The sequence below is a fragment of the Actinotignum sp. UMB0459 genome, assembly GCF_051905915.1.
GTDB lineage: Bacteria > Actinomycetota > Actinomycetes > Actinomycetales > Actinomycetaceae > Actinotignum > Actinotignum sanguinis.
This window is the reverse complement of the sequence record NZ_JBQAIK010000019.1, coordinates 57,672-112,070: the sequence shown is the minus strand read 5'-3', so window position 1 is coordinate 112,070 and position 54,399 is coordinate 57,672. Positions and strand designations below refer to the sequence as shown.

The following is a 54,399-nucleotide window of genomic DNA, read 5'->3' as shown; positions in this document are numbered from 1 at the left end:
AACACCTCCCGGTGAGACTCCGGCTCCTCCACGAGGTAAGCACCGTTCCCCGCGTGAGCAATGCTTACTTTGCCGAGGGCTTCAGCGTGGCGTGCCACTTCGGCGGCGAGCTCCGGGCGGGTTAGGAGCACCACGTTCGGCCCGGCATCCGCGGTGGCATACACATCCAAACCCACCCCGCGCAGAGTGCGGGCCAGCTCAAATACTCGCCAGGACGCGGAAGTGAGGTAATGAATCGGCGGTTCGGAGCTCATAATGAGAGCGTGCATACGCAGCGCGGAGAGCTCGGTGAGCTCACCAATCCGCTGCATATCCCCCGCCTTGCAGGCATCCACCATCTGAGCGGCCATATCGCGAGTGGATTCCACCCAGCCGCAGTAATACGGCGAGGTAGCGCGGGTGGTAACCATCGCTTCCCGGGAGGTAATTTTCTTGTGAGCAGTGTTTAATACCACCGAGACCATGGCCAGCGGCGGAGCCGAGATTTCTTCGGCAAAAGATTCTTCATCCGTACCGGCGTGCCAGAGCGCCACCCCGCTAATAACCGAACGCGCGGCAGATCCCGAACCGCGCCGGGCCAGGCGAGAGAGCTGAGCGGTGTTCACATCCATTCCGTATTCGGTGGCAGCCGCGAGCGCCAGGGCCGCGAACCCGGAGGCCGAGGAGGCCATTCCGGCGCCCGTCGGTGCTTCATTATCGCTGATGACCAGCAGTTTTTCGCTACGCCCGGCCTGGTCGCGTATCACATCGAGAACCCGCTCGACTCGGGCAAGCGCTTTTTCACTCGCTTCCTGGCCGTTGAGAATGAGTCGATCACGGTGGGAAGTGGGGGCGAGGCGGGCTGTCGTCGTCGTCGGAAAAATATCGAGTGTAAGGGAAACGGAAGGTGCGGCAGGGAGCATGAGCTCGTCATCCGCTTTGCCCCAGTATTTGATGAGGGCGATATTCGGGTGGGCGCGCGCGGTGCTCATTTGCTGGCCTCCACCCAGGTAGACCAGGCGTTAGCTGCGCCGGCTGCACTCAGCGCCGCGGCGATGTCTTTCGCGTGAGCACTGTTCTCCGCCAGGGCGATAACGCACCCGCCGATCCCACCGCCGGTCATCTTCGCGCCGAGCGCGCCAGCACCGTGAGCAGCGTTTACAAGAGTATCGAGTTCCGCGGAGGAAACGCCCAGCTGCGCGAGGGTAGCATGGGCGCGCCACATATTCTCCCCCATGCTCGCCCAGTCCCCCGTTGCGAGCTGCATTTCCGCATCCGCCGCGTATCCGGCCAGGCGCGCCACCAGGGTCTCCACTTTCGCCGGGAACTGTTCGCGCAGCTCACGGACCGAGCCGACGGCTTGCCGTGTAGCTCCGGGAACCCCGGAATCACCGATAACCACGTGGAGGGGGCGCGCCACGATCAACGGAGTGACGTCTGGGCGCTGGAATTTAATAACGGTATCGGCGACGACGCCATGCGCATCCATCCCCGAGGGGCGCCCGTGGGCCACCCGTTCGGCCACCTGGATGAGGAGGAAACGCTCGGCTGGTGAGAGGCGCACCCCCGCGGCATCGGCAATGGCCGAAACAATCGCGGCAGCGACCGCCGCTGAGGAGCCGAGTCCGCGCTCATAAGGAATATCGGAATAAATGGTGACGTGGGCGGAGCTGCCCGGGGCCACGAAATCAAGCCCGGCGTCGATAGCCGCGACCACGGGGCTCAGGCGCTCCGGTGCGGAAGCGGCCGGGCCACGATAAAGTTCGGAACTAATCGTTGATTCGCCAGTGGTGATGGTGGCGTTGGCGATAACGGGAAGCACATGAACGGGAAGAGAAATTGCCGGGGCACCGTAGACCACGGCGTGTTCGCCGAATAGGATCGCCTTGCCGTGCGCGCGGCCGACCCCGATACGTACCTTGGGGATACGGGTTTGGGTATCGAACGCGAAGGATTGCGATTGGCTCAACTGTGCGGCTCCTTGTCACGGCCGCGAGCGGCCTACCTGTACTTGCCCTGCTGCGCGGGGCAGGGCTCCGCGCTGGTCATTCCCCTATCGTACCGAGAATTTGGTGACGTGACGGTGAGGATAGCGCGCGCCACGTTATGCCGAGCGCGTTGCCCCTGCCTCAAGCACGGCCCGCCGCGCACAATATTCACGCCGCGGGCGAAATGGTCCAACAAGCAAAAGAGGCGCAGACGAGATGCGTAACTATCATCTACCCCGTTGATCACCTGTTTTCCCTCCGCGCTCCTCGCTCCGCCCCAGCCAGGCAAAACACCCGATGCCGAGGAACCACAGCGGGAGGGTGTAGAGGATATATCGGGAGCCATCATCAAAGAAAAACAGCACAAAATCCGCGATGCTCGCGAGCGCGATAGCGAGGATTCCCACCCAGGTCAGCACACCGCCGCGGTCTTTCTTCTTACGCTTCGCCATCGAGGCTCCTCTCCCGGGTGGTTACCGCATCAATACAACTCAGGCTCGTTTCGCTTGCTTGCTACCAAACATTCAAAACGAGCCTGAACTCTGGGGTGGCCAACGGGGCTTGAACCCGCGACCTCCTGGACCACAACCAGGTGCTCTGCCAGCTGAGCTATGGCCACCATTCCGGCGAAAGAACGCCGATAAACAACTATAGCCGGTCACCGCCCGCAAAGACAATTCCACGGCGGTGATAGCGGCCACGTTGTAAACCAGCTCGGCGCACCGACCAGCTGCGCCGTCGTACTTAACCCGCGGTCATGCACGGGAGCGCAAGCTGCGCCGTCGCCGCGATAAAAGCACAAACGGCACCGCCCGCAAGCGCAACCACACCATCCGCAACCGAACTACCAGGCCGTACGCACTGCAATCGCGTCCGCGAAGCGGTTGAGGTGACTCTCATCCAGGGACAGATACAACGAGCCGTCGATAAGGGAAATCTCCATCACGTAAAACTCGTTGGGGTCCCCCGGCGCGGCCGGCACAATGTCCACGCGGTTGAAGAGCAGCAGGTGGTCGCGCCCGGTGTGTTCGCGGATGAGCCCGTGCAGCACATTGCGAACCCGCTCACCCCAGCGCCATTCCGATTCACGCGCCTCTGAAACAGACACGACTTCTTCTTGGATTTGATCCGCGCTGCGGAAACGCGGATGGAGCAGCGGCGCCTTTTCCACCCGATACGAGGCCAGGCCGTTGAGGAAGATCAGCGACACCTCACCGGTACGGTCGATATTTTCCAAATAGCGCTGCACCATCACGCTGCGGCCCTTCGCAAGCTCGTGCTGCGCGTGCAGGATCGCCTGGGAGCGCGAAGCCGGATCGGTGGCGGTGTAACGCCCCGTACCGCGCCCACCCGAAGACACCGCGGGCTTGACCACGAAATCACCGTGCGCCGGGAAACGGGTATGGACCTGGTGTTTCGTGAGGTTTTCCTCCGGTTCCAGCCAGGTAGTGGGAATGGTCGGCAAACCTGCCGCTTCCAATTCCCGCAGGTAATGCTTATCCGAATTCCACGCCATAATATCGGCGTGGTTGAGAATCCGTGGAACGGAGCGGGCCCACGAAATGAAGGCCTGCGGATCGCGCCCGTAATCACGAACTGAGCGGACAACGACAACTCCGGCGTCGTTCCAGTCGTAATCGGGATCGTTCCACGCTACGATGCGCGGTTCGATATGGCGCTCACGCAGGGCATCGGGCAGACCGGCCTCGTCAACGTCGAGCTTCGGTAAGTCTTTGCTCGTTGCAAGAGTAACAATGGGATCAGACACACTCTTACTCTACCCCGGCTAGTCTTATGGCGTGGCGATCCTTGACTCTTCCCCGTTACTAACAATTTTCGTTGTGGTGGCCCTCGGCTCCATTCTCGGTGCGATTCCGCTGGGTCGGATACGTATCGGCGCGGCCGGCGCCCTCTTTGTGGGCTTGGCCATGTCCGCACGCTTCCCCGAACTCGGGGCGGGTATGGACGTGGTGCAGTCCCTCGGGCTCGCGCTTTTCGTGTACACCGTGGGCATCGCTTCGGGCGCGGCGTTTTTCGCGCAGCTGCGCCGCAATCTTTCCTTGCTTTTAGCTTCCGTGGTTGCGGTTTTCCTCGCCGCGGGCACCGCCCTGGTGATGGGGTTGCTTTTCGGTATCGAACGGCCGTTTTTGGCGGGTCTTTTCACGGGTGCGACGACGGCGGCACCGGCCCTTGCCACCGCCAGCAGACTGACAGACGGCTCCACACAGCCCGCTATCGGGTATGCCTTCGGGTATCCTCTGGCGGTCATTATCGGCATTATCCTGGTTTCCCTCATCGTGGGTCGATCTTGGCCGGGACTGCGCGATACTCCTTCGTTGGCCGGAACCCTGCTTGATCCACGCACCATCACCGTGGAACACCCCATGAACCTGCGCGATATCCCCGAATGGGCCGACGGGCGGGTGCGGGTATCCTACTTGCGACGCGGCGAGCGAGTGCGGGTGGCCCTGCCCGGTGAGGATCTCGAGGTAGGGGACGACGTCGTTGTTGTTGGTCTAGCTGCGGATGTGGAGGCGGCCGCCGCGCACCTCGGGCATTTGCGAAGTGACCATCTGGCCGATGATCGCAGCCACGTAGATTTCAACCGCCTGGTGGTTTCCAACCCGGATGTGGCGGCGCGTTCCATCGGGGAACTCAACCTGCCCGCCAAATACGGCGCGGTGGTGACCCGGGTACGGCGCGGGGATCTGGAGCTGCTGGCCCGCGACGATTTTATTCTGGAACCGGGTGACCGGGTGACCGTGGTGGCCCCGCGCGAACGCTGGGATGCCATCGCGGATCTTTTCGGGGACTCCGAGCGATCCATTTCGGAGATCGACGTGCTGAGCCTATCGGTGGGGATGGTGGCCGGGTTGCTCCTCGGTTTCGTGACCTTCCCGCTGCCCGGCGGCCAGGTGTTCCAGCTGGGCACCGCAGCCGGCCCGCTGATCGCGGGGATGTTCTTGGGCGCGGCGCGGCGCACCGGGCCTTTTGTATGGGCCATGCCGGAGGCGGCCAATCTGACGATGCGCCAGCTGGGACTCACCCTGTTTTTAGCTGCCCTAGGACTGACGGCCGGGCCCGGCTTCGCGCAGATTGTGCTTTCTCCGCAAGCGGTGGGCGCGGCGGTGACGGTCTGCGTGATCACATTGGTCTCCTGCGCGGCACTGCTGGTAGCGGGCGCCTGGGTGCTCCGGCTTTCCGCGCCCCGCACCGCCGGGGCTATCGCCGGTTTCCTGGGCCAGCCGGCAGTCCTGGACGCGGCTACCTCTCGGGTGGGCGACGAGCGCATCGACAACGCCTACGCAACACTTTTCGCGTTCTCGATTGTGGTGAAGATTTTCCTGGTGCCGGCGGTTTTGGTGTTGTAGCGGAGCTGGAGCACCGCGGTGGCGACCGACAGGCAAAGGTAAGCCGCGGTGTGGAAGCGAGTGGGCAGGCCGGGCGGCGGCGTCGTACCGCGGCTAAAGTAGGGAAGAAGATTCGGAACCGTTTCCGAAAAGTACGGGAAGTGAGGCGTGAGATGCGCGATATGGTACGCAAGGCGGCGGCGAGCGCGGCGGCGCTGGGCCTGGCGGGCGCGGGGGCGCTGCTGCTGGGCGGATGCGATGCTGCGGAAACCACCGAAGCCGGGAGTTTTATGCGGCAGGCGGGTGCGTCGATGTATGTGGTGAGCGTGGATGGGCGCGAGCTGATCTCCAAGGTGGTGGATTGCAGCGGCGGGGAATCCCAAGTGATGACCGGGCTTTTCGAGCCGGCGAATAACCTCGTGACCTGGAAGGATATTGATGGTAAGGAGATCGGTACCTCGGTAGCTCACTTCGCCAAGGACGGGAAGAGTATCACGCTGGCCAATGAGGCCACCCCGAATGCCGGTGCCACCTACGTGCGCGAGGGCACGCCGGAAGCCGAGCTCATGGCGCGCGGGCAAAAGAGCGAGTGCGCGCCGAAGTAAATTTCACGCGCCTACAGGCGTATCACAAGCGCATAAAGCACATAAAAGCGGGGCCTTTCTCTATCGAGATGGCCCCGCTTTTCTCTCAGCTTTTCGTCAGCACGCGCGAATCATATCCGCGCTCCCGCACACTACCTGCACTCAAGAGCGAAACGTTGCAGATCCTCGAGTACCTCGCGGCTTTCCTCCAGCCACACCTGCCCCACCGGGAAGACGTGGCCCAGGGTCACCCCGCGCGGCGGTCGATAGGAATGGCATTCCACCGGAATTCCCTTGCGTGAGAGATAGCCGGCAAAAAGCAGCGTCTCGAATTCGATAAAATCATCGGAACTCGTGACGAGATAGGCCGGGGGGAACTCGCAGCGCTCCACGAGCTTTGCGGCGCAGAGCAGGTCCTCGCCGAGCACATCCACCGCGCGGTCGATGAAGCCACCCATCTCCGTCAGATAGGCGAGAGTCGGAAGTGCGGCGTCGTCGTTCCCATAACCGCAGCGATCAGACACGAAAGGCACCAGATCCGAGAGGTCGAACAGACCGGACACAAAAGCCATCCCCGCAACCGATAGCCGATCCTCACCCAGAGTGGATGGCACCGGCGCACTGCCCGGCGCGTCCAGCGTGGCAACAGGAACGTCCAGCGCGGCAACAGGAACGTCCAGCGCGGCAAAAACCTCAGGGTTACACAAAGCTGCCACCGCGTACATTCCCAAAGTCGCGCCCGCGGAATCCCCCGTGATAATTACCGACTGCGGATCCACCGGATAATCATCGAGATGCCGCGCAATCCAGGCGCAGCCCGCGAGGACATCGTGGAGTTGGTCGAGGAAATCGGCAGCCGGGGAGAGCCGGTAGCTCAGCGAGAATACCGCACAGCCCTGGGCTGCAAGATGCACACCGAAATTCTTGTTCAACTCCTTCAAGCCGTATACAAAACCGCCGCCGTGAATATCGATGTACACGGGAAGCGCTTTGCCTCCGCGCAGGTACGCATCGTGCGGAAGGTAGAGATCCAGGCGGTGGAAGGGGTTGTTTTCCCCATCGGGAAGATAGGGAATATCCGCGATAACATCCACCGTTTCCGGGGTATGCCAGCGTTCGCACCGCACGATATCAACATCTAGCACGAAAGATTTCCGTACCTCGATGGCGCGTTGCCGGATCTGAGCGGTGACGCCGGCTAGATCCTCATCAATCGGCGTCCACGTTCTGGCCCGCGCAATGTTCTCGGGGGTGTCAGCATGCATGTGTTGTCCTCACTACTCGGCCGGCATATCTTCGAGTTCAACACCGGCGGTTTCCGGAAGAGCCTTCATCACGAAAATCAAGCTCACGGCAGCGAATACGGCGTAGAGCAGATAAACGTTGCCTGTTCCAATCGCGTCCTTCAACGGCGGGAAAGTGGTAGAGACCAGGAAGTTCGCGATCCAGTTCACGGCGCTTGCCACCGCCACCCCGAGGGCGCGAATATTATTCGGGAAAATCTCCCCGAGGACGACCCACATGACCGGGCCCCACGTGAAGCAGAAGGCCAGGTAGAAGATGTACACGGAAACAAGGGTGATCGGTCCCCACATTCCCGGCAGGGTGATGGACGCACCATCAACATCAGCCTGGTAGAAACCGAGGGCAGCGATTCCCAAGAAGATAGTCATCACGCTCGAACCGGTGATGAGCAGGAAGCGCCGCCCCACCTTGTCCACGATGAACATCGCGAGGATGGTCGCGATAATCGCGCCGATGGTCCGGTACACAGAAATATTGAGGGCGAGCTGTTCGCTGAAACCGACCGACTTCCATAGCGAGGAATCGTAGTAGAGGATGATATTGACGCCGGAGAGCTGCTGGAGGGCAGCGACGGCCATGGCGATCCACACGACTTTGCGCAGGCCGAACGTCTTGCCACGCAGGTCCGAAAGCTTCGCGGCTTTCTCCCCGGAAAGGGTCGCGCGAATTTCCTTGACTTTGCCTTCCGGATCCTTTTCCCCGGTGAGGCGCTGCAAAATTGCGGCGGCTTCCTTATCGAGCCCCTTCATCACGAGGAATCGCGGGGATTCGGGGAGCTTAAGGGAAACAATGAGCATGATGAGCGCGGGGACGATCATGCTGAGAAGCATGATGCGCCAGGTGGGCATCCCGAACCAGAAGGTTTCATCGGCACCGCCAGAAGCGCTCGCGTAGCTCGCGTTCACCACAACGGCGGCGAGGATACCGAAAGCGATGGCCATTTGCTGGAAAGAGCCGAGGAACCCGCGCATCTGCGCCGGAGCTACTTCAGCAATGTACGCCGGACCAATGACTGAGGCGAGGCCAACACCGAGACCACCGACGAAACGGAAAATAATGAAAATCCACACGGTTGGCGCGATGGCGGAGAAGATCGAGCACACCACGAAGAGGATTGCCGCGATGAAAATCGTGGGAACGCGGCCCAGCCGATCCGCAATGTGGCTGGTAAACCACGCGCCAATCACGCATCCGAACAGAGCACAGGAAACCGAGATCCCGCTCATGAAGGCACTGAGATCCCACCCGGTTCTGGAACCGGCAATGGAATCAACCGCACCGTTAATGACTGACGTGTCGTACCCGAAAAGAAAACCGCCGACAGCAGCGGCTAGGCAAACGATAATAATGCGGCGTTTAATAACCGGATCGAGCGGGGCTGGCGATTGTGCAGATTTCGCCGATGTCGCGGGCCCGCCGGACCGTTTTTTATTACGCGTCATTGCGCACCTTCCTCCCTATCAACCATCTCCTTCTCCCATTCGAAGGAGATGCTGTTGTGAGCGAGCGTCAGTGACCGTCGCACTCGATCATTTTGAACCGTCGCTAATAGCAGTCACAGGGTGATCCAAGCACCGTGATCCAAGCACCCGGATAAAATGTGACCGTTGGCGGACACTTACTGCTCGCGTGACTGAGCCTAGGCAAAATTCTTCGGTTGATAGTGCTGAAATGTGGCACACCCTATGCCCAAACGTGACATAGTTGCGGCGGTCTGCCTTTTTTCACGAAGAATAGGGGAAACCACGAAAATAGAGGCAGTATCGAATCGCTATAGATACCACCTCACCCCTGATGAGATTCCACAACGGTTAGTTACTATGAGAGACGAATCCGCGAGGAGTTAAGCATGATGGATAACCGTATACACGACCCGAAGGAACCCATCCTCAATCGTGCTTTTTGTGAGGTGGGTTCCATGCCCGCCGAATACCCAGCCCTTGTGCTGGTGCACCGCCATCCGGAAGTTGTCCCGACCCACTGGCATTCCGGAGTCGAGGTTAATTATGTTGTCCAGGGTGGTGGCAGTGTAACTATCGACTCGCGGGTCGAGGCACTGTATCCGGGAAAGCTCTGCATTATCAGTCCCTACACTCCCCATTCATTTATTACAGAATCTCGGGACGGCAAGACTCCTCTTATTCTCTCCATCACCTATGACAGCAGCCGTATTGAACGCATTTATAAGAAAGCTGATCTTTATGTGCTGGCCGTGGATTCTGCGCGAGCTCGCGATGCGGATCGGCAAGCACTCATTGACTTGTGCCTGCGCATGATTGACACAACGCATCTGCTGGGACCCGAACGGGTTTTCGGCATCAACGCGATTCTCTTCGATATCCTATTTCTGCTTTACCAGAATTTCGTGGTCAAGTGCCGGCCGCGCGGAATTCGGCGTGCTACCGACACCACAATTCTTGCTATTATCAGCGACATCGAGCGGCGCCACCGGGAACCGCTGACCGCTGCGAGCGTGGCGGAAACGCACGGTTATTCGCGCGAGCATTTCAGCCGGCTTTTCCGGCTCAGTACCGGGATGACTTTCAAACAGTACCTCACGCGATTACGGGTCGAGGATGCGTACTACTTGCTCATGGAAGAGCAGGTTCCCACCTTGGAAGATATAGCCCAGCGGGTGGGATTTCCCAGCACCCGTGCACTCAATCGTGCTTTTATGGAACGCCACGGGGTGGCACCTTTGGAATACCGCAAGCAACGATTAGGGCGCGATAGTTCGGGAAAATGAAAGGCAGCCCCGGGATTGGTAGTATCCCGAAGACTGCCTTTCTCACATCTGCGCCAGTGGCCTGGATGCTTATTTAGTGCCAGCATGTACCACGCTTGGGTACCATTCCCTGCACATTTTTATGCTGCAGATTTATGCTGCAGAGCCGGCCGGCTTTTCTTCTGACTTCTGCGCAGCAGGCGATGCGGCGGTAGCCTTGCCCGAACCAATCTGGACCTTACGCCCCTGCGAACCCGCGGTGGTCTTCACCGAAACGGTGAGAACCCCATCGTTGAGATGGGCATCTACCGTGGTGGTATCCACAGCCTGATCGAAGCCCAGGGTGCGAGAAACGGAACGAGTGCGGGTACCGCCCTCAATTTCTTCTTCCTGCGCAGCCTTGAGGGTGATGTGATCCGGGTAAACGTTCAGGTCAATATCATCTGCGCTAAAGCCCGGAACATCGAAGAGGACTTCGTAGCCATCCTCGGTTTGCTTGAGTTGCGAACGGTACTCTAGCGCGAGATTCTCCAGATCGGAGCGCCGCCCGTTGACCATCCGAGTAGGAACGGCAAAAAAGCCATCAAAGGGGCTGAGGAAACGGTCCATTGCTGTGGACATCGTGCGATCAATATCGTATGCCATGGTCAATCCTTCTTTCACTTCTATGAACGACGACGCCGCGCGCCTTTCGGCGCCCGGGCCTATCGCCCTGACATCAATCCCAACCCCCACGGACTTATCTTTGTTCCACTCAGTAGCTATTGTTCACTCTAGGCTCAATAGTTATTGAGTCACTTACGCTCAACTTAGGAAATATGGGAATCCCGGAGAAGAATCACAAAGAAAAGGAGGCCGGCTCCGGCAAGCGCGGCCCCCAATCCAGTGTAGAAGAAGGCAACGAAGGAGTTGGGCAGCAGCCCGCTGGCCCGCACAGCTATGCCTCCGCCCATCATGACGGCCATGAGGAGGTAGGAACGCACATCGAAGAAATGCCAGAAAGGCCGTGCCGGGCGCGGATGGGAGCGAATGCGCCGGATATGCTTCCCGGCAACCTTGGCGAACATCGCTCCAAAGGCGGCGAAAACGAGCGGGGGAAGCAGGCAGATCCACGGCGCACCCAAGGCCGATCCCGCGAAGCTCTCCACTCCAATTCGGGCAACATTTACTCCAGCCAGGCACCACACTCCGCCCGCGAGGGCGATGAGCCCAGTCTTAGAGATATGGAAATAAGGACAATCACTCATCATCGCTCCATAACTGGTAGCCGCGCATTCCTCTCGCGCGATTCGCACCGTTCGCTACCAAGAATAACGCGACACATGTCGCTTAGATAGTCGCGGGTACGGAGTGTGATTTCGCCCTGCGCGTAGGTGCCGGGGGGTTCAGTGGGTGTATTCCGTGGAGGTGGTGGCGTAAAAACAATCCACAACGTACGCTGTGCACGTGCGAGTTTTCGCCATGCTGACGCGAAAAACCCCGCAGCTTGGAACTGCGGGGCCGTTGTACACCGCCTGGGACTCGAACCCAGAACCCACTGATTAAGAGTCAGTTGCTCTGCCAATTGAGCTAGCGGTGCTCGTTATTCTTTTATGTTTGCCGCCCGCGGCGACGAATAGATACTTTACCCAGGGCCGCCGCCCAGTGCAAGTCAAGAACCCTATCTCAGGCTGTTTCCTCCCTCACATCGCATCCCCCACCGCCCGATACGCGCGAAATGCCGCGCTTTGCGCCGTCGTACAAACCGGCTCCCACCCAATTGACGCGCCCCGTAACCCACTGATTAAGGGCCCGCACCCAACCCTTAACCCACAGGTTAAGGGTCCGCTAAGCCACAGGTTAGGGGTCCGCTCACCCGGAGGTTCAAGGATCCGCACCGCGCCCCGCAGCAGTTCCGGCCAATTTTTATGTCGTAGGAGTGTGGCACCCTTAAGTCATGAGTTCACAACAGTCAGATCAGCCCGGGGCCGCGGCGCTGCGCCCTCGTCCGCAACTCAATGTTGCCCTGGACCTTCTGGAGGATAAGTATGGGCTCAACCCGCCTGATGATGCCCTTTATGAGGCTTTCACCCAGTGGGCGGAAAGCACCGGCCGGCCGCTCTACCCCCATCAGGAAGAAGCGTTGCTCGCCGCTATTGATGACGCTCATATGATCGTCTCCACCCCCACCGGTTCAGGTAAGTCGCTCATCGCGCTCACCGCTATTTTCTGCGGTCTCGCGCGCGGGAAAACCGCGTATTACACCGCGCCTCTCAAGGCCCTGGTATCGGAGAAGTTTTTTGAACTCATCAATGTTTTCGGTGCGGATAACGTGGGGATGGTAACCGGGGATTCCACCATTAACCCCGGGGCTCCCGTAGTGTGTGCCACCGCGGAAATCGTGGCGAATCTGAGCTTGCGGGAGGGCGCCGCGGCGGATATCGGCGTGCTGGTCCAAGATGAATTCCACTATTACTCGGATCCGCAACGCGGTTGGGCCTGGCAGGTTCCCCTCCTGGAACTCACCCGCACCCAGCAGGTGCTCCTCTCCGCCACCCTGGGGGATACCACCTGGCTGGCAGAAGATCTTGAGAAGCGCACCGGGCGCGCCGTCGAACTCATGAGTAACGCGGAACGGCCGGTGCCGCTCTCTTTCTCTTATTCCTATCAGCCACTCGGTGAACTCCTCCTGGAACTCACCTCCACGCATCGCGCGCCCGTCTATGTGGTGCATTTTTCGCAGCGGGAGGCAGTAGCACAGGCCCAAGCCCTCCTCACCCACGCCCTCGTTTCCAAGGAACAGAAAGCCCGCATCCACGAAGCCCTCGGAGATTTTTCCTTCGGGCCCGGTTTCGGGAAAATTCTCTCCAAGCTGCTCCGTTCCGGTATTGGCGTGCACCACGCGGGCCTCCTCCCCCGCTACCGGCGCCTCGTGGAAAAGCTGGCACAGGCCGGGTTACTGCCGGTCATCTCCGGTACGGATACCCTCGGGGTGGGCATTAACGTTCCTATTCGCACCGTTGTCATGACCGGGCTGGCTAAATTTGATGGCCAACGCAATCGCCACCTGAGTGCACGTGAATTTCACCAGATCGCAGGCCGGGCCGGGCGGGCCGGATTCGATACGAAGGGTGATGTTATTGTGCAGGCACCCGAATTTGAAATTGAAAATGCGCGGCTGGTGGCCCGCGCCGGGGATGATCCGGTCAAACAGCGTCGCATCCAAAAGAAGAAGCCGCCGGAAAATACAGTACTGTGGTCGGAAAAGACTTTTGAGTATCTCAAAGGCGCAGCTCCGGAAACCCTGACGTCCCACATGCGGGTATCCCACTCGCTCATGCTCAATTTGTTCCAGCGGCCGGGGGATAATGTCGCGGCCGTAACCAAGTTACTCACGGATAATCACGAACCGCGCACGGCTTCCAACCAACTCATCCGGCAAGCCACCCGCATTTACATGTCTCTCGAGCGGGCGGGCGTTATCCTGCACCGTACTCCGCAGTGGCTAGCGGAGCACCCGGACCATTCCCCCATCGAATACGCACGCGAAGTTCCTGATGACTTCTCCTTGAACCAACCGCTGGCACCCTTTGCGCTGGCCGCGCTGGATATCCTTGATCCGGATAGCCCGGAGTACGCCCTCGATGTCATCTCGGTGATCGAAGCGGTCCAGGATAACCCCATGCAGGTCCTCTACGCGCAGGAACGCGCAGCGCGCGGGCGCGCAATCGGGCGAATGAAAGCCGCTGGCATCGGCTATGACGAACGCATGGCCGAAGCCGATAAAATCACCTGGCCCCAACCGCTCGCGGAAGAACTCGGTGCGGCACTCCAGATCTACCGGCAAACCAATCCCTGGGTGGATGACTTCCAGCTCTCCCCCAAATCCATCGTGCGGGAAATGATCGAAAACGCGATCACCTTCTCGGAATTTATTTCCCGTTATGACCTGGCCCGTTCCGAAGGCACGTTGCTGCGCTACCTCACAGATACCTACAAGGCGCTGCGCCAAACGGTGCCGCTGGAGGCCCGCACCCAGGATCTTGAGGATATGACCGCCTGGCTGGGCAGCCTGGTACGCTCGGTGGATTCCAGCCTGCTCGACGAATGGGAAGCCCTGCGTGATGGCCGCATTACCACCGCAGACATCACCAATCTTGACAGCAGCACCGGCGGAGCTCGCGAACGCGCTTTCGGTGCTGATGAAGATGGAAAGGTCACGCTCTCGCGCAGCCCGCACGCGCTACGCGTCTCCATCCGCAATGCGCTCTTCCGTTTCGTGGAAGCCGTAGCACACGAAAATCTCGACTGGCTTGATAGGGCGGCACTCGATGATGGGGCCGGCGTGGCCCGCGGGGAAGGTATCCCGCTCTGGGTGGGCGGCCCGGTCTGGGATGGCGATGCCTGGATGGATGCCACCGATGCTTATTTCGATTCCTACCAGGAGATCGGCACCGGTGCCGAAGCACGCTCCGCCCAACTCGTCACCGTGCTCGAACACCCCGACCGCGCCGATTTCATCACCGCCGGAGTTCCGGCAGCCCACGTGGATAGCGTCATGGACAACCTCACCACCGCCACCGGGCGTCTGCGTGCCTGGTTGGTGCGTCAAGTTTTTGACGACGGCGCAGGTGACAACTCGTGGGGATTCTGGGCAGTTGTGGACCTCGAGGCAAGCGATGAAGCCGGACACGCCATCCTCGACATTATTAGCGTGGGAGAACTATGAGCCCGCTGCACCCGCCACCACTACCCCGGTGATGAGATATACGCCGATTCGGAAAACGCGGCACCAGTTCTGAGACCGTGTCATTAGTTCTGAGACCGTGCCATCAGTTCTGAGACCATTTCCCCAGTTCGCGGTGCAGAGATCTACCATAAACAGCGGCTGATACACGATACCTGTGGAGTTGATACAAACCATGACACATACGGAGCAGGGCAGGCTTGCTCACCTCGCCGAATTGTCCAGCATAGTCCCAACCGCGGAGGAGATCCCCGACCGCATCAACCTGGTGCGTGATGCTCTGCGCGGAGCGGAAGAAGCTGCCGGCATACCGCTCGGTACCGCTCGGCTCCAAATCGTCGTGAAACACCAGTCCATCACCGCCATTCACGCTGCGCTTGCCGCCGGATCCCGCCTCATGGGCCAAAACTTCATCCAACAACTCCAAGACGTAGAAACCCAGCTCGCAACACCCAGCACGGGTGCAGGCCCATCGGCACGCCTCATCCACGACGCCAGCGCTTGGGAAGGCAGCGGCATCACCCCGGCCAGCGCCGGAAACCCACCCCACTGGACCCATGTCATCGGCCACGTGCAATCGAATAAAGCCGGGCGCGCCCTCGAACTGGCCGATTGCATCGAAACTGTGGATAGTCTGAAACTTGCCCAGCGCCTCAACCGGCTGCAAGGCCGCTTGCGCGAAGAAGGCCACGCCCACGGCCCCTTCTCCATTTACGTCCAGGTCAACTCCTCCGGAGCAGCCAGCCAGTACGGAGTGGAACCCCACCAGGTAGAAGAACTGGTAGGGCAGATCGCCGAACTCCCCCACTTGCGGGTCGATGGCCTCATGACCATCGGAGCCAATACCACTGATGAACGGAAGATCGCCCACTCCTTCGCGCTTGTGCGTGAACTGCGGGATAAGCTCCAGCGCGAGCACCCCAGCGTACAGGAACTCTCCATGGGAATGACCCACGACATGAGCATCGCCGTGGCCGAAGGCTCCACCCAGGTACGTGTGGGCAGCGCCATCTTCGGGCCCCGGCCCGCGGCCTAAATACCTGCCGAAACCGGCACCACCATCGGGGTGCCCGTCACCGGATCCGGGATAACTACCGCAGTTATCCCGTAGATTTCCGCAATGTTTTCCGGAGTGAAAACCTCGACAGCCGAACCCGAAAAAGCAATACGCCCATCCTTCATCGCGATGATATGAGTGGCGTAACGCGCCGCCTGATTCAGATCGTGCAGGACCGCCACCAGAGTGCGGCCCTCTCGATTCAGTCGAGCACACAAGTCCAAGAGCTCAATCTGGTAAGCGATATCCAGATACGTCGTCGGCTCATCCAAAAAAATAATCGGTGTGTCTTGGGCCAGAACCATCGCCACCCACACCCGCTGGCGTTCTCCACCCGAGAGCTCCCCCAGCAACGCATCAGCAAAATCCGCGGTACCCGTAGCCGCCAAAGCCCGAGCAACCGCCTCCTCATCACGTGCCGAAGGCCGCGCAAACAAACCCTGGTGCGGGTAACGCCCCCGAGCCACCAGCTCGGCAACCGTAATACCCTCCGGAACATGCGGAGACTGCGGCAACAACGCAAGTTCCCGCGCGAAATCCCGCGAGCCCATCGCCGCAATATCTCGCCCATCCAGCAGCACCCGGCCGCTCGCGGGCGAAAGTAACCGTGCCAAACCGCGTAGCAGCGTGGACTTCCCACACCCGTTCGCCCCCACGATCACCGTGAACGAGCCATCCGGGATCTCCACATTCAGATCCCGCGCCACGGCGACATCCCCATAGCCCAGGCTCAGATCAACACTGCGCAAACGCGCCGCACCGGCCGGGCCAGCCGCACCCACGTTCACGCCACCGCTGTTGCCACGCATATTCATCGTCCCTTCCGTTGCGACATCACCACAACCAGCACATAAAGGCCACCGACCACCGTGGTAATTGCACCCACCGGAACCGGCCGAGCCAGGGCATATTGGGCGAAAAGATCAGCCAGGAACAAAATCGAGGCACCCGCTAGCGCGCTATGCACCAGCGAAATTCCGCGTCGCCCCGCCGCCATCCGCCCCACCTGCGGAGCAGCCAGAGCCACAAAAGCAATAGGTCCGGCCGCCGCCGTCACCACACAGGTCAAAGCGATACCAACCGCGAGGATCCCCCGGCGCGCCTTCTCGACCGACAAGCCGTGTGCAGCTGCGGCGTCGTCGCCTAATTCCAGCTGCCGCAACGGCCGCACGCAACACGCCACAAACGGAAGCAACAACACCAAGAAAACCAGCGCGGGCCCGATCTTCGCCCACGATGCCTGCCCGAGCGTTCCGGCGCCCCACACCGCGAGGCTGAGCGCCACCTCATCCGAGGCCCGCAAGAGCAGCCAGGTATTCGCCGCGCTGAGCATCGCCGTCATACCGATTCCCACAATAATGAGACGGAACCCGGACACGCCGTTGCGGTAGGCCAGCGCGTAAATCATTATTCCGACGACGACGCCACCTGCCAGCGCCCCCATACTCACCGCAACAGCTCCACCCACCAGGAAAGTCCGGGTGAGAATAACGCCGGTATAGGCACCGGCATTGAATCCGATAATATCCGGCGAGCCGAGCGGGTTTCGGGTGAGAATTTGGAAGAGCGCACCCGAAAGCCCGAGCGCTGCCCCGAAGGCCACCGCGGCGAGGATCCGTGGCAGGCGCCAGGTTAGAACCACGTGGGCCGCGAAGTCACCGTCACCCGCGGCAACCGCGCGTATCGAATCCGGGGCGAAGCAGGCCGCCACCTCGCCCAGGCTCAGGGGCAGATCCCCGAGGAGGAGAGCCCCCACGCACCCGAAGGCCAAAGCGAAGCTCACCGCGGCCGCAACCAGGCGGGAACGGCGGCGGCGTCGTAGTGCGACGTGGCGCAGAGGGGACTTTAAAGCGGCAGGTTGGTGCGAAAAACTCATAGCGTGAAAGCCTTTCGCCGGCGCACGAGGTAGATGAGGACCGGGGCACCCAGGAAGGCGCACATGACCGACACGGGAAGTTCCCCGGTCGGGAGAATAATGCGGGCGAGGATGTCCGCGGCGAGGAGGAGGACCGGGGCCCAGAGCGCGGACAGTCCCACAATCCAACGTTGATCCGCCCCGGCAAAGGAGCGGATAGCGTGCGGGGCCATGAGACCTATGAAGGAAATAGGGCCGGCGATAGCAACCGCACCCCCGGTGAGGAGCGTCATCGCCGCAATACCGGCCAGGCGGATCACCGTGACATGAGCACCGAGTGCGCGAGCGGCGTCGTCACCGAGAGCAATGATATTGAGCGCTGGGGTGAGCACGGCAGCGGCCATGAGGCCGAAGAACAGAAGCGGAAGAACCGGCAGGATAACCTCCCAGGGGCGGTTTTCCAGCGTGCCGGCCGTCCAGACGAGGATTTCGTTGAAAGTACGCGGATCAGTCAGGCGTAGCACACCCACGATGCCGTTGAGCACGGCAGAAAGCGCCACCCCGGCCAGGATCAGGCGAACCGGATCCGCGCGACCGCTGCGGTGCGAGCCGATGAGGAGGACCGCCGCGGTGGCCAAGAGTGCACCGGCAACCGCCCACCACATGTAGATACTCGGCCGGCTAATACCCGCCACCGCGATAGCGAGAGTCACCGCGAAACCGGCACCGGCCGAAACCCCGAGGATCCCAGGTTCGGCCAGAGGATTGCGGGAAATCGCCTGGATGAGCGCGCCGGCAACCCCGAGAGCTGCACCGATGGCAAGGGCGGCGACCGTACGAGGCGGACGCAAGGTAAGCACTGCTTGCGCGTCCATGGAATCGCGTTCTGCCCCGGAGATGATAGTAAACAGTGTTCCCGGGGAGATGGGGCGGGCGCCTATGCAAATGGAGAGGAGCGCCAGCACCGCGACAGCGATGATCCCAGTGGTGAGGGCCGCGGCCCGCCGGCGCGCGGTGGTGCGGCCGGGAGCAGGGCAGGCGCGGCGTCGTGCCGAAAAACGGTGGTGGACGGTGCTGTTCATAACGAGAACAGGCTACCCCAATTAAACAACGCCAGCGTATCCTAATAGGGCATCTGTGGTTTCAGTGACAACCACACGACCACCGCAGCCGCAGGTGCGTCCGGCCGCGAGTGCGGCATCCACGAAAGGAAGTTATGAAGAAGTCCCTGACCGCGTGGGCGGGCACCGTTCTGGTGGCTTGCCTGGCTTTTGCCGGATGCGGTTCTCAGAAGAGTAATGATTCTGCCAATTCCTCGGCGTCCCCTGCCTCCTCCTCCGCGGCGGCAAGCTCCGCTACGGACGGGAATGCCGCGACCGAGGCGTTATTCCCCGCGACAATTGACACGAAGTTCGGGCCCGTTACTGTCAAGGAAGCCCCGCAGCGCGTGGTCGCTCTGGGCTGGGGCGATGCCGAAGTGGCGCTCTCGCTGGGCGTGCAGCCGGTGGGCGCGGCTGACTGGCTGGCTTTCGGCGGCAATGGCGTGGGCCCGTGGGTGAGCGAATCGTATGAGAAGGCCCCGGAAATCCTGGGCACAATGGAGCTGTCGTACGAGAAGATCGCGGCGCTCAAGCCGGATCTTATTCTTGACGTCAAGACTTCGGGCGATAAGGAACGCCACGATAAGCTTTCCCAGATTGCGCCGACGGTCTCGCTGCCGGAGGGCGCGGATAATTGGCTGACCTCCACGAAGGACCAGGTCACCATGATTGGTGCGGCGCTGGGTAAGCCGAAGGCGGCCGCGGCGCAGCTGGATGCGGTGGAAAAGAAGTTCGCTGAGGTTACGGCCGCGCACCCCGATTGGAAGGGCAAGTCCGTGACCGTGGCGACGAAGACCTCCGAGGGCTGGGGTGCCTACCTGAAGGGCGATACGCGCCTGGAGTTCATGACGAAGCTGGGCTTCGTGCAGAACCCGAAGGTTCAGGAGCTGGCTCCGGCCGATGGCGGTTTTGCTGTGCAGCTCTCCGCCGAGCAGCTCGATGCGATTGATGCCGATCTCATTGCGGCATTCCCGATTTTCATTGATACCGCGCAGATCACCGAAGATGCCACCTGGCAGAAGGTCCCGGCGGTTGCGGCCGGCCACGCTTTCGTGGTGGATGGCGACCTGTCCAATGCGTTCTCCCTGGGTACCCCGGCCGCGCAGCTGTGGGCCTTGGACAAGCTGACGCCGCTTATTGAGAAGGCTGCGAAGTAAACGCTGAGCTTTTAGGCCGCTGTTAGGTGCTACGGCCTGGTGCACAGATTCGCGCAGAACGCCCCGGAAAGACCACTCATGGGTGAGCTTTCCGGGGCGTCGGCCATGAGCGGGCGTTAGCGATCGAGTAGCGCGGCCACTCGGTTCATCCACTCGCCTCGATTGCTCACCACGTCCACCATGCTCGACGTTCCTGGGAGAGCTCCGGGCCCGCTGTCTGCGGTGTACGGGGCGCGCGAATACGTCCAGACCTGTTTTTTCGGTTTCTTGAAGGCTGGGTCGAATACCGGGATCTGGTTGAACGTGTCGGCCTCGCCGCGTCCCAGATAGAAGGGGAACGACGGCGCAAAGGCTTTCTTCCCCAGGTAGGTGACGAAGGCAGGGCTGCGCAGCGCGGCGTCGACCTCTTCCTGGTGATTCGGGCACGTTACCCTCACAAGGAACTCAGCCCCGGCCAGGTAGGTGCGGCGGATGATCGCGTTAGAGTTTTGCTGATCCGGGGTGAAAGCGAGATTCTTATCCGAGTCGCTTTGTTTCCGGATCCACAACTGGCGCGTTCGGAACTCACGTTCGTCATTGCGGAGACCGCTTTTGGTAGCGCGGGGATTAATGGTCTGGAATTCATTGATGAGGCGACCGGGGCGATCAACCCGTACTGTAAAATCAGCGCCCTCCAACCACTCTGGCCATTGTTCGCGCGGAGCGCCCAAGGCACCCGCGAGGAGACCAAGGAGACCGGACCGCGTAGGCCGGAGCTCCGAGTTAACCACGTTCCCCGTCACCCGCGGTCCCGCCCAGGATTGCACGGGGCCCGCTAGCCGCAGGAATGTTGGATTACTCATTCTGGCCACCCAAGATCCACGCCACGACCGTGTCAACCAGGCCGTTCTTTGAGGTGGGTTCCACCCCAAACAGCTCTTCCAGCTGGGGGAACGTTCCTGTAAGAGCCAATGCGTCCCCGAAATTATCGGGATCGAAGCGCCGGGCAGCGTGGAATTGCTCTCCTAGGGCTCGCACGGAGGGTTCGAGGAAACCGCCACGGGAACTATCTGGTTGCACCGGAGTTTCAAAGCTGTAGGCGCAGCGGTAGCGCTGTTCTTCGGCAAGGGCAACGACCGGCTGCGTGTAGGGAGCCGTGGAATGTTCCTTACCGCGCGGCTGGCCGTAAATAAGAGCGGTGATCATCTGACGTAGGTTTTCCTCCGCCTCTGGTTTACCAAAAGCGGTCCAACTCGCCTGGAGTTGTTCCCTATCAATCGTCACCGTGCGGTAGAAAATACCGCTGGTAAATTGGCTGATCCCTAGGTAGGTAGCCCCGCTGCGGGATTCTTCCCCGGTGAACTTATTCTGCTCACGGATATCGTCAACAGTCGAGAAATAGTCAGTGCCAATGGTGGCAGCGTGGGTGGTCACCGCAGGCGATACGCTCAGCGCGGCTTCTGTACCCTTCTCAGGTTTCGCCGCAAACATACGCCCAAAAGCGGCAATGGCGAGGGAACCGGTGCATCCGTTAAGCACGAACTCCGTATCAGGATCGACTTCGCCGGCCACGACCTGCGCCGCAACCTGGATCTCTTCCCCACTCAACCAGATCGAACGATCCGCTTCAGCAACTCCCGCACCATCATCAGCATCGGCTTTCGCCTGCTTCTTCGTGAATTGACCGACGAGAGCGCGAGCCTTTGTCAGGGTTTTCTTCGGGTCCAGATCAGGGGAAAGCTTGAGTGCGGCGTCGCGAATAACCTCTTCGAGCTTGCCAGAGCGCACCGAAACGTCAAGGCTGGCAGTTTCGTAGGCGACGCGTGCGCCACGCTTGATGGCCTGCGAGGAATGCATGGCGCGGAGAACGCCACCTTCCATGAGTCGCTTCGGGGTTCCTGAATCGTCACGGTTGAGATTCGAGTAGCTGATCGGAGTAAGGAAATGCAGGGTTAGGTGACGGTACATGATTAGTCCTCTCGGTTATGGTTTTAGTTTTCAGAAGCTTTGGCAGGAACGGTTTCAGGTTGATCCGAAACCGCAAGTTGAGGTGCGGAATAGAATTCCTCTATTACTCGCATTCGAATGTGCTGAGATTGAGGTGACAGGCCGTTCCCCCAGCGCATCAACGTATCGGCAATATCGAAATAATTGACAGGAGGAACCAGACCCGGAATCGTTGATGCCACATCAAAAATTCGTTTGATGGATCGAGCTGCTTCTTCCATATCTTGGGTGTGTAGGTACGCTAGGCGCGCGGCAATCATTCCTGGATTATCTGGTGAAACTGATTGTGCGCGTCCGTTTTTGTTCTCAGCGGTTGCCACGCGATATGCCCACCGCCCCAAACTGTTGCGACGCTTACCTTCGTGGGAATGAGGCACGCGATCATATTCCGCAGCCAAGGCTGCCACTCGCAGCAAGGCATTACGCTGCTCGGGCCGTGCATCTTCGGGCACTGCTGGTAGCACATAGGGATAAGCACGCACTTGAGTGAACGGCGTTGCACCCTGCCGAATTGCGGCACGCGCAGCGCGATAGTCAGGATCTTTACGCCGTTGCAAGATTTCGTACAACAACGCCTTCCAAGGCTCCCGTTGCGGGGTATCTATCTGTGTCATTGTTATTTCTCCTCATAAGCCGTGGGAACATCAAATTGTTTTGTGACAGCCCGAATATGACGAGCAACATTCGAATAAACTGCCGCGAAGAGCGCCGGATCTTGCCCCCGATAGGGTGCAATAGCTTCATTGAAAGCTCCGAGCGCAACCTGAGCAGCCCCGCCGCGAGCCGCACGGATTTCTTCAGGATGCCGCTCAGCGGTTGTCACTTGAGAAAGAAAATCTTCATAAGAGCGGGTGATCGCGCGCCAGAAAATATCCGATGCCGAATCCCGATAGTTTTCAAGCGAGTCAAGAACGGTGGGCATTCCATTAGAGGCAACAGAGGCCGCCCCGCGTGCGCGTCGGAAAGGTTGGATCACACAGTAATGCAGAGCCTGGATGAACTCTGCATGGCGCCGGACTTGACCCTGTGCTCGATCAGATAGCCCGAAAGCCCATAGCTGCGGATCTGCCACATCAACCCGCGAGGAACGGATAACTGGAGAAGAGGCAGTTCCTTCGATGTAATGGCGGATGAATATCAACCGACAGTCAGAAGAGGAAACAATGCGATCATGCGCTTCGGCCACTTGTGCCAGTCTGCCGCGTGCGGCCCATTCCACCGCAAGATCCGTCGCATCCCTCCCTACGTCCATTCGCTGAGCCTTTAACTCGCCGGACTTATTAGGCAAATACAGGTAGAAAGGATCGCTCTGATCGCGCTCAACCCAGTAAGCTTTTCGGCTCTCTTTCGTTGCTCCCGCTTCTGGGGGAACCCACGCCGGTGGAACGCCACCGATGCGCACACCGGCGAGCTCGTTATCCTCCCAGTAGCAGGCAGCACTATTGGATGACCAGGTAGCCCGCCATAGTGGATGATCAGTCCCACCCCGAGATCCGGTTCGATCTGCCCATGCTGGTAAACCGTCGCCTTCTACCCATGAGCGTGGGATCATCGCTAAAAGCGTATGAAGAAGCGACGAGCCTTCCCAGATCAGTTCGGTAGCCGTCATACCTACGCCGACAAAATGGAAACCAGGACTTCCCATTTCAGCTTTTTGGCCAGCGTAAGAGTTATTTCCAGCCGGCGAATAGCAGTGATAGGCGAGAAGATAAAGCGCCGCATCCTCCAGGGAAAGAGTATCGCGCTGTGTTAGCAGACTCCAGAATTCTTCACCTTGGTCGGAGATCATGGAAGGTAACAGCTTCTTGAGCCGCAGCTCCCCTTTTCCGAGTTTGCGCTCATTATCTTTCGCATTACGCATCGGCTCAGCGGGCCGTTGCATAAACGGCTGCCGGTCATCGAATAACAAGGACCCCGGTGCGAGTATTTCAATAGCTTTGTCAATCGCCTCGGGTTCAAGACCCTCCGAGAGAATGCGTTCCCAGTCGATCCGGAATGGATCCCAGTGAGCATGATTAGACTGCCTTAAAACCACGGCAACGACCGCCGCTAACAGTCGCAACTCTGCACCATACACATAGCCCGGGACGGATTTATCCAGGACCACCGGTTCGCGGCCCATTTCTTTGTCGGAGGACCCTTTTAGAATATGAGCATCAAGAAGCGCATCGCGAACCGATAATCGTCCGCGTAGCGTAACCAGTAACGGAATGTCCGTCAAAGCATTGATTTTTTCCATGCTTCCTCTCCTTTGAGATGAAACGAGACTAACAAGAGAAGAATGCTTTGTCAATCCATTTGACCCGTCTTTACAATTGCGTTTCTCCCCGCTAATATGAAACTCAAGATAAGGGAGAAACCCAGCCTCGAAAACGCTGTTAACCCCGCTCACGCGGGGAAAGCGGCCTATCTAGGCAATCCATTAGACCCTGAAATACCCACGCTAGCCGTGGAAACCGCTCGCTAAGAGCCTAGTCGACGGAGACGAATATGGCAGATCAACACACATCGGAACCTCAACCGATCTTCCTAACAAAAGTACCGGTGCACACACTCCTCTCACGCGTGGCCCTGCACAAGCCAGAACGCGGATGGACACTGAAGGATCCGCAAGTACGCCACCGCGCGATCATGGCACTCTTCCCACAGACCGGCGCGGAACACCCCCGAGCGGAGATGGGGATTCTTTTCCGCTTGGATCACGTTCCCGGAGATGCCCCATTCTTCCTTATCCAATCCCGCGAACCGGTTCCGCAACTCAACCTCCCCCACGAGGCCGCGATGAAAGAAGTTGAACTCAAGGAACTCCCGGCTGGAACTCCAGTTTCGTTCCGCATCGCAATCAATGCGATTCAACGCATTGGCACCGGGGGAACTCGGTCAATTCCGCTTGACGGTGAGGAATCTCAACTTGGGGTCCCAAGCCTCTCTGAATGGCTGAGCGCAAAACTAGCCCCCGCCCTCACGAATACAGAGATCATTGACGCGCGGCGCGAAATTCTCACCACCGGTTCGGGAAAAAACAAACGCGCCGTCCAGATCGATACGATCAACGGAGTTGCAACCGTGGGAGATAGCGAAGCACTACTCACCGCCCAAACCAACGGGGTTGGACGTGCAAAAAGCTACGGTTGCGGACTCCTCTCCGTCCAGGCACTATCGTGATGCGCACGCACCCCAACGTATGGGCAAAGCAGCGCGGTACGGAAACGTCCTACCCCCTTCTCGCCCACTTGCTGGATACCGCAACTACTGCCGGAGTCCTCTACGAAACTTGGCTGAGGCCCGGTCTACGCACAGTTCTCGGGCCTGCGGGAAAACGGGAAGTGGTGGAATGGGTGGCCGGCTCTCATGACCTAGGAAAAGCCTGTCCGGTATTCCAATACCAGCAAACCCAGAAGGGGCCGCAGTGGGATGAGATTCGGACCGCGCTCTGTACTAACGAACCCCAACTTGGTGACATTTCCGAGTGGTCTCGAAACTTCTGTGAGGATTACGCTCCCGATATCCGTCACCATCAGAAAATGTCAGCGCTGCTACTGCATCGGAAGGCGATCATTCCCGATGCATATGCAGTACCGTCGTGGAAATACATCCCGGCGCTCGGCCATCATGGCCATTTCGAGACCCCGTCCTGGAACAGTGAAGAGACCAACTACCTTTTCGAAGACATGGAAGAAACCGGCTGGCTTGCCCTCGCCGATGATCTTATCTCCTGCTTGGAAGAAAGCATTGGCATAACCCAGGCTGAACTCCCGGCTGAACTCTCGCCCACCGCAACAATCTTACTCTCCGGCCTCACCGTGCTCGCCGACCGCATTGCCTCGGGAACCGAATGGGTGGCCGCCCAGCAGGAATTCCTCGCGGCCGGGAAACTCACCCTTGACGACCCAGCCGGGTGGATCACCGCATGCCGCGCCCGCGCCCGTGCTCGCATCGAAGAAACCGTTGGGGTGTACCACGGATGGGAATCCGCAGAGCAAAGCCAGCGGGCAATCCTCGGAAAGCACACCCCGCGCCCGCTCCAGGAAGAAGCCACCCGGGTAGGCTGCGGACTCTGGAATGTCATGGCCCCCACCGGCGTCGGCAAAACCGAAGCGGCTCTACTCCGGCACGCCACCGCGAACGAACGTCTCATTTTCCTACTTCCCACCCAAGCTACCTCGAATGCACTTATGCGGCGTATCCAGCGTTATTACGCGGGAACGCCCAATGTTGCTTCCCTCGCGCATTCCCTCGCCTCCACCGAAGATTTTTATAATCAACCGGTCACCGTGGGGAATGACCGCAGCGAAGCCCCGGGCAGAGCCAGCATCACCTCCGCGGAGCACGGCGCTAGCACAGCCGGCCTTTTCCCCACCGACTTCGTTCGCTCCGGAAGCTCCCGCCTTCTGGCACCCGTCTGCGTCGGCACAGTGGACCAGGCACTCCTGGGTGCCCTACCAGCAAAATGGACACACCTGCGGCTCCTCGCCCTGGCCAATGCCCACGTTGTTGTGGACGAAGTCCATACCCTCGATCAGTACCAGAGCGGTCTCCTCAGCAACCTTCTGCTCTGGCTGCGCGCCACGAACACCCGGGTCACCTTCCTTTCCGCCACCCTCGCCTCCGCTCAACGCGCCACCTACCTCGAGGCGTATACGGGCCAACCCCCGCAAGGCGAAGCGCACTTCCCCCTCCTGGAAAACCTGGATACCACCGGAACCCAGCTGCGGAGTATTCGCCCCGACGGCCCGCCCCGTACCCTCACTATTGACCGCAGTACCGAAAAGTATTGCAAGCTCGTTAGTTCGCACCGCGATTGGGTGCGTGACCAGCGGCGGCGTTACCCCCAGGCCCGCATCGGAGTCATGTGCAATACAGTTGCGCGTGCCCAGGAACTCACCCGAGCCCTCGCCGCCGAGGGCAACGTTGTTATCCTCCATTCCCGCATGACAGCTGAGCATCGCCGTCGTAACGCTGAACTCCTCGAACACGAAATCGGATCGGGTAGCACGGGCGCGGCGCTCACGGTTATCGGAACCCAAGCAATCGAAGCCTCCCTAGATATTGACCTCGACCTGCTTCGCACCGAGCTATGCCCGGCGGCGTCCCTCATTCAGCGTGCCGGGCGCCTGTGGCGTTCCGCAGATCCGAACCGCGCCACCCGAGTGCCGGGACTGAGCGGGCCGCGAGTGTCCGTCGTCGCTATTAATGGCACCGAAGGGGAACAGCTACCGTACCTAGCCAGCGAACTTGCACGCGTGGAGAAATGGCTCAAAGAACACAACAACATCCGAATCCCGGAGGATTGCCAGGAATTTGTAGATACTGGCACCCTGCTGCTGGCGGATATCGAGGAAGATAAACCCGATGAACTCAATGAATTCGCGAAGAAATCACTGGCGGCAATCCGCGCCCGGAACGCTACGTACGATATGAAATATTGCCTGAGCAAAAGCTCCCAGGTGCAATCTTTCACCGCCATGACGCAGCGTGATAAAAACCTCGGGGACGAGCGCTCAACCAGGCTCATTGAAGTTGAAACCACCCGCCTGATTGTATGCGGCGATCCGGATATTATCCCCGGCGCGTGGACCGGGGACCCTGAAGATTTGGGGAAGCTGCGCGGCAGTGACCGTGAAGGCATACGCCGCGCTTTGCGTGCGTCCGTTCCGGTCACGGTTACGGGTCGTGCGAAAACACTGTTTACGGATGCGACATCGCTTGAAAATGCGCCGTCGCTACTCTGCCGGTACCACGTTTTAAACGACGGCGCAGCTCATTACGACCCGCTCATCGGGCTCGTTGTGCCGGGTAGCATTCCGGATCCCCACTGCTCGGGCGCACCGGCACAGCCCGCCACCGGGAAGGAGTAAACATGGCTTACTCAGATGAGGCTCTGGCCTTCCGCACTATCAAGGCGAGCGAGCAGGTGCGCCTTGAGGACCGGATCTCCTTCCTCTACCTCGAATACGTGCAAATCCGCCAATCGCGCACGGGCGTAGTGGCCTACGATGCCGGCCGGGAAGGAAAGAATGGATCCTTGGAAGGCACCCGTGCCCGGGCGATCCAACTCCCCGTAGCCGGGTTAGCAGTGCTTACCTTGGGCCCCGGAACCTCAATTTCTAGCGCAGCGCTGACCTCCTGTGCCCGCGCCGGAACCACCGTTCTTATCACCGGCGGAGGAGGCGTGCCCCTGTATACCCACGCCACGCCGCTCACCTCGAGCGCACGATGGGCCATTGCACAAGCCCGGCTGGTGAGTAATGAAGCCCGGCAGCGCGAAGCCGCGCTGGTGCTCTACAAAAAGCAGCTGGGGGTGGAGAATGCGCCTGGTAGTTCTATTGCCACCATGCGCGGGCTGGAGGGGCAGCTCATGCGCAATACCTACCGCACGATGGCAGCAAAATATGGAACCGGGAGTTTCACGCGTGATACTTCCTCGGACGACCCGGTCAATGCCGGCCTGAACTTGGCGAATTCAATACTCTACGGGTGCGCAGCTTCCGTGTGCGCGGCACTGGGGATCAACCCGGCACTGGGGATTATTCACCGCGGCGACGCGCGCTCCTTACTTTTTGACCTCGCGGATCTGTTCAAACCGAGCGTGACGATTCCTCTGGTGTTCGCGGCCGCGCGTGAAGAAGACCCCATGACGGCTGTCCGCAAAGCGGTGCGGAGAGCTATCGTAGACCACCGCATTCTTCCCGATATGCTCGCCACCATCATGGACATCCTCCAGCCTTTCCTCCCCGCGCGCGACGACGACCGACTCATCTCCGGTAATAACGTTGAAGTTTCCGGCCACATCCAATACGGATAAGGAGGCTGTGTTGTTCGTTGTTGTTAATGCGGTCGCCATCCCAGATCACCTGCGCGGATACTTGAGCAGGTTTCTTTCCGAGGTCACCACCGGATTGTACGTGGGCGTTGTTTCCGCGCGGGTGCGGGACAATTTGTGGGAACGCGCGGTATCCGCCGCTGGTTCCGGCAGTCTCACTCTTATTTATAACGACGCCGCCCGTGAGCAAGGCTTCGCGCTACGCAGCACGGGAAGTGGCAGTCGTCCTGTCCTTGATCTGGATGGCATGCTGGTTATCGGGACGGGTGCGGAGGACGCAGTTGGTGTGGAACCGGATGATGTCGATCTGCCAGGTGCTTCGCTCAGCTCTCCTGATTCGGTTAGCAATGCGCCGATTCATCGCGAACGGAGGAGCCGGGTTCGCAAGCGCACGGTCACTATAGCCAAACGGGATAATCGGGGGCACGAGCCTGTGTCCGATGAAGATAGGCATGCCGGAATAAGCTAAATTTAAGAGGTGGGAACTAACGTGGTTGTTACGCTCGGCGAATCGGCGTATCTCCCGGCGAGCCGCAAATCTGGAACTCTGTTCCATTGCGATTTCCGGGTCCGCCGCCGATAAACAACCAGGTCAGGCAATCTCTTCCCCGCGCGAGCGGGGGTAATTCCAGGCGCGTAAAGAGCTGGAAAAATTCGGTAAACTCTTCCCCGCGCGAGCGGGGGTAATTCCCCCGAAACCCAAGCTACCGAGCATGAAAGCCGCTCTTCCCCGCGCGAGCGGGGGTAATTCCTGCCGTCATCTCTTCATCATCTTCCAGGCATTCTCTTCCCCGCGCGAGCGGGGGTAATTCCGGTAGCCAGCTCATTGTATTCATTGCGGGATACTCTTCCCCGCGCGAGCGGGGGTAATTCCGCTCAGAGCTCGCAGAGATTTTGGGTGTGGGTCTCTTCCCCGCGCGAGCGGGGGTAATTCCGGTTTGAATCCAAAAGCTCGTGATACGCGGGACTCTTCCCCGCGCGAGCGGGGGTAATTCCACAGTGGCAAATCCAGCAAGCAGCCAGCTATGCTCTTCCCCGCGCGAGCGGGGGTAATTCCGCTGGGGTACACGTCGCTGTAGTAGTAGTCCCCTCTTCCCCGCGCGAGCGGGGGTAATTCCCCGCGCCACCTGCGCCGTAGCAAACCGGACCGACTCTTCCCCGCGCGAGCGGGGGTAATTCCAAGTTCGAGGGTGTTCCTGATTTTCGGGTGCTCTCTTCCCCGCGCGAGCGGGGGTAATTCCATTATGCCGTTCAGCCGTCCATGACCCCCACACTCTTCCCCGCGCGAGCGGGGGTAATTCCGCTTAGCTTCAAGGAATATGCCACGGCCTGCCCTCTTCCCCGCGCGAGCGGGGGTAATTCTATGCGCTAATCGCTGCTGCTAGATCACGGGTACTCTTCCCCGCGCGAGCGGGGGTAATTCCGCGCTCATGTTTCATGCGCAGCGCCTAGCCTACTCTTCCCCGCGCGAGCGGGGGTAATTCCCCTCAAGGAATATAAAGAAGCCCTGAAAGCCCCTCTTCCCCGCGCGAGCGGGGGTAATTCCTTTGCTTCCAGGGAAAGGGAAAGGGTCCCGTCCTCTTCCCCGCGCGAGCGGGGGTAATTCCACAGCCCTACTAATCGCCCCCGCGTTGCTGATCTCTTCCCCGCGCGAGCGGGGGTAATTCCATCGACCCGCGCGCATTGGAGCGCGACCGTCACTCTTCCCCGCGCGAGCGGGGGTAATTCCCACGCTGCGCACCGATTCGGCAACCCTTGCCGCTCTTCCCCGCGCGAGCGGGGGTAATTCCGAGGGCGGTCGGAGCCGGAGCGGAATGCGCAGCTCTTCCCCGCGCGAGCGGGGGTAATTCCGTGAAATTCAATATACCCGCACCCCGGAGCGGCTCTTCCCCGCGCGAGCGGGGGTAATTCCTCGAAAATGGTTTCATGATCTTCCGCGCAATACTCTTCCCCGCGCGAGCGGGGGTAATTCCCAAGCAGAAGCCCAAGCCGCTGGGCTCAAAGACTCTTCCCCGCGCGAGCGGGGGTAATTCCACTTGAGCGCGTATGTTCCCGCGGGGGCTGAACTCTTCCCCGCGCGAGCGGGGGTAATTCTAAGCCGGGCATTAGCCCGCCGGTGCTGCTCTTCTCTTCCCCGCGCGAGCGGGGGTAATTCCAACCATTTAAAGAGAAAGAAAAAAGGGGGAAACTCTTCCCCGCGCGAGCGGGGGTAATTCCCTGACTGGGACTTCTACCACGACCTTTACAAACTCTTCCCCGCGCGAGCGGGGGTAATTCCCGTGTCCACAGTGGCGGGCAGTTCGGTCGGCGCTCTTCCCCGCGCGAGCGGGGGTAATTCCTGAAGGGTCGATGGGGCAAATGGTGGTCTCTGCTCTTCCCCGCGCGGGCGGGGGTAATTCCGCGGTCATGTTAAAGTGAGGGTCAATCTTGCGCTCTTCCCCGCGCGAGCGGGGGTAATTCCAAGGTTGTTGAGGCCAAGCCGGAGCAGACTATCTCTTCCCCGCGCGAGCGGGGGCAATCCTATGGCCACACCAGCATTTGGCGAGTCACCGATGGAAGAGCTCCGCGATTGTCACCACCATGCATCGCAATATCACCATGACACTGACCGACCCGACTAACCATTTCCGTGTTTTTCGGAGAAGAGATAAGCAGAGACAACAGCTCTCGCTAACACCTCACCTGCCTTTTCCAGCCTCACGATCTCGGCATCTTTAGCTGCGAGTCCTTTTTCGCGCCGCTGTTCTAAACGTTTCATTTTAGCTTCGGCCGTGTCTGCGCTTCGATGCAAACGTTGTTTTTCGCGCTTATCACGGTTACTCATGATCCGAGTCTTGCGTGGGAAACCCCGAATGTTCAAGTCCCAGCAATGTGACGGAAATTCAACAGTGAATGTGGTCCCCAACTCACCGGAGACTTCTAGCGTGAGGATCTTCCTGGCCGTCACTCACAATGTCTGATGTGGGTGGCCTGCTTGACACGCAAAAAAGGCCGACGCGGCTTTCAGGAGTTCATTAACGTCGCGGAGTTCCTGGTTCTCCCGGCGCAACCGCATGTTCTCTGCGAGCACGTCTTCTTCCGCCCGCCTAACCGGCCCGTTCTTACGGGCTTGCTGAACCCATCGGCGGGCCGTATGCCAGGAAACGTCATGTTTGGACGCTACGACCCTGCACGCATCTTGTAAAGATATCCCCTCGGCGAGGATCCGCTTCTCAACAAGGCGGATAACACGGTTCTTAGTTTCCTGATCAAATTTCTTCGACATAATCCAGATGTCCTTATCTACTCAAAAGGAAGAAACCTGGATCACTTCACTTTTCCATGCTTTCTCTCCTTTGAGATACAACAAGACTACCAGATGATTATCAGGTGTAAAAGCATCAAACATGTCCATATAATATCTTTTCTCGCGTCTGCATATTTCGACGCAAGGGAAAGAATTATAGGCCAGCAAACACTGTTACCCCCGCTTACACGGGGAAAACGGCCCACCTAGGCAATGCATCAAACCTTGACCTACCCACGCCTTAGCGTGGAAAACCGCTCGCTACGAGCCTAGTCGATGGAGGCGAACCTGGAAAACCAACACACATGAGAACTTCTGTCAATCTTCCAAGCCCGACGGCCACCCCCACAAGCCCTAGAACAACGCCACTTTCTCCGGCGGCGGGAAGATTGCGTCGAGCTCAGTTAAGTCCGCGCTGCTCGGCTCCCACACCAGGGAGGCTGCATTCTGGCGGACTTGCTGCGGCGTCGTCGCACCGGCAATAACGGATGCCACGCACGGCCGCGAGGCCAACCACGACATCGCCACCTGCACCGGCGTCAAGCCGCGCGCCTGCGCAAACGCAACAAAATCCTCGATCTGATCCCAGTCCGTGGATTCGAGCAACGCCGCCTTAGAGTGCGCAATCCGCGAACCCTGCGGCGCCTCACCCCGCCGATACTTGCCCGTCAGCAATCCGTTCGCCAACGGGAAGTACGGGAAGATCCCCAGGCCAAAGCGCTGCGCCGCCGGCACCACCTCGAGTTCCGCGCGTCGGTCAATCAAGTTGTAATGCGACTCGGTAGCAATCGGGCCCACAAACCCCCGAACAGCCGCCAAATGCGAAGCGTCAGCAAGCTGCCACCCGGCATGGTTCGACGTCGCGTAATACCGAATTTTACCCGCCCGCACCGCGTCCGAAAGCGCCCCGAGCGTCTCCTCGGGCGGCGTCACCCCATCCGGCGTGTGATAAAAATACAGGTCAATCGCCTCCACGCCGAGCCGCCGCAAGGATGCCTCCAAGGCCCGCGTCACGTAGCGCCGTGAACCGCGCGCCCCGTAATCAGCGCCGTTACGCCCCTGCATATCCATACCAAATTTTGTTATAACGACGACGTCGCGGGCCCGCTCCCCCACTTCCCGCAGCGCCTTTCCGAACATGGTTTCCGAAAGCCCCGGCTCTTTGCCGTACACGTCGGCAAGATCAAAGGTGGTGATTCCTTCTTCGAGCGCCGCGCGCACAACCGCATCCGTGCCTTCTTGTGTTTCGGTTTGCGTATGGGCGCGGCCAAAATTATTACCACCGATGCCGACGGCGGACACCATCAGGCCCGACTTCCCTACCGAGCGATACGTCATTGCCATACCGCCAGCCTAGCGGACACCGAGCGCGCCCGTTCCGTAGCTCGGTTACGATGAGGGAACAGTGCTCACCTGTGAGCGGTGTTTTCGGGCGCGGCCCCGGCAGGGAATTATGAGGCTCGGAGCGCGCCACCACCACCGAGGGAAAGAGGGCTTGCCACTATGTCAGATTCTGCGGCGCAACAGCACCAGCACAACGGCTATCCGGAGGGGCGGCGCCAGATCCGCCGCGTCGTTCTTCTCACCAACCCGACCGCGGGAAAGGGCCGCGCCACTTCTCTAGCTGCCCATATCACAGCCGAGCTGCTCAAACATGGCGTTGATGTGGTAGGAAACTACGCCACCACCGTCGCGGAAACTCGTAAGAACGCCAGGGCAGCACTGGCCGATCCAGACATTGATGCCCTGGTGACCTGCGGTGGGGACGGACTGGCGAATCTCATCGTGCAGGAGCAGGCCGGTACCGGCAAGCCGCTCGGCTTAGTCGCGGGAGGAACCGGGAACGATATTGCGCGCGGCCTGGGTATTCCCCTCGATGTGCGCGCAGCGGCCCGGGTCATCGCATCCGGGTATACCGTGATGACAGACCTTGGCCTAGCCACCCGCGAAGTAAACGGTGTTTCCCAACCCGAGCGCCGCTATTTCGCCTCAATCCTCGCCGCGGGTATCGATACCCGCATTAACGCGCGGGCGAAGCAGATCCGGTGGCCAGGAGGTTCGGCCGCCTATTTCCTCGCGGTTCTTGCCGAAGTAGCAGCCATGCGCACCGCCCCACTCACCTTGAGCATCGACGGCGGCGAACCCTTCACCCTAGAAGCTACCCTGTGCGCGGTTGGCAATACCAGCAGTTACGGAGGCGGGATCCGAATGTGCTCGCACGCGGATCCGCGTGACGGCAAGCTGGCACTTACCGTCGTCAGCCCGGTATCGCGCCGCACCGCGGCTCGCAACCTCCGCAATATCTACACCGGAGATTTCTCCAAACTGCAAGATATCGTCACTCAAATCCAGGTAAACAGTGTTCGCCTGGAGATGCCCGACCTTATTCCGGCGGTCGATGGCGAAGACCTCTTCCCCACTCCGCTCACCGTGACGGTAGCCGCTGGTGCCGGATGTTTCCTCGTCCCGCCGCCGCGCCAGTATCGAGCCCAGACGCACAAAACGAACTAGCCCAAACCCGCGGGCGTCGCTCACCCCAGCGCCGCGCGCGTAACGCCGCCCAACCCCGCTAGGCGATCCGGTACATCCAGCCAAAGGGATCTTCGCGGGTACCGTTTTGGATGCCGGTGAGCTCCTCGTAAATCCGCTGGGCCACGGTGTGGGTGGGCAGCTCAACGCTGAAGTCCTCCCCGGTGAGCTGGCCGATAGCGGTCACAACGGCCGCGGTCCCGCAGGCGAACATTTCTGCCACGTTCCCGTCCTGAATACCGCTCACCACATCACGCAAAGCGAGAGTATCTTCGCGCACCTCAACCCCGGCGCGGCGCAGCAGCTGCATAATGCACGAACGGGTATTCCCGGGCAAGATATTGCCGGTGAGTTTCGGGGTGGCCACGCTGCCGTCCGCGTACACCACAAAGACGTTCATCCCGCCCAGTTCATCAAGATTCGTGGCGGTTGCGGCGTCAAGGAAAAGAACCTCATCGTACCCGGCCGCACTTGCGGTGACCTTGGGCAGCAGCGAGGCAGCGTAGTTCCCGCCAGTTTTCGCCGCGCCCATGCCTCCGGGGCCGGCGCGATGGTAATCGGGCTCCACCCACACCTTGATGGGCTGGAAACCATTGGGGAAATACGCCCCGGCCGGCGACGCGAGCACGATGTACTCGTACGCGGCAGCCGCACGCACCCCGAGGAAAGCCTCCGAGGCGAAAATGAAGGGCCGCAGGTAGAGCGATTCACCCTCCGCGCCCGGCACCCAGCGCCGATCCTGGCGCACCAGGTCCACCAGCGAGGCCACAAAATCATCCACGGGCAGTTCCGGAATCGCCAAGCGATGCCCGGAGAAGTTCAGGCGCGCCCCGTTGTAGGTGGGTCGGAACAGCCACAGCGAACCGTCCGCATGCCGGTAGGCTTTCAAACCTTCAAAAACTTCCTGGCCGTAGTGAAGTACCGCGCCGGCCGGGTCCAGGCTGAGCGGACCGTAGGGCACGATGGCATGGTTATGCCAGCCCTCTTCCGCGGTCCACGTTGCCCGGGCCATATGGTCAGTGAAGTAGCGGCCGAAACCGGGGCCGGCCAGCACCTGGCTAACCTCCTCCTCGGTGGCCGGGTGTTCATTCGGGTGAACAACGAACCGGCCGGCGAGGCTATCCGCGGGTGCGGGGGTGGTAGCGGCAGCTTCCAGTTCTTCCGGAGTGCTCGGAACGCTCATACCTGAGTCCTTCTTTCTTCGTGGTGATCCTTAACGGTTATCTTCCATAGCGGCGAGAATAGCATCACCGATCTGGATGGTTGTGCGGCGCAGCGGCGTTCCGGTTGCCGCGGCCGCGGCGCGCGCTTCCATATCTGCCCTGATGGCCGCCTCAATACGCGCGGCCGGCTCAGCGAGCCCGAGGTGGCGCAGCATGAGCGCCACGGAGGCGATTGTTGCCGTCGGATCTGCTTTCCCGGTCCCCGCAATATCCGGCGCTGAACCGTGGATCGGTTCAAACATGGAGGGGAAGTCTCCTTCCGGATTAATATTGCCCGACGCCGCAAGCCCCACGCCTCCGCTTACCGCCCCGGCTTCGTCGGTCAGAATATCGCCAAAGAGGTTATCTGTCACGATGACATCGAAACGCTGCGGGTCGGTCACCAGGTAAATCGTGGCGGCATCCACATTGCAGTAATCAACGTTTACGCTCGGGTACTCCGCGGCCAGGCGGTTCACGGTGCGCTGCCACAACCCACCCGCGTGCACGAGCACATTGGTTTTATGGACGAGGGTGAGGTGGCGGCGGGGCCGGGATGCTGCCAGCTCAAAGGCGTAGCGCACCAAACGCTCAGTTCCGTGAGCGGTGTTTACAGATACTTCGGTTGCCACTTCGGTGGGCATGCCGCGGTGAACACAACCCCCGTTGCCCGAGTACAGACCTTCGGTTCCCTCGCGCACCACCACCAGGTCAATATCTCCCGGTACCGCTAGCGGGGTGGGAACCCCGGGGTAGAGCACACTGGGCCGCAAATTAACGTAGTGGTCGAAGGCGAAGCGCAGCCGCAGCAGAATCTCACGCTCCAGGATTCCGGCGGGCACCCGCGGATCTCCAATGGCGCCGAGCAGCAGCGCGTCATGCCCGGCCAAGGCTTCCAGATCGGCATCACTGAGAGTTTCTCCGGTATCCACATAGCGCTGCGCCCCGATGCTATAGGGTGTCACGCTCAGCTCCGTGCCGCTTTCTCCCAGCGCAGCGCGTAGCACTTTCAGACCTTCGGGCACAATTTCCGGACCGATGCCATCTCCGGCAATAACAGCGAGATTAATAGAGGCGCGCATACGGGTGAGTATACGAGATCCGTCCACTTGGTGAGACTATTCGTCTCACTTTTCGGAATGCTCGGCGGGTGGGACGAAGCAGCGGGGCAGCGTTGAGACCCGCGCGGCGGGAACGTAGGTACAGAACGGAGGCACACAGCTCAGGCTGCACTTAGGCCGGGGTTAGGTACCTCTCCTGGAGCCGGCGCGCCTCTCCTCGTAGAATTGAATTCTTGAATCTCGGGAGGCAAGGTTATGGCGTTCGATTCACCTATCGTCATTGTCAGCGGCGCTCGCATTCCCACGGGGAAGTTCCGCGGCTACTACGCGAATACTCCCGCGCACGAATTAGGTGCGGCGGCGGCGCGCGCGGCCGCCGAGCGCGCGGGTATCCCCATGGCGGATGTGGATGATTTCGTGGTGGGCTGCGTGGGCCAGACCGGTGCCGATGCCTATATTTCCCGCCGGATCGCCCTGGCCGCCGGAGCGCGGGCCTCCTCCACTGCCCTCACTGTCAATCGGGTGTGCGGCTCCGGGGTGCAAGCCCTCGCGAGCGCAGCCAGCGCCTTGCGTTCCGGGGATGCGCGCATCGTCATGGCGGGCGGTGCTGAGAATATGACGCGCCAGCCGGTCATGGATTTTTCCCGCGCCGGTCACCTCAACGGGCCGAAGCACGTGGACGGCACATTTTCGCTGATTTCTGATCCGTTCTCGGGCCGGCCCATGGGCTGGACAGCGGAGCGGGTTGCGGAGAAGTTCGGTATTTCCCGCGCCGAGCAGGACGCTTTTGCGGCCCAGTCCCAGGCCCGCGCCCAGGCCGCCATCGCAGCCGGGGCTTTTGATAAGGAGCGTGTTCCTTTCACGATTGACGCCGGGGAACCCACTGAGCGCGTCGTCGTTGCAGAAGAATATCCGCGCACGGGCGTGACGGCTGAAACGCTCAGCCACCTCCCCCCTGTTTTTGCCGCGCACGGCACCGTAACGGCCGGTAATTCTTCCGGGATTAACGACGGCGCCGCCATGCTCGTCCTCATGCGGGAAGAGGATGCGATTGCGGCGGGTGTGGATATTCTGGGCGAGCTGGTGGATGTGGCAACCGTCGGGGTGGAACCGGAGTACATGGGCTACGCCCCGCGCTTGGCTATTGAGAAGGTGCTTGAGCGTACCGGCCTGAGCCGGGCGGATATTGGCTGGGTGGAACTCAATGAGGCTTTTGCCTCCCAGGCCATTGCGGTGATTCGCGATGCGGAGCTGGATCCGGAGATCGTCAATCCGCTGGGCGGGGCGATTGCGCTGGGCCACCCGGTGGGGGCTTCGGGAGCGATTATTTCACTGCGTGCTCTCCTCAATCAGCGCGAACGCGGAATCGAGCACTCCCTTGTGACACTGTGCATCGGCGGCGGGCAGGGCATCGCGGCGATTATCCGCGCCCGCTAACCTCGCTTGCTAACGACTCCCGCTAAGCTGGCTCGCTAACCGTTCCTCGCCTCGCGCCTAATTCTTGAAAGCGTGCACGGGCGCCGGGATAGTACCCCCGCGGCCAATGAATGCCGCGCTGGAGTACGGGCTTACCGGCATCACGGGAGCGCTGCCAAGCAGGCCGCCGAATTCCACGGTATCGCCTTCGCTCAAGCCCGTAGCGGGGATGACCCGCACGGCGGTGGTCTTGGAGTTCATGATGCCGATGGCAGCTTCGTCTGCGATCATGCCGGCGATGGTGGCGGCCGGGGTATCCCCGGGCACCGCGATCATGTCAAGGCCCACCGAGCAAATAGCGGTCATGGCTTCGAGTTTGGCCAGGCTAATAGCACCGAGCCGCGCGGCTTCGATCATGCCTTCGTCTTCGGAGACGGGGATGAAGGACCCGGAGAGCCCGCCCACGTGCGAGCAGGCCATGAGCCCGCCTTTCTTCACCGCATCATTGAGAAGCGCGAGGGCCGCCGTGGTGCCGTGGGCTCCCACGCGTTCCAGGCCCATGGCTTCCAGGGCGCGTGCCACCGAATCGCCGACTTCCGGGGTGGGAGCCAAAGAGAGGTCAACAACCCCGAAAGGCACCCCGAGGCGCTGCGCGGCAAGCTGCCCGACCAGTTCGCCCATGCGGGTGATTTTGAAAGCGCTGCGCTTGATTTCTTCCGCGAGTTCATCGAAGGATGCCCCTGCTGCCGCCGTAATTGCCCGGGTAATAACACCCGGTCCGGATACCCCTACGGAAACCACGCAATCGGGCATTTCTACCCCGTGGAAAGCCCCGGCCATAAAGGGGTTATCCCCCACCGAGTTAGCAAAAACGACCAGCCGAGCAGCCCCGGAGCCCTTTTCCGTGCGGGCGGCAAGCTCACAAATGGTTTCCCCCATGCGCCCAACCGCGCTCATATTAATTCCGGCGCGTGAGGTTCCGATATTGACGGAGGAGCACACCACCGAGGTGGCGGCCAGCGCAGCAGGAATGGAATCGATGAGCGCCTCATCCGCGCGCGTCATGCCCTTTTCCACCAGGGCGGAAAACCCGCCCACGAAATCCACGCCGATTTCCCGGGCGCATTCATCAAGCATCACCGCCCACGGGGTAAGGTCCTTTTCCCCGCTTGCCGCGGCCACTAAAGCAATCGGGGTCACGGAAATGCGCTTATTAATAATGGGGATACCCAGTTCCGCTTCGATCTGCCGCGCTACCGGCACCAGGCGCGCGGCCCGCTCCATAATGCGGGCGCGGGCCCGTTCGCGAGCGCGCTCGCCATCCGAATCCGCGCAGTCCAGCAGGGAAATCCCCATGGTGACGGTACGGATATCGAGGCGGTCCTCGCGGATCATCGCGAGGGTTTCCAGAATGTTTTGGGCAGTGGGCTCACTGCTGGCATACATAGGTATTCTCCCGTTCCTGTGCGAGTTCCCGTACACGTTGCCGTGTCCGTTCCAGTGCATATCGCTGTGCCTGTTCCGGTGCGCCGGCCAGTTTTACGTACCGGGCCAGCCTATCCACCAGACCGGGCTAGACGCGATGCATGGCGCGAAAAATGGAATCCGCCTGCACGTGGATTTCCAGCGCTTCCGCGCCGCCCAGTTCCGCCATGGCCTGCTGCACCTGGGTAATGGAGCTACCCTCCGGAAGCGCAACTTCGAGGATCATAGTGAAGTACTCATCCATGAGGGTTTGGGTGACGTTGATAATATTCACCCCGAGGCGAGCAAGTTCAGCGGAAACGGCCGCGATAATCCCGGTGCGATCCACCCCGGTCACAGTCATAATGGCTTTCATGGCCTCTATTGTGCCACGCCCCTGCGACAGTTTTTTCACGCTCCGTGCCCCGCGAGCTACAACCGGTCACCCCTGCGGGCCGCAACCAGTCGCTGCCACGCGCCACAACCGGCCACCGCCACTCGCTACCGCCACCACCTACTTCAAGGGCGCGAGGAACTGGTCCAGGTTGCCGTTATTCGGATCGCTCACCAGCTTCTCGTCAATAACAACGGCGGGAATGTACTTCATGCCGTCGGCGAGGAATTGCTCGCGTAGTTGCTTGAGGAGGGGAAGGTACTCATCCGCGGCCAGCGTGGCACGCAGGCTCTCCAGCTGCGCGGCGTCAAGACCCACCCGAGTGGCGAATTGTTCAATCAAGGCCGGGTCGGGCTGCTGGCGTTCGGCGCGGTCCGCGTGTTTCACCACCGGGATGGAGCCTTCTTTGTAGAGCAGCTCGTGGAAATCAAGGTATTTATCCGGGGCGTTGACCGCGAACCACACTTCGGCCTGCTCCCCCTTGACACTGTAGGGCGATTCCTCGAAGCGCATATTCGGGTGGTAGACCAGCGTGATTTTCCCGTCCTTGGCCATCTGGATGAGTTCCTCACCGTGGTCGCGCACCAGGTCATTGCACCAGGGGCACCAGTAATCGGAATACACCCGCACCACCGGTTTGCCTTCGTTGACGCTGCCGGCCACGCCGTCAGCCCCGATAGAAATGCCACCCCACTGATCGAGGGGCGCCGGGATTTTCTCCGTCACCACATTGGCTCCGCGCTGGATGGGTACCAGATGGGCGGGTTCTTGAGTAGCACTCGGAGTCGCGCTGGCGGAGGGCCCGCTGGGCGCCGTCGTGCTATCTGTGGTAGCGGCCACGGTAGGTTTCACCCCCGGTGCATCCGATGTATCGGTGCAGGCGGCGAGGCCGAAAACCAGCACCCCGAGGAAAGCGAAAGCGGAACGACGACGCATATGCAGCCTTTCTCACAGTAGAACTCAGCTCATACAAACCGGCCCACCCGCGGTACCTTGCCGCGAGCGGGCCGGCTAACTGGCGCTTATCCTAGCCGCCCCACCTGGGAACGGCAATGCTGCGCTTAGCGGGCGGTCTGTCCGTCCGTGTAATCGGCGTCCACATCGGTATTCCACGCGAACATGGAACGCACCTCGCGCCCGGTGGCCTCGAGCGGGTGGCTTTCGTGCTCGGCGCGCAGCTTCTTGAATTCAGGGGCACCGGCATCCTGGTCGTCAATGAAGCGCTTGGCGAAGGAACCGTTCTGGATATCAGCCAGCACTTCCTTCATATGCTCCTTGACATCCGGGGTGATAACGCGCGGGCCGGACACATAGTCGCCGTATTCGGCCGTATCCGAGCAGGACCAGCGCTGCTTGGTCAGCCCGCCTTCGTTAATGAGGTCAACGATGAGCTTGAGTTCGTGACATACCTCAAAGTAGGCCATCTCCGGCTGGTATCCGGCTTCCACCAGCGTTTCGAAACCGTAGGTGATGAGCTGGGAAACCCCGCCGCACAGCACGGTCTGCTCGCCGAAGAGGTCCGTTTCGGTCTCTTCCTTGAAGGTGGTCTTAATGGCGCCGGCGCGGGTGCCGCCAATCGCGGCGGCGTAGGACAGGGCCACGTCCCAGGCCTGCCCGGAGGCATCCTGTTCCACGCACACGAGCACCGGCACTCCGCGCCCGTCTTCGTACTGGCGGCGCACCGTGTGCCCCGGGCCCTTGGGAGCCACCATGCACACATCGTGGCCGGCAGCGGGCTTGATATATCCGTAGTGAATATTGAAACCGTGGGCGAAGAACACCGCGGCGTCGGCCTTGAGATTCGGCTCGATTTCCGCGGCCCACAGCCCACGCTGGGTCTGATCCGGCACCAGAATCATGACGACGTCAGCGTCCTTGGTGGCATCGGCCACGGAACGCACCGTCAGGCCCTGTTCCTGCGCTTTCGCCACGGAACTCGAGCCTTCGCGCAGGCCCACCACCACGTCCACGCCGGAGTCGCGCAGGTTGAGCGCGTGCGCGTGCCCCTGCGAACCGTAGCCAATAATGGCAACCTTCTTCGATTGGATGAGGGACAGATCGGCATCGGCATCATGGAAGATTTCTGCCATGGTTTTCTCCTTTTGTTGGTCGGGGCCAGGCCCCGCGGTTGCGGTTTTTCGGTTTCGGTTTCGTTGCGGTAGTGCGGCGCCGCGCACGCTGTAGGCGCGCCGTATATACGACGACGCCGCTATCTTGGCCGCGCGCCACTGCGGCTAGATGCGCCCGCGGGCGAGCGCCTCCGGGAAGTCCCCCGGGTCTCCCGCCATATCGGCGGTGACCCGTTCGGAAAGCGAATGCGCTCCGCGCCCGAGCGCCACGGTTCCCGACTGCACAATTTCCCGGATCCCGTAGGGCTCCAGGGCGGTGAGCAGGGCTCCGATCTTGCGGTCGGATCCGGTGGCTTCAATGGTCACGGCATCCGGCACCATATCGACCACGTGGGCGCGGAAAAGATCCACGACCTGCACCACGTGGGAACGGGTCGTATCATCAGCGCCAACTTTAATGAGGACGAGGCGGCGCAGCACCGCTTCCTCACTGTCTAATTCCACGATTTTGATGACATTGACCAACTTATTGAGCTGTTTGGCCACCTGCTCGAGGGGTTGTACCGCGGCGTCGACCACCACGGTGATCCGCGAGAGCGCCGGGTTTTCCGTTTCTCCCACGGCGAGCGAATGAATATTGAACGCGCGGCGGGCGAAGAGCCCGGCCACCCGCGTGAGCACTCCGGGTTTATTCTCCACCAGTACGGAGAGCGTGTGGCGCTGCGGCATTGTTATCCTTCCTTTCGTGGCGGCTCGAGCGGCGACAGTGCGCTACTCACGCGAAGTTCTCATCCACTTCGGGGCGCAGCCCCTTGGCGTACATAATCTCATCATTGGATACCCCGGCGGCGACCATCGGCCACACCTCCGCATCCGGGGAGGTAATGAAGTCGATAACGACGGGCCGATCATTGATCTCCATAGCGCGCTGGATGGCAGTGTCGACGTCGTCCTTCTTCTCCACGCGCCAGGCCGCGCAATCATAGGCTTCGGCAAGTTTGACGAAATCGGGGATACGGCGGGTGTTGTTCCCAGTTTCCAGATCGGTGAAAGAATAGCGCCCGTCGTAGAAAAGGGTCTGCCACTGGCGCACCATCCCCAGCGAGGAGTTATTAATAACGGCCACTTTGATATTGATGTTATTGAGGCGGCAGGTGGCCAGTTCCTGATTGGTCATCTGGAAGGAGCCGTCGCCGTCAATCACCCACACGGTGCGCTCGGGCTGACCCACTTTCGCGCCCATACCGGCCGGGATCCCGTAGCCCATGGTGCCCGCGCCCCCGGAGGAAAGCCAGCGGTGCGGGTGCTCGAAATGGAGGAATTGCGAGGCCCACATTTGGTGCTGCCCCACCCCGGTCACCCAGATGGTGTCCTCACTGCCCGCCACGGCGCCCAGACGCTCGATCACATACTGAGGGGAAACAAGGCCGTCCTCCGTGGGGGTGTAGCCGGCCGGATAGGTATCCCGCAGGCGGTTGAGGTACCCCCACCACGGTTCCAGATTCGCTTCCCCGTACTGTTCGCGAGCCGCGCGCACCGCCTCGAGGAGGGCGGGAACGGACTGCGCCAAATCACCGATAATGGCCACGTCCGCGGTGCGGTTCTTGGAGACTTCCGCCGGGTCAATATCGAGGTGGATAACTTTTGCCCGCGGCGCGAAACCGTCAAGCGCCCCGGTAACGCGATCATCGAAACGCGCCCCGAGCGCCACGATGAGATCGCTGCGCTGGAGGGCGCCCACCGCGGGAACAGTACCGTGCATGCCCGGCATCCCCAGGTTGTGGGGGTGGGAATCGGGTACGGTGCCGCGAGCCGGCAGGGTGGTGACCACCGGGGCACCGGTGAGATCGCTCAGTTCGGTGACCTCGCGGGAGACCCGGGCGCGCACGGCCCCGCCTCCCACGTAGAGCACGGGGCGGCTCGCGGTGGCGATAAGTTGGGCCGCCTCGCGGACGGCAGCGGGATCCGGTTCGCCGGCCGGGCGGTATCCGGGTAGGTCCAGGCGCGGGGGCCACACAAATTCTGTTTCTTGGTTCTGGGCGGATTTCGCGATATCCACGAGGACGGGGCCGGGGCGCCCGCTCGCCGCGAGGTAAAAAGCTTCTGCCAGGCGGGCCGGAATATCAGCGGCGTCGGTCACGAGGAAAGAATGCTTGACCATGGGCATGGTGGCACCCACGATATCGGCTTCCTGGAAAGCGTCGGTTCCGATGGCCGCGGCCCCCACCTGCCCGGTGATCGCCACCAGCGGGACGGAATCCATATTGGCATCCAGCAGCGGGGTGACGAGGTTCGTTGCCCCCGGCCCGGAGGTGGCCATCACAACACCCACGCGCCCGGTTGCCAGCGCATAGCCTTCGGCCGCGTGGCCCCCACCCTGTTCGTGGCGCACCAGGATATGGCGCGGCGAATCGCTATCGTACATCGGGTCATAGGTGGGCAAAATAGCTCCGCCGGGCAGCCCGAAGACGACATCCACACCGAGTTCCGCTAGGGTGCGGACAATGGCGCGGGCGCCGTCCATTTTTTCGCGGATCTCACCGGGCTGGTCCCGGTGAGACGCGGCCGACGCGCCCATCGCGGATGCATTCATCTCGGATGCGGCCATGGTTCCTCCTTCAACCTGATTCACCTGGTTCTTCGGGCCTGTTCTCCTGGAGTGCCGAGCGGGGTGGCTAGCTGTGGTGGTTAGCGCATAAAAAATCCCCTCACGTGAGGGGAGCGCGCAACCGGTGGTGCGCGCTACCTCACTACGATAATAAGAAGAATCTGAGCCATGCCTTTCAGACTACCGGAGCGCGGTCCGCGAACGCTAAAAAGATCAATCTGTCTCACATCGTGGATTTCGGTTTCATTGTTCGGACAGTTTTCCGGAGTTTTTCGGGAAGCGTACCCTGGACGCGTGACGTTTTCACACCGGCCCCCTGCGCCGCAGCAACCCAGCCATCTGCGCTATGCCGCGCGGGCGGTACTGCGCGCCGGATTGCTACTCCTGGCGAGCGGTGCCTCCGCCTACCGGGTCAAACACTCGATGGAACGCACCGCACACGCCCTGGGAATCCGCACGACCCACGCCGCGGTATCCTTCACCGAAATCACGCTCACCTGCTACGGCTACGGGGATGTGTGCACTCTCACCGGGGAACAGCGCGCCCTCGGGGTAAACGCCGCCCGTATCGACGCGCTTATTACGGCCATTGATGCCCTCCCGGACGGCTCGACTCCCGCGCGGGTCACAAGCACCCTCGACGATGCAATAGCGCGGGCCCGCACCTACCCGGCCTGGTTACTCGCCCTGGTATCCGGGCTTGCCTGCGCCTGTTTCTGTTTCCTCAACCGAGGCGGGGTGGTGGAATGCTCCGCGGTTTTCTTCGCGGCGAGCGCGGGGCAGGCGGCGCGCGGCTGGTTAGCTCGCCGCCTCGTGAACCACTTCGGGATTTGGTTCCTGGTAGGAGCGCTAGCTGCGGTGCTGTATCTCGCCACGGTGGGGGTGGCTGAAGCCGCGTGGCATATCGCGGTGGTGCACGAGGCCGGGGTGGTTTCCGCCCTCCTCTTCCTCATTCCCGGTTTCCCGCTCGTCACCGCGATGCTCGATACTATTCGCGCCGATTTCTCCGCCGGCCTGACCCGCGGGGCCTACGTCACCATGCTGATGCTGGCCGCCGGGATGGCGGTGTGGGTCGTCACCGTCCTCTTCGATACCGATATCGCCCCGCACGCCGCTTACGTCATCCCCGAACCGTGGCTTGCGCTGGCGCGCGCCGCCGCAACCTTCGTGGCCTCCTACGGTTTCGCTATGCTCTTCACGGCAGAACAGGGTGCCGCGCTGCTGGCCGGAGCTATCGGCGCACTTGTCAATGCCGCCCGCATGAGCGCCCAGGACGCCGGCTTCTATAACGTGGCCGCGGTGTTCCTCGCGGCCCTGGGCGCCGGGATCCTCGCCCATCTCCTCACCCGCCGCACCCGATTTTCCCGGGTCTCGCTCAGCGTCCCAGCCGTCGTCGTCATGATTCCCGGGGTGGTATTTTTCCGCGGCCTGCACGCCATTAATGCCGGGCAGATCGCCCAGGCAGCCGGCGCACTCACCAATGTGGTTCTTGTTATTTGCGCGGTGGGCGCCGGGGTGGCAGCCGCCCGCATGATCACCGACCGGCACTGGCTCATGGAGCCACCCCACGAGCTCAGCCCGGCCTTCGACAACTAGCCGGTAGCACGCCGGCGCTAGGGTGAGCGCGGCCCCGTGGTGCTTTAGTCGACCCGGCCGTCCACCACCCGCACCGCCCCGCGATCCGCCGAGGTGGTCATCATCGCGTAGGCACGTAGCGCCTTGGAGACTTTCCGGTCGCGATTCTCCGGGTGCCACGGCAGGTCACCCATCTGGGCGCGCCGCTCGGCCAGTTCTTCTTCGGAAACATCCATGGCGAGCAAGCGGGTGGGAACGTCGATAATAATGTGATCCCCTTCGCGCAGCAGCGCAATATTGCCACCCGCGGCGGCCTCCGGGGAGACGTGCCCGATGGACAGACCCGACGTCCCCCCGGAAAAACGCCCGTCGGTAATCAGACCGCACACCTTTCCGAGGCCCAGGCCCTTGAGGTAGGAGGTGGGATAGAGCATTTCTTGCATCCCCGGCCCGCCCTTGGGACCCTCGTAGCGGATCACCACGATATCGCCCGGTTCCACCGCCTTGGACAAAATAAGTTCGACGGCGGCCTCCTGGGAATCAACCACTCGGGCCCTCCCCTCGAAGTGGAAGAGTTCCTCGCTGATGCCGGCCGTCTTGATCACCGCGCCGTCCTCCGCGAGGTTCCCGCGCAGCACGCACAGTCCACCATCCTTCGTATAGGCGTGATCGGCGCTGCGGATACACCCGTGTTCTCCGTCCAGATCCGGGCTTTCCCAGGTGGAATCCTGCGAAAATGCGCGGGTGGTGCGCACGTTGCCCGGCGCGGCGCTGAAAAGATCACGAGCTTGTTCCGAAGGTGCCACCCCGCGAATATCCCAGGTTTCCAGCCAGGATTTCAGATCATCGGAATGCACCGAATGCACCGAATCATCGAGCATGCCCGCGCGGTACATTTCCCCGAGCAGCGCCGGGATCCCACCGGCCCGGTGGAAGTCCTGAATATGGAATTCGGTGGAGTTCGGGGCAAGTTTGACCATGCAGGGCACTCGCCGCGACAGCGCATCAATATCCGCCAGCGTGAAATCCACATGCCCTTCCTGGGCGATGGCCAAAATATGGAGCACGGTATTGGTGGAGCCCCCCATGGCCACGTCCATGGACATCGCATTGGTGAACGCCGCCTTCGTCATAATATTGCGCGGCAGCACGCTGGCATCGTCGTCGTGATAATAACGTTTCGTGAGCGCGACGATGCGCTTCCCCGCCTCTTCGAAAAGCCGGCGGCGGCGGGTGGCGGTGGCGAGGGTCGAGCCGTTACCGGGCAGGGACATGCCCAGCGCTTCGGTTAGGCAATTCATGGAATTCGCGGTGAACATTCCCGAGCAGGAACCGCAGGTGGGGCAGGCGTTTTCCTCCACGCGCGCGAGCTCGTCGTCCGTGATGGAATCGTCCACGGCCAGGGCCATCGCGTCGATGAGGTCAATATTATGGTCGACGACGCCTTCCACCGGCTTACCCGCCTCCATGGGACCACCGGACACAAAAATAGTGGGAATATTCAGGCGCATGGCGGCGATGAGCATCCCGGGCGTGATTTTATCGCAATTGGAAATACACACGAGGGCATCCACGGTGTGCGCATTGCACATATATTCGATGGAGTCGGCGATTATTTCGCGGCTGGGCAGCGAGTAGAGCATGCCGTCGTGGCCCATGGCGATACCGTCGTCTACCGCGATGGTATTAAATTCGCGCGCCACGCCGCCGTTAGCCTGAATAACATCGGCCACGATTTTCCCGACGTTACGCAGGTGGACATGCCCGGGAACGAATTGGGTGAAGGAATTAGCGATGGCAATAATCGGCTTTCCGAAATCTTCCGAACCCATCCCGGTAGCGCGCCAGAGCGCCCGCGCCCCGGCCATATTCCGGCCTGTTGTTGACGTTGCCGATCGCAGCTGCGCCATAGTTCCCCTTCGTATCGTGTGTTGTGGTGGCGGGCGGTGCCGCCGTCGTCCTTAGTCTAGCTGTGTCCACGTAGTGAGAATTGCTTTCTCACTTTACGGACGTGGTTGCGGTGGTGGGAACGACGACGATAGTCCCATCGCCCAGCGTCTCCACTCGGATCGGCCAGTCGTAGACCCGGGTCAGCAGCTCCGAGGTGAGCACCTGGCGCGGGGTGCCGGCCGCCTCCACCCGGCCGTGGCGCAGCAGCACCACGTCATCGCAGAGCGCGCCGGCCAGTTGAATATCGTGCAGCACCGCGACGACGGTATGCCCGCCGGCCGCCAGGCGCCTGCACAGCTCGAGGAGGCGCTGCTGGTGGGAAATATCCAGGGCCGCGGTCGGTTCATCCAGGAGCACCACCCCGGCACGCTGGGCAAGAACCCGCGCGAAGGTGACGCGGGCCTGCTCGCCGCCCGAAAGGCGGGTGACATCGCGATCCTGGAGGTGGGTGACATCGGCGGCGTGCAGGGCGGCGTCGATAATGGCGGCGTCCGCTGATCGCCCGGCACCGGCTGCACTCCCAGCACCGGCGCCCCGCCCGGCACCGGCTGCACTCCCAGCGCCGGCGCCCTGCCCGGCACCGGCGCCCCGCCCCGCCCCGTTCCCGGATCCGAGACCCATGGCCACCAGGTCACGCACCAGATAGGCGAAGGGGAAGGTGGAGTTTTGCGGCATAACGGCGCGCATGTGCGCCAGCTCCCGCCAAGAAAGGGAGGAAACGGAGGTGCCGCCGATGCGCACCTGCCCGGACGTGGGTGCTTGGTCACCGGCGAGCAGCGAGAGCAGCGTGGATTTTCCGGTGCCATTGGGGCCGAGTACCCCGAGGACCCGCCCGGGCTGGGCAGTGATGCTGACGTCGTGGAGAACCCGGTGGCTACCGTAGGCGAAGCTGAGGTGTTCGGCCACGAGTGCCCCGGCCGGCCCCCCCGCCGCGGAGAAGAGATCAACCACGGGCACCTCGCAGGTTCTTGCGCAGCAGGATGAAGAAGGTGGGGCCGCCCACCAGCGCCGTGAAGATCCCGATGGGGAGTTCCGCGAAAGGCACGAGGGTGCGGGCCGCAAGATCGGCGTAGGTGAGAAGTACCGCCCCGCCCAGCAGCGCAGCCGGAATAAGCATGCGGTTCATTGGGCCCATGAGGAGTCGCAGCACATGCGGAACAATAAGGCCCACGAAGCCGATCACTCCGGCGAAGCACACGGCGGCGGCGGTAAGGATGGCGGTGAGGACGATGGCGGCGGCCCGCAAGGCCGCGACGTTCACACCCACGTGCCCCGCTTCGCGCTCCCCCAAGCTGAGCAGATCGAGGCGGCCGGCCAGCGCGAGGGCACCGAGGATGCCGACGCCGACCACCGCACCCACCACGGCGACCTGGAACCAGGAGGCCCCCGCCAACGAGCCCATCTGCCAGAACACGATTTGTTCGCGGGCGTTGGTATCGGCAAGGTAGGTGGCGATGGAGGTGAGGGCGGAGGCCACCGCGGTCACCGCGATACCGGTGAGCACCAGGGTGAGAGTTTCAGCCCGCCCCTGCGAGCGCGCCAGCAGGTAGACGGTGGCGGAGGTGACGAGCCCGGCGGCGAAGGCCCCCAGCGGTACCGACAACCCGCCCAGGGCCCCGGGAACAAAGACCATGGTGAGGGCGGCCCCGAAAGCGCATCCGGAAGAAACCCCGATAATTCCCGGTTCCGCCAGCGGGTTGGAGAAGACCGCCTGCATGACGGCGCCGGCCACCGCGAGCGCCCCGCCCACCAGGATCCCTAAGCAGATACGGGGGAAGCGAATATTCCAGAGCGCCGCCATGATGAGGGGATCGTCGGGAGGTGCGGTCAGCCCGAAGCGGGCGGCGATACCGCGCGCCACGTCCCCCACGGTCACGGGGAATTGGCCCAGGTGCGCGGAGATAAGCATTCCCAGTGCAAGGAGCACGGTGAGGATGAGGAAGGTCCAGACGCGCCGGCGGCGGCGGGCGGCGATGCCGGCGGGTACCGGAGGCACGGCTGGCGCGGCGGGCACCGCGGAGAGCGCGGTGGCCGCGTGCCGCTGGTTGCCGCGCTGTCCACTCATTCTGTCTATCTTGCCTTAATGTTGCACGGAGCGCTAATGGCGCGGCGTCCGGACTTCGGTGATGTCGGCGGGTGGGCCGGTCAGCACCAGGCGCCCGCCCGAAAGCACGGCCACAGTATCCGCTTCGCGCACCGCATCGAGGCGGTGGCTCACTTCAATAATGGTTGTATCGGGGAGGGCGGCGCGCAGATTGGCCCGAATCCCGGCTTCGAGTTCGCTATTGAGGGCGGCGGCGAATTCATCGAGGATGAGGACGGCCGGACGCATGAGCACCGCGCGGGCCAGGCACAGCCGCTGCACCTGCCCTCCCGAAAGCGCGTATCCGGTGGGTCGGCCGTGCGAGGTACCGCCTCCCACCCGGGTGGCTAAGCCCTCCGGCATGGCTCGCACATCGCCCTCCAGCCCGGCCACGGTCAGGGCGCGCCACAGTTCAGTTTCGCTAGCGCCGGGAACTCCCAGGCGCAGGTTATCGGCAATAGTCCCGGCCACGATCTGGCTCTTTTGGGAGACCCCCACCACGCAGGCGTGCAGCGAGGCAACGTTGAGATCCGTGGTGGCAATCCCCCCGATGCGCACCGTCCCGGACGTCGGGTCATCGTAGCGTTCCAGCAGGTGCACAAGCGTGGATTTCCCCGAGCCGGAACGCCCGGCCAGCACGGTGTGAGAGCCGGCCGGAATACGCAAGCTCACCCCGCGCAGCACCTCGCGTTCACGCTCCGGATAGGTGTAGTGGACAGCGTCGAATTCTACCGACAGGCCACGTTCGGGCATGAGGATACCGGGGCCGTCCGGGCACGGCTGGGGTGCGTGCGCGAGGGCATAAATGCGCCGGGCGGCCGCGAGCGAAGCGTCGAGGGACGACGCCGCATCTTCGAGAGCTTGGGGGCCTTCCCATACCCGCAGGGCCGCCACCGCGCCGGCCGCCGCGAGCGGCAGGGAGATAGTCGGGTCGTTGAGGCTCGCCGCGATAATCCACGCCGCGCTCAGCCCGGCGGCAAGAATATTGGCCCCGCGGCGCAGCCCGGCCACCCAGGCGGGGAAAGATCCGCTGGTGGCGACTTTCGCGCCGAGGGCAGCTGTTTCTTCCATACGGTCGGCAGTGCGCCCGAAGACGAGTACATCTTCGAGGCCGTATAGCGAATCGGTCACATGCGCGGCCAGATCGGCGCGGGCGGCGAGTTGCGCCGTCGTCGCATCAATGGCACGCCGGGTACCCGCGTACGGGATAACAGCGAGTGCGAGCACCGCGGCCACCGCCGGCAGTACCATCGCGCTCCACCCGAGCACCGCGCCGCCCACCACCAGCGCGGCCGGGGTGAGCACGTAGGCGCAGACCACCGGAGCCACCGTGTGCGCGTAAACCACTTCGATACGGTCAATATCGCGGGTGAGGGAGGCGACCATATCCCCCGAACGCGAGCGGGTCATAATCCCGGGGGCCTTGGGCCACAGGCTGGCAAAAACGCGAGTGCGCAGCAGCTCGAGGGCCCGGAAAGCCACGTAGTGCCCGGTGAATTGCTCGAGGTAGCGCAGGCCAGCTTTGAGGAGCGCGAGGAGAGCCACGAGCCAGAGGAAGCCCGCTCCCCCGCCGCTGCTCACGGCCGCCACCATTCCGTAGGTCGCCACCGCGAAAAGCCCGATATCAGCCACCTGCCCGGCGGCCCGGCACAGGGTGGAGAGCGCGAGCGGGCCGTGGACGGGGCGGGTCAGGGAAAGCAGCCAGGGCACAACGGTGCGCAGCCCCGGCGCTGCGTTATTATTCGGCGCGGACATCGCTGACCTCCTCGAGAATTACGGCGCGGACCCGCACCACCCGGTCCGCCAGGGCCGCTAGCGCGGGACGGTGCGTGACCATGACGAGCGTGTACTCGGGCCCGAGCGCTGCCAGCGCCGCGCAGATCCGGTCCTCGGATTCCATATCGACCTGGGCGGTGGGTTCGTCAAGGAGCAGCAGGGTGCGCCCGGCCAAAAACGCCCGCGCTAGAGAAATGCGCTGGGCCTGCCCACCGGAAATCAGCGCGGAATCCTCCCCGAGATACGTATCGATTCCTGCTGGCATCCGCGCCACGTCTTCAGCCACCTGGGCGCGTTCAAGAGCGTCCCACATCTGCTGCGCGGTGGCGTCCGGGCGCGCCAGACGCAGGTTATCGGCAATGGTTCCGGTAAACATCCACGTTGTTTGAGCGACGACGGCGCTGCGCGCGCGCACCTGCGCCAGGTCACCACTGCCGGCATCCACGCGGACCCCGGCTACCTGCACGCTCCCGGCCTGCGGACGTAAGGCGCCGCGCAGCAGGGCGAGGAGGGTGGATTTCCCGGCTCCGCTCACGCCCACAATCGCGAGGCGTTCCCCGCGCTCCACGCGCAGGTTTGCCGAGGTCAGCACCTCTTCGCGCCCGTAATTCACCGCCGCGTTAGTCACGGTGATGAGCGGAGCTTCACCGGCGGGCCGGGCTGCGCTGCCACTCGGAAGCGCACCGTCATTCGCGAGGGTGCGGGGAGCCGCAGCTGCGCCGTCGTTCCCACCACGCGGAGCGATGGAAAGGTAACGGGTGATGGCTTTTTGGGCGGCACGCCCGCCCATACCGATGTAGAAGAATCCCGCCACCTGCGAGAGCGGTTCGAGGAGCACCACCGCGAGCAGAGCCACGGCGAGCGCCTGCCACGGCGCGAGGTGCGCCGCGCGGGCGGTGGTGAGCCCGGCGGTGAGGCAGATGAGGAGGAGGCCGACCAGGCCGTCCATAACGATAATGACGATTTGGTTACCGGCCAGCATCCGCATAATGGCGCGGCGGTTGGTTTCCCCACGGCGAGCCAGGTCCGCTTCGATGCGTTCCCCGGCGTTAAAGAGGCGAATGGTGGTCATATTGCGGATGGCATCGAGGTAGCTATCCACGAGGGTGTCACGCGCGCGGCGTGATTCGCTGGAGGCGCGGCGGAAGAAACGGAAGAAGAGTCCGATGCCCGCCGGGATGAGCGGGAGGGCCGCCATGACGCCGAATCCGATGACCGGGTCGATGGCCACGCCGATAAAGGCAAGGGTGAGGAATGGGGCGAGCAACGCGCCGATGGTGGTACCCACATAGCCCTGCCGGTAGTTGGTGATTCGTTCGACGCTATCGGTGAGGAGCGGGAGGAGCCGCCCGGCCGTATAGGGCGTCGGGGTGCCGGTGCGGGCCAGCGTGAAGGTTCGTTCCAGAAGCAGACCGCGCAGCCGGCGTTCTTCTGCGCGAGCTGCGCCGGTGCTGCCCACGCGTTCAGCAGTGGCGCAGACACCGGCACACGCGAAGAAACCGGCCGCGAGCCAGGGGTGGCCGGTGGCGGGCAGCGCCGCTGTACCAGCAGGTGCACCGGCGGCCTGCGCGCTGGCGTGGGCCACCGTCACGTAACCGGCAATAATCGCCGCAATGGTGGCCAGGCGCAGGAAGGCCGCGATGAGTGCGGCGCGGCGCCCGGGTGCGGAAATCGGGTCCGCCCCGCGCGAGCTGGGGCGCTGGGCCACGGTCATCCTCTCACTATCCTTTCGTGCTGTGCTACCGCGCGGGCACACTAGCCGCCCGCGCTTTCCCACTACCGGCTGGGGTTTTCATCATCGGCCGGCGTATTTTCTTTACCGACCCACGTGTTTTCTTTACCGACCCACGTGTTTTCTTTACCAACGCACGTGTTCCCACTACTGGGCAGTGTAGAGCGCTTGGCCCATCGCTCGGATCAGATCGCCACTTTGCGGACCGAAGCCGAGGGAAAGATTATCGGGAATGGCGAGCACACGCTGTTTCTTCCCGGCCTCGGTTTGCGAAATGCCGGGCTGCCCTTCGAGGGCCTCGATCCCGCCGAGCGCGCTCAGCCCGTTGGTCATCACGATAATAACTTCCGGGTTAGCCACGAGGAGGGCTTCCTGGCTGGCGGGCCGGGCCTGGGTGACTCCCGCTTCCCCGGCCATATCACGCCCGCCCACCGCGTCAATGACGTCGCTGGCACCCGATTCGCTCCCGAGCAGCATGAACAGGCCGGCCTGCGGGCGAATATTGAGGAAGACCATGCGCAGCGGATCGGCCGGGGCGAGCTGCGCTACGTCGATACGAGCCTGCGCGATGGATTGCGAAATCTGGGCGGCGAGTTCTTCGCCGGCCTGCCCGGCACCC

Annotated in this window: 45 protein-coding genes, 2 tRNA genes and 1 CRISPR repeat array (1 of these 48 cut by a window edge); of the genes, 13 read left to right on the top strand and 34 right to left on the bottom strand. The window is 61.7% G+C overall.

Going from position 1 to position 54,399, the window contains the following annotated elements; all coding sequences use genetic code 11:
- The 5 genes from mvaD to ACTFPK_RS08010 form a co-directional block, all read right to left on the bottom strand.
- Positions 1-971: diphosphomevalonate decarboxylase (mvaD, locus tag ACTFPK_RS08030; protein ID WP_439911406.1), on the bottom strand; the 971-nt coding region annotated here is incomplete at its 3' end.
- Positions 968-1,948 carry a mevalonate kinase gene (gene mvk, locus ACTFPK_RS08025; protein ID WP_126135649.1) on the bottom strand — a complete coding sequence of 327 codons (981 nt, stop codon included), beginning with the start codon at positions 1,946-1,948 and terminating at the stop codon, positions 968-970. The genes mvaD and mvk, both read right to left, overlap by 4 nt.
- A 246-nt stretch (positions 1,949-2,194) precedes the next feature.
- Positions 2,195-2,419, bottom strand: coding sequence for a hypothetical protein (locus ACTFPK_RS08020; protein WP_274735107.1), 225 nt, complete (start codon positions 2,417-2,419; stop codon positions 2,195-2,197).
- Between the two features lie 91 nt (positions 2,420-2,510).
- Positions 2,511-2,586: transfer RNA gene (locus ACTFPK_RS08015), tRNA-His, on the bottom strand.
- A 225-nt stretch (positions 2,587-2,811) separates the two neighbouring features.
- Complete coding sequence (locus tag ACTFPK_RS08010) at positions 2,812-3,735, bottom strand: ATP-grasp domain-containing protein (protein ID WP_016442367.1); 924 nt, start codon at positions 3,733-3,735, stop codon at positions 2,812-2,814.
- A gap of 31 nt (positions 3,736-3,766) precedes the next feature.
- Between ACTFPK_RS08010 and ACTFPK_RS08005 the strand changes: the two genes are divergently transcribed.
- The gene (locus ACTFPK_RS08005; protein WP_439911405.1) at positions 3,767-5,338 is read left to right on the top strand and encodes an aspartate:alanine exchanger family transporter; all 1,572 of its coding nucleotides are present in this window, start codon (positions 3,767-3,769) and stop codon (positions 5,336-5,338) included.
- 152 nt (positions 5,339-5,490) lie between these two features.
- The gene (locus ACTFPK_RS08000; RefSeq protein WP_416341685.1) at positions 5,491-5,922 is read left to right on the top strand and encodes a hypothetical protein; all 432 of its coding nucleotides are present in this window, start codon (positions 5,491-5,493) and stop codon (positions 5,920-5,922) included.
- A gap of 131 nt (positions 5,923-6,053) precedes the next feature.
- Here ACTFPK_RS08000 and ACTFPK_RS07995 read toward each other — a convergent pair whose 3' ends face one another.
- Positions 6,054-7,166 carry an alpha/beta hydrolase gene (locus ACTFPK_RS07995; protein ID WP_274733465.1) on the bottom strand — a complete coding sequence of 371 codons (1,113 nt, stop codon included), beginning with the start codon at positions 7,164-7,166 and terminating at the stop codon, positions 6,054-6,056.
- A 12-nt stretch (positions 7,167-7,178) separates the two neighbouring features.
- Positions 7,179-8,648: a sugar porter family MFS transporter gene (locus tag ACTFPK_RS07990; RefSeq protein ID WP_284906533.1), complete on the bottom strand. Its 1,470-nt coding sequence runs from the start codon at positions 8,646-8,648 to the stop codon at positions 7,179-7,181.
- Between the two features lie 407 nt (positions 8,649-9,055).
- On the opposite strand from ACTFPK_RS07990, the gene ACTFPK_RS07985 reads away from it, so the two are divergent.
- Positions 9,056-9,952: an AraC family transcriptional regulator gene (locus ACTFPK_RS07985; protein ID WP_126135834.1), complete on the top strand. Its 897-nt coding sequence runs from the start codon at positions 9,056-9,058 to the stop codon at positions 9,950-9,952.
- 132 nt (positions 9,953-10,084) lie between these two features.
- Here the strand turns inward: ACTFPK_RS07985 and ACTFPK_RS07980 are convergent, their stop codons facing one another.
- The 3 genes from ACTFPK_RS07980 to ACTFPK_RS07970 form a co-directional block, all read right to left on the bottom strand.
- Positions 10,085-10,576 carry an Hsp20/alpha crystallin family protein gene (locus ACTFPK_RS07980; protein ID WP_284898456.1) on the bottom strand — a complete coding sequence of 164 codons (492 nt, stop codon included), beginning with the start codon at positions 10,574-10,576 and terminating at the stop codon, positions 10,085-10,087.
- A 164-nt stretch (positions 10,577-10,740) separates the two neighbouring features.
- A complete protein-coding gene (locus ACTFPK_RS07975) occupies positions 10,741-11,178 on the bottom strand; it encodes a hypothetical protein (protein WP_284898458.1) in 438 nt (145 codons plus the stop codon).
- A gap of 259 nt (positions 11,179-11,437) precedes the next feature.
- A tRNA-Lys gene (locus tag ACTFPK_RS07970) sits at positions 11,438-11,510 on the bottom strand.
- A gap of 357 nt (positions 11,511-11,867) precedes the next feature.
- Between ACTFPK_RS07970 and ACTFPK_RS07965 the strand changes: the two genes are divergently transcribed.
- Positions 11,868-14,639: a DEAD/DEAH box helicase gene (locus ACTFPK_RS07965; RefSeq protein WP_274733457.1), complete on the top strand. Its 2,772-nt coding sequence runs from the start codon at positions 11,868-11,870 to the stop codon at positions 14,637-14,639.
- 193 nt (positions 14,640-14,832) lie between these two features.
- The gene (locus tag ACTFPK_RS07960; RefSeq protein WP_274733455.1) at positions 14,833-15,693 is read left to right on the top strand and encodes a YggS family pyridoxal phosphate-dependent enzyme; all 861 of its coding nucleotides are present in this window, start codon (positions 14,833-14,835) and stop codon (positions 15,691-15,693) included.
- On the opposite strand, the gene ACTFPK_RS07955 is transcribed toward ACTFPK_RS07960, so the two are convergent.
- From ACTFPK_RS07955 to ACTFPK_RS07945, 3 genes are read right to left on the bottom strand one after another with little or no spacing between them, the layout of a single operon-like run.
- Positions 15,690-16,523 carry an ABC transporter ATP-binding protein gene (locus ACTFPK_RS07955; RefSeq protein WP_274733453.1) on the bottom strand — a complete coding sequence of 278 codons (834 nt, stop codon included), beginning with the start codon at positions 16,521-16,523 and terminating at the stop codon, positions 15,690-15,692. The two genes, ACTFPK_RS07960 and ACTFPK_RS07955, sit on opposite strands and share 4 nt — an antisense overlap.
- A 2-nt stretch (positions 16,524-16,525) precedes the next feature.
- Entirely contained in the window at positions 16,526-17,590 is a 1,065-nt protein-coding gene (locus ACTFPK_RS07950; RefSeq protein ID WP_274733451.1) for a FecCD family ABC transporter permease, read from the bottom strand.
- A complete protein-coding gene (locus ACTFPK_RS07945; RefSeq protein ID WP_274733450.1) occupies positions 17,587-18,651 on the bottom strand; it encodes a FecCD family ABC transporter permease in 1,065 nt (354 codons plus the stop codon). The genes ACTFPK_RS07950 and ACTFPK_RS07945 overlap by 4 nt, the downstream gene beginning before the upstream one ends.
- A gap of 134 nt (positions 18,652-18,785) precedes the next feature.
- Between ACTFPK_RS07945 and ACTFPK_RS07940 the strand changes: the two genes are divergently transcribed.
- Complete coding sequence (locus tag ACTFPK_RS07940) at positions 18,786-19,826, top strand: iron-siderophore ABC transporter substrate-binding protein (protein WP_274733449.1); 1,041 nt, start codon at positions 18,786-18,788, stop codon at positions 19,824-19,826.
- 116 nt (positions 19,827-19,942) lie between these two features.
- On the opposite strand, the gene cas5e is transcribed toward ACTFPK_RS07940, so the two are convergent.
- The 4 genes from cas5e to ACTFPK_RS07920 are packed head-to-tail and all read right to left on the bottom strand — an operon-like array spanning position 19,943 to position 24,051.
- The gene (cas5e, locus tag ACTFPK_RS07935) at positions 19,943-20,668 is read right to left on the bottom strand and encodes a type I-E CRISPR-associated protein Cas5/CasD (RefSeq protein WP_274733447.1); all 726 of its coding nucleotides are present in this window, start codon (positions 20,666-20,668) and stop codon (positions 19,943-19,945) included.
- A complete protein-coding gene (locus ACTFPK_RS07930) occupies positions 20,661-21,773 on the bottom strand; it encodes a type I-E CRISPR-associated protein Cas7/Cse4/CasC (RefSeq protein ID WP_274733446.1) in 1,113 nt (370 codons plus the stop codon). The genes cas5e and ACTFPK_RS07930 overlap by 8 nt, the downstream gene beginning before the upstream one ends.
- A gap of 23 nt (positions 21,774-21,796) precedes the next feature.
- The gene (gene casB, locus ACTFPK_RS07925) at positions 21,797-22,426 is read right to left on the bottom strand and encodes a type I-E CRISPR-associated protein Cse2/CasB (protein ID WP_274733444.1); all 630 of its coding nucleotides are present in this window, start codon (positions 22,424-22,426) and stop codon (positions 21,797-21,799) included.
- 2 nt (positions 22,427-22,428) lie between these two features.
- A complete protein-coding gene (locus ACTFPK_RS07920; protein WP_274733442.1) occupies positions 22,429-24,051 on the bottom strand; it encodes a type I-E CRISPR-associated protein Cse1/CasA in 1,623 nt (540 codons plus the stop codon).
- A 251-nt stretch (positions 24,052-24,302) separates the two neighbouring features.
- Here ACTFPK_RS07920 and cas6e point away from each other — a divergent pair, with 251 nt between their 5' ends.
- The 4 genes from cas6e to cas2e are packed head-to-tail and all read left to right on the top strand — an operon-like array spanning position 24,303 to position 29,104.
- Positions 24,303-24,977 carry a type I-E CRISPR-associated protein Cas6/Cse3/CasE gene (cas6e, locus tag ACTFPK_RS07915; RefSeq protein WP_274733440.1) on the top strand — a complete coding sequence of 225 codons (675 nt, stop codon included), beginning with the start codon at positions 24,303-24,305 and terminating at the stop codon, positions 24,975-24,977.
- A complete protein-coding gene (gene cas3 / locus ACTFPK_RS07910; protein ID WP_274735125.1) occupies positions 24,977-27,670 on the top strand; it encodes a CRISPR-associated helicase Cas3' in 2,694 nt (897 codons plus the stop codon). Before cas6e ends, cas3 begins: the two co-directional genes overlap by 1 nt.
- Positions 27,671-27,672: 2 nt before the next feature.
- Entirely contained in the window at positions 27,673-28,617 is a 945-nt protein-coding gene (gene cas1e / locus ACTFPK_RS07905; protein WP_016442350.1) for a type I-E CRISPR-associated endonuclease Cas1e, read from the top strand.
- 7 nt (positions 28,618-28,624) lie between these two features.
- Positions 28,625-29,104: a type I-E CRISPR-associated endoribonuclease Cas2e gene (gene cas2e, locus ACTFPK_RS07900; RefSeq protein WP_231366661.1), complete on the top strand. Its 480-nt coding sequence runs from the start codon at positions 28,625-28,627 to the stop codon at positions 29,102-29,104.
- Positions 29,105-29,236: 132 nt separating this feature from the next.
- Positions 29,237-31,157: a CRISPR direct-repeat array (repeat unit 29 nt; unit sequence CTCTTCCCCGCGCGAGCGGGGGTAATTCC).
- Between the two features lie 95 nt (positions 31,158-31,252).
- Here cas2e and ACTFPK_RS07895 read toward each other — a convergent pair.
- The 3 genes from ACTFPK_RS07895 to ACTFPK_RS07885 all read right to left on the bottom strand — a co-directional run bounded on the left by ACTFPK_RS07895 (position 31,253) and on the right by ACTFPK_RS07885 (position 33,265).
- A complete protein-coding gene (locus ACTFPK_RS07895) occupies positions 31,253-31,459 on the bottom strand; it encodes a hypothetical protein (protein WP_155875821.1) in 207 nt (68 codons plus the stop codon).
- A 123-nt stretch (positions 31,460-31,582) separates the two neighbouring features.
- Entirely contained in the window at positions 31,583-31,900 is a 318-nt protein-coding gene (locus ACTFPK_RS07890; protein ID WP_016442345.1) for a transposase, read from the bottom strand.
- Between the two features lie 375 nt (positions 31,901-32,275).
- Complete coding sequence (locus ACTFPK_RS07885) at positions 32,276-33,265, bottom strand: aldo/keto reductase (protein WP_016442344.1); 990 nt, start codon at positions 33,263-33,265, stop codon at positions 32,276-32,278.
- 159 nt (positions 33,266-33,424) lie between these two features.
- On the opposite strand from ACTFPK_RS07885, the gene ACTFPK_RS07880 reads away from it, so the two are divergent.
- Positions 33,425-34,432: a diacylglycerol/lipid kinase family protein gene (locus ACTFPK_RS07880; protein WP_016442343.1), complete on the top strand. Its 1,008-nt coding sequence runs from the start codon at positions 33,425-33,427 to the stop codon at positions 34,430-34,432.
- Positions 34,433-34,490: 58 nt separating this feature from the next.
- On the opposite strand, the gene ACTFPK_RS07875 is transcribed toward ACTFPK_RS07880, so the two are convergent.
- Complete coding sequence (locus ACTFPK_RS07875) at positions 34,491-35,633, bottom strand: branched-chain amino acid aminotransferase (protein ID WP_439911404.1); 1,143 nt, start codon at positions 35,631-35,633, stop codon at positions 34,491-34,493.
- Positions 35,634-35,663: 30 nt separating this feature from the next.
- On the bottom strand, positions 35,664-36,734 hold the full coding sequence (locus ACTFPK_RS07870) for a 3-isopropylmalate dehydrogenase (protein ID WP_439911403.1): 1,071 nt from the start codon (positions 36,732-36,734) through the stop codon (positions 35,664-35,666).
- Positions 36,735-36,968: 234 nt separating this feature from the next.
- Here ACTFPK_RS07870 and ACTFPK_RS07865 point away from each other — a divergent pair, with 234 nt between their 5' ends.
- Positions 36,969-38,150, top strand: a complete 1,182-nt coding sequence (locus tag ACTFPK_RS07865) for a thiolase family protein (protein WP_274733432.1) — start codon at positions 36,969-36,971, stop codon at positions 38,148-38,150.
- 57 nt (positions 38,151-38,207) lie between these two features.
- Here ACTFPK_RS07865 and ACTFPK_RS07860 read toward each other — a convergent pair whose 3' ends face one another.
- From ACTFPK_RS07860 to ACTFPK_RS07835, 6 genes are all read right to left on the bottom strand, one after another.
- Positions 38,208-39,575 carry a PFL family protein gene (locus ACTFPK_RS07860; RefSeq protein ID WP_016442339.1) on the bottom strand — a complete coding sequence of 456 codons (1,368 nt, stop codon included), beginning with the start codon at positions 39,573-39,575 and terminating at the stop codon, positions 38,208-38,210.
- 127 nt (positions 39,576-39,702) lie between these two features.
- A complete protein-coding gene (locus ACTFPK_RS07855) occupies positions 39,703-39,969 on the bottom strand; it encodes an ACT domain-containing protein (protein ID WP_039898278.1) in 267 nt (88 codons plus the stop codon).
- A gap of 138 nt (positions 39,970-40,107) precedes the next feature.
- A complete protein-coding gene (locus tag ACTFPK_RS07850) occupies positions 40,108-40,923 on the bottom strand; it encodes a DsbA family protein (protein WP_274733430.1) in 816 nt (271 codons plus the stop codon).
- Between the two features lie 125 nt (positions 40,924-41,048).
- Positions 41,049-42,077 carry a ketol-acid reductoisomerase gene (gene ilvC, locus ACTFPK_RS07845; RefSeq protein ID WP_016442336.1) on the bottom strand — a complete coding sequence of 343 codons (1,029 nt, stop codon included), beginning with the start codon at positions 42,075-42,077 and terminating at the stop codon, positions 41,049-41,051.
- A gap of 144 nt (positions 42,078-42,221) precedes the next feature.
- Entirely contained in the window at positions 42,222-42,785 is a 564-nt protein-coding gene (ilvN, locus tag ACTFPK_RS07840; protein ID WP_016442335.1) for an acetolactate synthase small subunit, read from the bottom strand.
- Between the two features lie 46 nt (positions 42,786-42,831).
- On the bottom strand, positions 42,832-44,634 hold the full coding sequence (locus tag ACTFPK_RS07835) for an acetolactate synthase large subunit (protein WP_196800252.1): 1,803 nt from the start codon (positions 44,632-44,634) through the stop codon (positions 42,832-42,834).
- Positions 44,635-44,958: 324 nt separating this feature from the next.
- Here ACTFPK_RS07835 and ACTFPK_RS07830 point away from each other — a divergent pair, with 324 nt between their 5' ends.
- Positions 44,959-46,260, top strand: a complete 1,302-nt coding sequence (locus ACTFPK_RS07830) for a threonine/serine ThrE exporter family protein (protein WP_274735104.1) — start codon at positions 44,959-44,961, stop codon at positions 46,258-46,260.
- A 44-nt stretch (positions 46,261-46,304) separates the two neighbouring features.
- On the opposite strand, the gene ilvD is transcribed toward ACTFPK_RS07830, so the two are convergent.
- The 6 genes from ilvD to ACTFPK_RS07800 form a co-directional block, all read right to left on the bottom strand.
- A complete protein-coding gene (ilvD, locus tag ACTFPK_RS07825) occupies positions 46,305-48,149 on the bottom strand; it encodes a dihydroxy-acid dehydratase (protein ID WP_274735103.1) in 1,845 nt (614 codons plus the stop codon).
- Positions 48,150-48,237: 88 nt separating this feature from the next.
- Positions 48,238-49,140, bottom strand: coding sequence for an ABC transporter ATP-binding protein (locus tag ACTFPK_RS07820; RefSeq protein ID WP_274778566.1), 903 nt, complete (start codon positions 49,138-49,140; stop codon positions 48,238-48,240).
- Positions 49,133-50,254: a FecCD family ABC transporter permease gene (locus tag ACTFPK_RS07815; protein ID WP_274735100.1), complete on the bottom strand. Its 1,122-nt coding sequence runs from the start codon at positions 50,252-50,254 to the stop codon at positions 49,133-49,135. Before ACTFPK_RS07815 ends, ACTFPK_RS07820 begins: the two co-directional genes overlap by 8 nt.
- Positions 50,255-50,287: 33 nt before the next feature.
- Positions 50,288-52,027 carry an amino acid ABC transporter ATP-binding/permease protein gene (locus tag ACTFPK_RS07810; protein WP_274735099.1) on the bottom strand — a complete coding sequence of 580 codons (1,740 nt, stop codon included), beginning with the start codon at positions 52,025-52,027 and terminating at the stop codon, positions 50,288-50,290.
- Positions 52,011-53,762, bottom strand: a complete 1,752-nt coding sequence (locus ACTFPK_RS07805; protein ID WP_274735098.1) for an ATP-binding cassette domain-containing protein — start codon at positions 53,760-53,762, stop codon at positions 52,011-52,013. Before ACTFPK_RS07805 ends, ACTFPK_RS07810 begins: the two co-directional genes overlap by 17 nt.
- Positions 53,763-53,927: 165 nt before the next feature.
- Positions 53,928-54,399, bottom strand: the end of a protein-coding gene (locus ACTFPK_RS07800) for a heme/hemin ABC transporter substrate-binding protein (protein WP_274735097.1). Its footprint extends 617 nt past the window's final position; the window shows 472 of its 1,089 coding nt (coding positions 618-1,089); the start codon falls outside the window, past its right edge — the gene reads right to left on this strand; its stop codon occupies positions 53,928-53,930.

Excerpts from the sequence above, each read along its gene's own strand:
- ACTFPK_RS07805 (WP_274735098.1), bottom strand. The coding sequence starts at position 53,762 with ATGACCGTGGCCCAGCGCCCCAGCTCGCGCGGGGCGGACCCGATTTCC.
- ACTFPK_RS07870 (WP_439911403.1), bottom strand. The coding sequence starts at position 36,734 with ATGCGCGCCTCTATTAATCTCGCTGTTATTGCCGGAGATGGCATCGGT.
- ACTFPK_RS07835 (WP_196800252.1), bottom strand. The coding sequence starts at position 44,634 with ATGGGCGCGTCGGCCGCGTCTCACCGGGACCAGCCCGGTGAGATCCGC.
- ACTFPK_RS07855 (WP_039898278.1), bottom strand. The coding sequence starts at position 39,969 with ATGAAAGCCATTATGACTGTGACCGGGGTGGATCGCACCGGGATTATC.
- cas3 (WP_274735125.1), top strand. The coding sequence starts at position 24,977 with ATGCGCACGCACCCCAACGTATGGGCAAAGCAGCGCGGTACGGAAACG.
- ilvC (WP_016442336.1), bottom strand. The coding sequence starts at position 42,077 with ATGGCAGAAATCTTCCATGATGCCGATGCCGATCTGTCCCTCATCCAA.
- ACTFPK_RS07865 (WP_274733432.1), top strand. The coding sequence starts at position 36,969 with ATGGCGTTCGATTCACCTATCGTCATTGTCAGCGGCGCTCGCATTCCC.
- ACTFPK_RS07955 (WP_274733453.1), bottom strand. The coding sequence starts at position 16,523 with ATGCGTGGCAACAGCGGTGGCGTGAACGTGGGTGCGGCTGGCCCGGCC.
- casB (WP_274733444.1), bottom strand. The coding sequence starts at position 22,426 with ATGACACAGATAGATACCCCGCAACGGGAGCCTTGGAAGGCGTTGTTG.
- ACTFPK_RS07930 (WP_274733446.1), bottom strand. The coding sequence starts at position 21,773 with ATGTACCGTCACCTAACCCTGCATTTCCTTACTCCGATCAGCTACTCG.
- cas1e (WP_016442350.1), top strand. The coding sequence starts at position 27,673 with ATGGCTTACTCAGATGAGGCTCTGGCCTTCCGCACTATCAAGGCGAGC.
- ACTFPK_RS07980 (WP_284898456.1), bottom strand. The coding sequence starts at position 10,576 with ATGGCATACGATATTGATCGCACGATGTCCACAGCAATGGACCGTTTC.
- ACTFPK_RS07815 (WP_274735100.1), bottom strand. The coding sequence starts at position 50,254 with ATGAGTGGACAGCGCGGCAACCAGCGGCACGCGGCCACCGCGCTCTCC.
- ACTFPK_RS07810 (WP_274735099.1), bottom strand. The coding sequence starts at position 52,027 with ATGTCCGCGCCGAATAATAACGCAGCGCCGGGGCTGCGCACCGTTGTG.
- ilvN (WP_016442335.1), bottom strand. The coding sequence starts at position 42,785 with ATGCCGCAGCGCCACACGCTCTCCGTACTGGTGGAGAATAAACCCGGA.
- ACTFPK_RS07965 (WP_274733457.1), top strand. The coding sequence starts at position 11,868 with ATGAGTTCACAACAGTCAGATCAGCCCGGGGCCGCGGCGCTGCGCCCT.
- ACTFPK_RS07995 (WP_274733465.1), bottom strand. The coding sequence starts at position 7,166 with ATGCATGCTGACACCCCCGAGAACATTGCGCGGGCCAGAACGTGGACG.
- ACTFPK_RS07895 (WP_155875821.1), bottom strand. The coding sequence starts at position 31,459 with ATGAGTAACCGTGATAAGCGCGAAAAACAACGTTTGCATCGAAGCGCA.
- ACTFPK_RS07940 (WP_274733449.1), top strand. The coding sequence starts at position 18,786 with ATGAAGAAGTCCCTGACCGCGTGGGCGGGCACCGTTCTGGTGGCTTGC.
- ilvD (WP_274735103.1), bottom strand. The coding sequence starts at position 48,149 with ATGGCGCAGCTGCGATCGGCAACGTCAACAACAGGCCGGAATATGGCC.
- ACTFPK_RS07890 (WP_016442345.1), bottom strand. The coding sequence starts at position 31,900 with ATGTCGAAGAAATTTGATCAGGAAACTAAGAACCGTGTTATCCGCCTT.
- ACTFPK_RS07885 (WP_016442344.1), bottom strand. The coding sequence starts at position 33,265 with ATGGCAATGACGTATCGCTCGGTAGGGAAGTCGGGCCTGATGGTGTCC.
- cas6e (WP_274733440.1), top strand. The coding sequence starts at position 24,303 with ATGGCAGATCAACACACATCGGAACCTCAACCGATCTTCCTAACAAAA.
- cas5e (WP_274733447.1), bottom strand. The coding sequence starts at position 20,668 with ATGAGTAATCCAACATTCCTGCGGCTAGCGGGCCCCGTGCAATCCTGG.
- ACTFPK_RS07880 (WP_016442343.1), top strand. The coding sequence starts at position 33,425 with ATGTCAGATTCTGCGGCGCAACAGCACCAGCACAACGGCTATCCGGAG.
- ACTFPK_RS07950 (WP_274733451.1), bottom strand. The coding sequence starts at position 17,590 with ATGAGTTTTTCGCACCAACCTGCCGCTTTAAAGTCCCCTCTGCGCCAC.
- ACTFPK_RS07860 (WP_016442339.1), bottom strand. The coding sequence starts at position 39,575 with ATGTATGCCAGCAGTGAGCCCACTGCCCAAAACATTCTGGAAACCCTC.
- ACTFPK_RS07850 (WP_274733430.1), bottom strand. The coding sequence starts at position 40,923 with ATGCGTCGTCGTTCCGCTTTCGCTTTCCTCGGGGTGCTGGTTTTCGGC.
- ACTFPK_RS08020 (WP_274735107.1), bottom strand. The coding sequence starts at position 2,419 with ATGGCGAAGCGTAAGAAGAAAGACCGCGGCGGTGTGCTGACCTGGGTG.
- ACTFPK_RS07960 (WP_274733455.1), top strand. The coding sequence starts at position 14,833 with ATGACACATACGGAGCAGGGCAGGCTTGCTCACCTCGCCGAATTGTCC.
- ACTFPK_RS07875 (WP_439911404.1), bottom strand. The coding sequence starts at position 35,633 with ATGAGCGTTCCGAGCACTCCGGAAGAACTGGAAGCTGCCGCTACCACC.
- ACTFPK_RS07920 (WP_274733442.1), bottom strand. The coding sequence starts at position 24,051 with ATGGAAAAAATCAATGCTTTGACGGACATTCCGTTACTGGTTACGCTA.
- ACTFPK_RS07975 (WP_284898458.1), bottom strand. The coding sequence starts at position 11,178 with ATGAGTGATTGTCCTTATTTCCATATCTCTAAGACTGGGCTCATCGCC.
- ACTFPK_RS07985 (WP_126135834.1), top strand. The coding sequence starts at position 9,056 with ATGATGGATAACCGTATACACGACCCGAAGGAACCCATCCTCAATCGT.
- ACTFPK_RS07945 (WP_274733450.1), bottom strand. The coding sequence starts at position 18,651 with ATGAACAGCACCGTCCACCACCGTTTTTCGGCACGACGCCGCGCCTGC.
- ACTFPK_RS07990 (WP_284906533.1), bottom strand. The coding sequence starts at position 8,648 with ATGACGCGTAATAAAAAACGGTCCGGCGGGCCCGCGACATCGGCGAAA.
- ACTFPK_RS08000 (WP_416341685.1), top strand. The coding sequence starts at position 5,491 with ATGCGCGATATGGTACGCAAGGCGGCGGCGAGCGCGGCGGCGCTGGGC.